At 35.7% G+C, this 57,671-nt stretch carries 29 protein-coding genes (1 of these 29 running past the window's edge); 14 read left to right on the forward strand and 15 right to left on the reverse strand.

Annotation, left to right across the window (positions count from 1 at the left end):
* Window positions 1-238: 238 nt before the first annotated feature.
* Entirely contained in the window at window positions 239-2,077 is a 1,839-nt protein-coding gene (locus IC221_RS20820; RefSeq protein ID WP_188170807.1) for an arylsulfatase, read from the reverse strand.
* Between the two features lie 157 nt (window positions 2,078-2,234).
* Window positions 2,235-5,168, reverse strand: a complete 2,934-nt coding sequence (locus IC221_RS20825) for a T9SS type A sorting domain-containing protein (RefSeq protein ID WP_188170808.1) — start codon at window positions 5,166-5,168, stop codon at window positions 2,235-2,237.
* Between the two features lie 345 nt (window positions 5,169-5,513).
* On the opposite strand from IC221_RS20825, the gene IC221_RS20830 reads away from it, so the two are divergent.
* Window positions 5,514-7,712: a T9SS type A sorting domain-containing protein gene (locus tag IC221_RS20830; RefSeq protein WP_188170809.1), complete on the forward strand. Its 2,199-nt coding sequence runs from the start codon at window positions 5,514-5,516 to the stop codon at window positions 7,710-7,712.
* A gap of 1,089 nt (window positions 7,713-8,801) precedes the next feature.
* Here IC221_RS20830 and IC221_RS20835 read toward each other — a convergent pair.
* The 3 genes from IC221_RS20835 to IC221_RS20845 form a co-directional block, all read right to left on the reverse strand.
* Window positions 8,802-10,211 carry a glycoside hydrolase family 28 protein gene (locus tag IC221_RS20835; RefSeq protein ID WP_188170810.1) on the reverse strand — a complete coding sequence of 470 codons (1,410 nt, stop codon included), beginning with the start codon at window positions 10,209-10,211 and terminating at the stop codon, window positions 8,802-8,804.
* Between the two features lie 238 nt (window positions 10,212-10,449).
* On the reverse strand, window positions 10,450-16,164 hold the full coding sequence (locus IC221_RS20840) for a PKD domain-containing protein (RefSeq protein WP_188170811.1): 5,715 nt from the start codon (window positions 16,162-16,164) through the stop codon (window positions 10,450-10,452).
* 18 nt (window positions 16,165-16,182) lie between these two features.
* Complete coding sequence (locus IC221_RS20845) at window positions 16,183-17,256, reverse strand: type IX secretion system membrane protein PorP/SprF (RefSeq protein ID WP_082026793.1); 1,074 nt, start codon at window positions 17,254-17,256, stop codon at window positions 16,183-16,185.
* A 948-nt stretch (window positions 17,257-18,204) separates the two neighbouring features.
* Between IC221_RS20845 and IC221_RS20850 the strand changes: the two genes are divergently transcribed.
* The 11 genes from IC221_RS20850 to IC221_RS20900 all read left to right on the forward strand — a co-directional run bounded on the left by IC221_RS20850 (window position 18,205) and on the right by IC221_RS20900 (window position 31,712).
* The gene (locus IC221_RS20850) at window positions 18,205-19,851 is read left to right on the forward strand and encodes a sulfatase (protein WP_188170812.1); all 1,647 of its coding nucleotides are present in this window, start codon (window positions 18,205-18,207) and stop codon (window positions 19,849-19,851) included.
* A gap of 522 nt (window positions 19,852-20,373) precedes the next feature.
* Window positions 20,374-22,329, forward strand: coding sequence for an FAD-dependent oxidoreductase (locus tag IC221_RS20855; RefSeq protein WP_188170813.1), 1,956 nt, complete (start codon window positions 20,374-20,376; stop codon window positions 22,327-22,329).
* Window positions 22,330-22,651: 322 nt separating this feature from the next.
* Entirely contained in the window at window positions 22,652-23,032 is a 381-nt protein-coding gene (locus IC221_RS20860; protein WP_188170814.1) for a GxxExxY protein, read from the forward strand.
* Between the two features lie 164 nt (window positions 23,033-23,196).
* Complete coding sequence (locus IC221_RS20865; protein WP_044212385.1) at window positions 23,197-23,691, forward strand: hypothetical protein; 495 nt, start codon at window positions 23,197-23,199, stop codon at window positions 23,689-23,691.
* A 78-nt stretch (window positions 23,692-23,769) separates the two neighbouring features.
* Window positions 23,770-24,312 carry a helix-turn-helix domain-containing protein gene (locus IC221_RS20870; RefSeq protein WP_188170815.1) on the forward strand — a complete coding sequence of 181 codons (543 nt, stop codon included), beginning with the start codon at window positions 23,770-23,772 and terminating at the stop codon, window positions 24,310-24,312.
* Between the two features lie 288 nt (window positions 24,313-24,600).
* Window positions 24,601-26,175, forward strand: coding sequence for a type I restriction-modification system subunit M (locus IC221_RS20875; RefSeq protein WP_188170816.1), 1,575 nt, complete (start codon window positions 24,601-24,603; stop codon window positions 26,173-26,175).
* A 3-nt stretch (window positions 26,176-26,178) separates the two neighbouring features.
* A complete protein-coding gene (locus IC221_RS20880) occupies window positions 26,179-27,408 on the forward strand; it encodes a restriction endonuclease subunit S (protein ID WP_188170817.1) in 1,230 nt (409 codons plus the stop codon).
* A gap of 218 nt (window positions 27,409-27,626) precedes the next feature.
* Window positions 27,627-27,950, forward strand: a complete 324-nt coding sequence (locus IC221_RS20885) for a GxxExxY protein (RefSeq protein ID WP_188170818.1) — start codon at window positions 27,627-27,629, stop codon at window positions 27,948-27,950.
* A 44-nt stretch (window positions 27,951-27,994) separates the two neighbouring features.
* On the forward strand, window positions 27,995-28,294 hold the full coding sequence (locus IC221_RS20890; RefSeq protein ID WP_188170819.1) for a hypothetical protein: 300 nt from the start codon (window positions 27,995-27,997) through the stop codon (window positions 28,292-28,294).
* 12 nt (window positions 28,295-28,306) lie between these two features.
* Window positions 28,307-28,837 (forward strand): DUF6398 domain-containing protein, encoded by a 531-nt coding sequence (locus IC221_RS20895; RefSeq protein WP_188170820.1) that lies wholly within the window; start codon window positions 28,307-28,309, stop codon window positions 28,835-28,837.
* A gap of 19 nt (window positions 28,838-28,856) precedes the next feature.
* Window positions 28,857-31,712 (forward strand): type I restriction endonuclease subunit R, encoded by a 2,856-nt coding sequence (locus IC221_RS20900; RefSeq protein WP_188170821.1) that lies wholly within the window; start codon window positions 28,857-28,859, stop codon window positions 31,710-31,712.
* Window positions 31,713-31,894: 182 nt separating this feature from the next.
* Here IC221_RS20900 and IC221_RS20905 read toward each other — a convergent pair whose 3' ends face one another.
* From IC221_RS20905 to IC221_RS20920, 4 genes are all read right to left on the reverse strand, one after another.
* Entirely contained in the window at window positions 31,895-33,205 is a 1,311-nt protein-coding gene (locus IC221_RS20905; protein WP_188170822.1) for a caspase family protein, read from the reverse strand.
* 326 nt (window positions 33,206-33,531) lie between these two features.
* Complete coding sequence (locus IC221_RS20910; RefSeq protein ID WP_188170823.1) at window positions 33,532-35,610, reverse strand: hypothetical protein; 2,079 nt, start codon at window positions 35,608-35,610, stop codon at window positions 33,532-33,534.
* 13 nt (window positions 35,611-35,623) lie between these two features.
* Window positions 35,624-37,447, reverse strand: a complete 1,824-nt coding sequence (locus IC221_RS20915; RefSeq protein ID WP_188170824.1) for a RagB/SusD family nutrient uptake outer membrane protein — start codon at window positions 37,445-37,447, stop codon at window positions 35,624-35,626.
* Between the two features lie 15 nt (window positions 37,448-37,462).
* Window positions 37,463-40,573, reverse strand: coding sequence for a TonB-dependent receptor (locus IC221_RS20920; RefSeq protein ID WP_188170825.1), 3,111 nt, complete (start codon window positions 40,571-40,573; stop codon window positions 37,463-37,465).
* Between the two features lie 741 nt (window positions 40,574-41,314).
* Here IC221_RS20920 and IC221_RS20925 point away from each other — a divergent pair.
* Window positions 41,315-45,466, forward strand: a complete 4,152-nt coding sequence (locus IC221_RS20925) for a response regulator (RefSeq protein ID WP_188170826.1) — start codon at window positions 41,315-41,317, stop codon at window positions 45,464-45,466.
* A 511-nt stretch (window positions 45,467-45,977) separates the two neighbouring features.
* On the opposite strand, the gene IC221_RS20930 is transcribed toward IC221_RS20925, so the two are convergent.
* Entirely contained in the window at window positions 45,978-47,846 is a 1,869-nt protein-coding gene (locus IC221_RS20930; protein WP_188170827.1) for a sulfatase, read from the reverse strand.
* Window positions 47,847-48,132: 286 nt separating this feature from the next.
* On the opposite strand from IC221_RS20930, the gene ahpC reads away from it, so the two are divergent.
* Window positions 48,133-48,696: an alkyl hydroperoxide reductase subunit C gene (ahpC, locus tag IC221_RS20935; RefSeq protein ID WP_188170828.1), complete on the forward strand. Its 564-nt coding sequence runs from the start codon at window positions 48,133-48,135 to the stop codon at window positions 48,694-48,696.
* A 770-nt stretch (window positions 48,697-49,466) separates the two neighbouring features.
* Here ahpC and IC221_RS20940 read toward each other — a convergent pair.
* The 5 genes from IC221_RS20940 to IC221_RS20960 all read right to left on the reverse strand — a co-directional run.
* The gene (locus tag IC221_RS20940) at window positions 49,467-50,957 is read right to left on the reverse strand and encodes a sulfatase (RefSeq protein ID WP_188170829.1); all 1,491 of its coding nucleotides are present in this window, start codon (window positions 50,955-50,957) and stop codon (window positions 49,467-49,469) included.
* 3 nt (window positions 50,958-50,960) lie between these two features.
* Window positions 50,961-52,970: a sulfatase-like hydrolase/transferase gene (locus tag IC221_RS20945; protein WP_188170830.1), complete on the reverse strand. Its 2,010-nt coding sequence runs from the start codon at window positions 52,968-52,970 to the stop codon at window positions 50,961-50,963.
* Between the two features lie 40 nt (window positions 52,971-53,010).
* On the reverse strand, window positions 53,011-54,921 hold the full coding sequence (locus IC221_RS20950) for a 7TM diverse intracellular signaling domain-containing protein (RefSeq protein WP_188170831.1): 1,911 nt from the start codon (window positions 54,919-54,921) through the stop codon (window positions 53,011-53,013).
* A gap of 153 nt (window positions 54,922-55,074) precedes the next feature.
* On the reverse strand, window positions 55,075-56,475 hold the full coding sequence (locus IC221_RS20955; RefSeq protein WP_188170832.1) for a sulfatase: 1,401 nt from the start codon (window positions 56,473-56,475) through the stop codon (window positions 55,075-55,077).
* Window positions 56,476-56,902: 427 nt separating this feature from the next.
* On the reverse strand, window positions 56,903-57,671 hold the 3' portion of the coding sequence (locus IC221_RS20960; RefSeq protein WP_188170833.1) for a hypothetical protein. 572 nt of this gene lie beyond the right edge of the window; 769 of the gene's 1,341 nt are visible here — the last part of the coding sequence; its start codon lies off the right edge, out of view; its stop codon occupies window positions 56,903-56,905.

A 57,671-nucleotide genomic window follows, 5' to 3' on the forward strand; every position in this document is an offset into this window, starting at 1 on the left:
GCATAGTAAATAATCATTATGTTATAAGTTAAACATAATGATTATTTATTCAAATCTTAGTTTTGCGACAGCCCCTCACGAACCACAAGACATTACCATTTATACTTCTTAATAAGAACTATTTTAATTGACAATAATTTAGTTTATAATATAGTAGTTATGTAATACTTTAAATCAAATCATAAAAAACGCCCACAACCAAAAGCTGTGGGCGTTCCACCATACAATATATAATAAACTATTTCGATTTCAATGTATTTTGATTATCCACATACACGTAATACGCTCCCTTTGGATTGTTGTCAGCAGTAATAAAAGTAGCTTGCATTGTTGTTTCGCCTTTTGGAACTTCCACTTCAAAAACAACACTTTTTGCATTTGGATCTACTGTTTGTTTCCAAATTTTATTACCAATTCTAAGTTTAGCACTGATAAAATCAAAAGTCTTACCTTCAGGTAATATATAATCAGGTGCATCTGAGATAAACTTCGGTGCTGCAGCATTTAACTGTAAGTCGGCCTCTTTTGGCCATCTACTCAATGCTATTTGATATTTACCTGGTTTTGTAAAATCAACTCTCCATTCTCCATCAATACCCACACCTTTACGGATCAACTTCTGATTCCAAGCAATCGGCTGCTTTTCACTAATATGCCAATCGTGTGCTGTCAGCATCGAAAGTGGCTCTTCTTTGGTTCCCAATTTGATATAAGGGAAATTTTTAAAAGTAGGTGAGATCGATGCCCAGTTGGCTTCATATGCTTCACGAAGTGCTTTTACCTTCTCTGGATATTGATTTGCAACATCTTTTAATTGAGACGGATCCTTTGTAAGATCATATAACTCTTTTCCGTTAATCAACCTCCAACGCTCATTCATCACATAAGAATTACGCCATTTTTCGGGGTAAGGAACACGTTGAGAATCTCCAATCAATACTCTTTCTTTCGACTTTTTCTTGGCTTTCTCATCTCCTTTGATGACCTCTGTAATATCCATTCCATCAAACTCAATTTCTTTTGATGATTTTAATTTACAAAGCTTCATCAATGTCGGTAAAACATCAAGGTGTGCAGACAAGAAATCCATATCTTTTCCGACATTCAAACCACCATTTTTCCAATGAATATAAAACGGAACTCTATGTCCACCTTCGTAAGCACTTCCTTTGGTTCCTCTCATGTTTGCATTGTACCCGTTCTTTAACTTTGCTCCTTTGAAAGATGCTCCGTAAGCAGTACCGTTGTCAGACATAAAAATTAAAATGGTATTATCTTCGATTTCCCACTCTTTAAGTTTCGTTCTCAGTTTTCCTAGATTTTCATCGATATTGGTAATCATTCCGTAGAATTTTGATCTACTTTTTGGGATACCTTTATCTATATAGGGTTTAGCATATTCTGCCGGCACATTTAATGGGCCATGAGGAGCATTTGTGGCGATATAACAGAAAAATGGTTTCTTCTTCTCTTTATTTTTTTCAATAAAACTTAGTGCTTCACTGAACCAAACATCTGTACAATAGCCATCCGCTTTTTCCTCCTTACCATTTCTCAAGTAAACATCATCAAAGTAATCATTATTCCAATGATCAGGCGTTTGACCTACACCTCCACCTCCATGGAAAAAGGCTTCTTGGAAACCTCTATAATGGGGAGCAAAAGGAAAGTTGTCTCCTAAGTGCCACTTTCCAAACATGGCAGTAGCATAATTATTTTCTGAAAAAACATCAGCCATTGTCACTTCATCTTCATACAACATTGACCTTCCCATCACTGTATGCCATACACCTACTCTGTTACAATCCCTACCCGTCATCAGTGCGCTTCGGGTTGGAGCACAAGTAGGGCTTACATGAAAATTGGTCAAGCGTAAACTTTCACTGTAAAGTTGATCCATTTCTGGAGTATTTACCTCCTTATTTCCATGTGCTTTAATATCCCCATAACCTTGATCATCGGTCACGATTAAAATCACATTCGGTTGTTTGATTTCATCCTCACATCCTATCAAATACAATAAAGGCAGAAATAAAAGAGTGCCCGAAATCCAATACTTTAGTTTATTCAATCTCATTTCTTATCATTCAAAAAAGTTGTTCTATATCTCTTTACTTACCTAAAATTAGCGTTTCATACCTTAACACTAGGGAATAAAAACCGTATTCATGAGGGTGAAATTCTTCTATTCATTTTTTAATCCTTTTCCATTCCTTCTTTTCTCCTTTTTTCTATCAATCTATAAGAATTCTCTTGATATATTGTTTTCGATCGGCATTGATCCTCAAAACGTATACTCCGCTTTGCAGTGCTTTGGTATCCATTTTTACTACTGAGGAATTTATTTCATGAAGTGACATGACTCTCCTTCCTTCCAAGTCTACTACATCAACATTCAACTCTGAAGGTACTCCAACATTCGTCATATCTATGGTACATTGTGACGCTATTGGGTTAGGAAAAACCTTAATTGTTTCATCTTGATCAAAACGCCCTATACCGGTTGGTACTTCATCGTCCTCATCGTCAGAATTTCCTCCAAGACCAAGATTTACTCTAGTCCCAACTTTAGCCCAACCACTTCCTTTTAATGCACACCAATAGGCTCCTTCCGTATAAGGATCCGGTTTGAAATCAGTAATCACATCAGGCTGACCAAGATTGTTATTTACCTTTATCCAAGTACTCCCTCCATCTTCTGAAAGGTAGGCTCCTGGATTCATGATGGTCGCTCCTTTATTTTCGTGAGGCAAAGCGGCTACTACCGTAATAATTGAAGAATTCAGTGGGGAAACTTCCGTTTGCCAAATATAAGGTAAATCAAAAATTTTACTCCATGACATTCCTTCGTCTTCACTTTTCCAAACACCACCTTCTGTCATTTTTCCGTCTTCAGTACCACATGAAATATACATGGATCGGTTATTTCTATCTATAAAAAAGTTATTGACAGATTGAATTGTTGAAGGGATCGTCATTTCTTGCCACGTTTGACCTTGATCCGTTGTTTTGTAAAGGCCACCTTTCTCTCCACTTCGATTTTGATTAAGTGCCGCATACAAGGTTTTTGAATCATTGGGGTCCATCACGATCCTCCTAACACTTGGTGTTGCGGGCAAACCATTATTCATGATACTCCAAGTTTTGCCCTCATCTGTACTTTTATAGACTCCAAAATCATAAAAATCTTTTGGGATTTTGTTGGCACTTACCTCGGCCACTGCATTTTCAATCACACAAAAGTAAAGGGTTTTGGGATTTTCAGGATCTATTGTCAATGAGTATTGGAAAAGCATATCGCTTGAATCATTCCCTTCATGTTGAATTGCTTTAGCCACATTGGTCCATGTTTTTCCTCCATCTGTTGACTTCCTCAAATACCCTCTATGACTTTGTCTAAACATCAATATATAAATGACATCTGGATTATGGGGATGTACTGCTACAGTCGCAATAGAATGAGCTCCTTTCTTGTGTACTTGTCCTTCTATCTGTTTCACCGCTATAGCCTCTTTGTCCGGATAATTTCCTAAACCAGCAGACTCCCAAAGTCCATGCTCTCCACTGCAGAAAAAATAACGTCCTTCTTTACCTGTTTCTAATAACATAAAACGACCTGGAAGATTACTATCTCCAGTCCCAACCCAATGTCCACTTCCTTCTTCGGTTTCAACATCATCAATCTGCTGCCATGAGACACCTCCATCCACAGTCTTCAATACTTGTTGATCCAAACAGATAAACGCCACCCCCTTCTGATTGATCGCTAAAAAACGATTCCCAAATGTTTCTTCCATATTTTCCATTTGGTATTGAAGATGAGCAAACTTAGTATTCATTCCCTCAGGTTGATTTCGTTTACTCCAATACATTTGATCTTTTTCCTGCAACCAATATGTACCTGTTCGTGCTGTAGCATTCCAAGTGATACCACCATCTGAAGTTTTCCAAACATCCCCAGGGCCAAAACTATAATCATGCTTTACATTATGCCCCAAATAAATCTCGTTTTTATTGAGAGGGTTAACCACTATTCGATTAAATACGGGCAATACTTGTAGAGGGAAAGTTGTATATTTTGCTTTAAAATCATTTTTAGACATTCCGAGCCAATAAGACACTGCTCTCCAGTATTTATCTTTGGAGATATAATTTGTAATTTGAGTCATATCCAACGCTAAATTCCCTGTAATACTTTCCCATGATTCTCCTTGGTCTGTACTCTTGTAAACACCACCTGTTGAAGAAATTGAATGGTTTGCCCCAGAGTGAAAATGAGTCTGTTCCAACACATAAAAAATGAGATCACGAGTTGACTTATCATAATAATAAGTCATATCACGGGGATTATTGTTCGGTAGTCCATCTGCACTAAGATTCCAAGTCTTACCTTGATCTTTACTTTTATATACCCCTGAGTTGGCTACCATCAGTATGATATTATTATTTATCGGGGAAACGATAATTTTACCTACGTCCAAAGTAGAAGGTAAACCTGTCTTTATCTTTTTCCAAGTCTTCCCTTTATCCGTACTTTTCCAAATATGTCCATAAGCAGAATAATTATAAGTATGTCCTAAAGTATTATTTTGATTTCTATGATTTGCTTTAATATTCCAAAAGTCACCTGCTCCTATATACCAATTACTATCATCTGTTGGGTCAACAGTCATTTCTGAATGTCTTCCTCCACCATTAAATGAAGATTGAAATTGCCAAGTACGCCCTTTATCCACTGACTTATATAGGTGCCCCCTCACATCTATCGCAAATCCAAAATCAGCGTCTTGATGGGAAAATACAATCGACTGAATACGTCTCATGTCTTTTCCGCTTCCATCCACATCTTTTATCGTATGCCAAGAATTTCCTCCATCCCAAGAACCGTAACTATTATACATATCTGGAGACATAAAAAGTACATCATCCTCGGTAGGGTGACACCAAAACTCTTCACAATAACCTGACATCCCCGGACCGAATTGAGTCCAAACATACTCGTTATTTGATATTAGTTTAGTTGTTTGAAGTTCCTTAAAAAAAGTAGTGGTAGAAGTTGATTTTGTTTTTTGGGGCAGTGTGTCATTCTCAGACAAAAAAGCCATTGCATTAGTACTACAAAAGCAGTGTATTCCTAACCAAGTTATGCTGTAAAGTAATAGTTTCATGTTCATCATTCCATTTTATTTCATACTATAAAAATACCGAACTATACCTGAAGTCTAAGAAACGAATAAACTGATAATGGGACACTTATCATTATACCGATGTAAAATTAATGCTTTACTCCCCTTTTTAAATCACTAACCACTTGTTTTTATAATGTATAAAAACTTACAAATCCACATTTACAAACTGAGTTTTTTCTGAACAATTTCAGATTCAACCAGATTAATACTGAATAAAATTTCACCCCTACTATTCGTTTACTTTTATCTGATACTAAAGACTTTAAAAACACAATATTGAGGAATAACAGAACAATTTTTAATAAAGTATAACTGATAAATGAGATGAAAAACTTACTTCTATTACTTTTTTTATATTGCCTGACTTTCAGCTATGCAATAAAGGCACAAGACACCCTAGATATCAATCTCAACATGAAGCACATTGTTGGTAATAGTGCTGAATTTGACAGATCTAAATTTATGGTGTATCATGAAAGCATCACAGGAAATGAATGGGACAGTGATCAACAAAGAGCATCTTTTTTAAATGACTATGATGTGTATTTGGGTCGTAACAATGGTTCTATCGTCTGGGAATTCAACCAAGTGAGAGAAGATCCCAATAAAAAAGGATGGCCTGACCCCCAACATATTCAACAAAAAGGAGAAGAAACGAGAAAAAATTACGCAAGAAGAACAGCTGCTCATGAGCTAGAACACCGAATTGTAACAAGTATGGAAGGTGGTCAAATGTCACCAATGTACCCTAATGGACAAAAAACAAAACCAAGTTCTTGCTGTAGCGATGCTTCTCCTTGGGAATATGAAAACTATGATGCAGTCGCAGAATTTTATAGTGGATATCTTACCCATTATTTTGGGGAAGGTGGAACTTCAGGTAAACAAAAACCTTTGATGTTAGAAGTTTTAAATGAACCGTTTGTAAAAGCAAATGATTACAGCACATCAAATATTGAGATTGCCAGAATGCATAATGTGGTGGCTCAACGTGTCAAAAAAGATCACCCTGATGTAATGGTAGGTGGTTATACCGCTGCACATCCTGCCTTTGAAAGTGCTGATTTCAAACATTGGGATAACAATTGGAGAATGTTTATTGATGAAGCAGGTGAAAATATGGATTTCTTTTCTTTCCATTTGTATGACTTTGTAGGGGATAATACAACGATGGTTGAAAAACAAAGAAAGGGAAGTAACATTGAAGCTATTATGGATATGATCAACCATTATAGTGTATTAAAGTTAGGTGAGGTAAAACGATGGTCAATTTCAGAGTATGGGTGGTTTTGCCCGAGTTGTGATGGCCCTTATTATCCTGAACGAGATTGGTACAATGTAAGGTCATTCTCTTCTATGTTACTTCAATTATTAGAGAGACAAGATCAAATTATCAATGCTATTCCATTCTTATTAACCAAAGCAACTTGGGCACATAATAAAGCTGAGGATGAATATAATGCCTATGGTCCAAGATTGATGAGAGAGTTAGGTGAAATGGAAGGCGAAGCACCTCACTCAGGATATGTTTACACTGACCTTATTAAATTTTTTCAACTTTGGGCCAATGTAAAAGGTACTCGTATTGATACCAAACCCAATGATTTTGATTTACTCTCTGATGCTTACGTTGATGGTGAAAAATTATATTTGATTTTAAGTAATTTGAACCCTGAAGAGAAAGAAGTACAGTTGAATATCAGTGAGCTTTCGAACTACCCTGTTGAAAATATCATGGTGAAACACGCGTATGAAATCAATACACTTACACAACTTGATACTATCAACTATACTGAACATCTTGATAAAGTAACGTTAGGGGCGGAAGCGACAATGATTTTGGAATATACATTTGCGAGTGCTTTTGATATCAGCGAAACAAAAACAGAAAATCTATTCTACGCAAGTTCCTACCTACAACCTATTAAGGCTAATCTACCGGTACATTTTTCTATCAATAATGTCACTACAACTGATCATGGAGAAGCTATTCTTCGTATTGGTTTAGGTCGTGATTTAGACAAATCGTTAGATCCAACTTTAACTGTTAATGGAACAAACATACCGTTCCCAAAAAACTGGAAAGGTAATGGGCAAGAAAATAGAGATCGCTTCTTTGGGGTCATTGAGGTACCAATTCCTTATGAACTAATCAAAGAAAATAATGATATTTCAATCAATTTCAGCGATGATGGTGGACATGTCACTACATTGATTTTAAAGACTTATGATCTTTCTGTTCCTGTTAACCGTTCAACTTTTAAGGATGGAAATGTAGATAAACCACTTGGTTTAGGTCAATATAGTGAAGAACTGAAGGTATACCCTGTACCTTCAGACCACTTACTTCACATTGAAGGATTGAGTAATAAAGACAGCTATCAAATCCTCTCTCTTTCGGGAGAGGTACTGATAAGTTCTGACCAACAAACAATTGATATTTCTGGTTTGAACAATGGCATTTATATACTTACTGTAACTACTGAAAACGGTATAAGAAGTAGAAAAATAATAAAACAGTAGTCCTTCATCAACCTTACTTAAAGCAAAATAGTATTACTCCAACCCATCGAACTATTACTTTCTATTATTAGAGTTTTCGATAGCATAAGAATTAGAAATCCTATGATTTCTGAAGATCTTTAAAAACAAATGACACTATCACTCAAGGTATTGCAGTGATAGTGTCATTTATCGTCATCTTTTAATCAACCTTTCTGCAAGCTTTTATATCCTACTTTCAAGCGTTCTTCTTCTTCATTTTTCCATTGATGAAAAACGAAGCAAAAAATCTAGGCTTTGAACGCAAAAGCTAAATTTCATTCCATTCGCCTAAATGATTTTAAACTCGCTAAAGCTCAAACAAGAAAATCATTTTTAACGGCTCATTCCATGAAATTTTTAACGCTTTTCCCTTCAATGCCGGGGTAGGAGTACTACCAAACTAAAATGATAGAAGGCTCACATGCGCGAATGTTAAGTGTAAGTTTCATTCGTGTCATACAGATCATCAGAAATCTCCTGATTTCTAAACACTATGAATAATGAAAACTTAGTTTACAGTGTGTTTATCGTAAACTAAGTTTGCGTTAATTACAATGAATACCTATATGAATAGTGAATAGTTATGTATTATGGTTCGCAATGACGTTGCAATGCCACGACCCTACAGAACTGCATTTTAGAAGATAATTACAAAACCCTTATCTTTTGATCTGTAATCAGGCAATCATTTTGTAGTAAATCTCCCGGCCTTGAAGGGAAAAGCGTGAAGAATTTCATGGAATGAGCCGTTAAAAATGATTTTCTTGTTTGAGCTTTAGCGAGTTTAAAATCATTTAGGCGAGAGAAATGGAATTTAGCTTTTAACTTCAAAGCCTTGACTTTTTTGCTTCGTTTTTGTGTTAAGACAAAAATGAAGAGGAAGGAAGTTTGGAAGTAGACCCTATGAAGTATAGTAGAAATAGGGAATGAAAGATAACGAAAACTTAGTTTATAGTGTATTTGTTAGAAATCTATTATTGTAATGCAAAAAAAGCACAATCTTCTATTGAGGATTAGTGCCTTTTTAATTGTTTGTTGTATATGTTTAGTTGTAAAGCTTTATCTGAATTAATGAGTCAGTGTCATTTCTATTTTATTACCATTTACAAAACAACGGTGTATATCTATATTCTCAACATCATCAAATACAATTGGAGATCTTTTATCATCATTGGTAGTAAAAAGTTTTACACTTTCCATAAACACACCTTCCATATGTCTTAAATAAATTCCTGATGCAGGCAATGTGCCTCCTAATCTTCTAAATTCCGGCCACCACCCTTCCAATACATCTGGAGTTAATTCTTTTACTTCAGCTTTTGACAGGGATTCTGATGCTTCCTCTCCAGCAATATGCATATTGATATTCTTCAAAGTAATATTTTTGATACGACCTTCTGGTAAACCTGTCATTGCAATTACAGCGTTCTTTTCTACCATACGATTATCGATTTGGAAGTTTTCAAAAGTCATGTCTCCCATATAATGCATTGGAGACAACTCTTCTGGTGCATCTACATGAGCTCTTTGCTTACAAAATGTCATAAAGATCGGTCGAGGTACGTTGGTCATTGTCATATTTGAAAAAGTCATGTTTTTCATTGCACCGCCTTCATTCATTTGAATTTTCAAGCCACTATCTTTGATGTTTTTAAAAGTACAGTTGGTTACATTCACCCTTTCAAAATCTCCTCTTGATAACAAACCAATACGTATTCCTGCCCATTTACTTTCAAAAATACAGTTATTAATCACTATGTCAGTACATGATCCATTAGGGTCTGAGGCTTGTAGACAGATCGAATCGTCACTAGTATCAAAAGAACAATTCGATACCATCACATTATTACAGCCATCAAAGTCTAAACCATCTCCGTTGTGATTCACTCGACTTTTAATACGAATACCTTCTACTACTATTTCATTACAATTGATCCAAGCTGAAGTCCAAGCCGCCGGATTGATGAGCTGAATTGACCTCATTTGAATATTAGAACAGTTAAGGAATCGAATCAACATTGGTCTCCCGGTTTTTCGATTAAAAAATTTAGGATGACCATTCCCGTCTATTGTCCCTCTACCTTCAATGCCGAAAAATTTTGCATTTTCAGCATAGATAAGGCAACGGTCCATGTGGGGCTCATTTTTATATCTGTTCTTGTGTGTGTCTTTGGTATAATCATTTATATCTGGGCTTCCCTTCAATGTAGCTCCATTTTCCACAAAAAGTGTGACATAATCTTTGAGATAAATAGTACCTATTAGCACTACTTTTCCTGAAGGAATAATCACTCTACCTCCACCGCTTTCACTACATTTATTGATAGCTGTTTGTACAGCTTTGGTATCATTAGAAGTACCGTCTGCCAAGGCACCATAATCCAAAACTGAATAATCTCGTCCAAAAAGTGGGGAAGTCAAAAAAGTGCCTAATACCATCAGTACAAGCAGGCAATAGGTAGTATTCAAAGATTTCATTAACTAAATCTAATTATGATTTATTTCATTCATTTCATAGAAAATAAATACTCAAGTCGGTCTCACTTCAACAATTATCTTCCATAACAAACATACCGTTTTCATTAATTAACCTTTGAAAAAAAACTACTGATAAAAGGGGAGTTTTTTACTATGATGCTATAATGAAGCGTTTTTTGGGGGTGTAATCACGAAAAAGAATAAAAAAAGAGAGCCACCGCAGTGACTCTCTCTTCAATTATCTAATGACGGTTACATTGGTAACATCTCTATGATGCGTTCCAAAAAACTCACTATCATATTCTATCACTATGGTATAAACAGAACCTGGCACTAGTTTATTTTGATAAGTTCCATCCCAACCTCTACCTTCTTGATTGGCAGCATTTGAGTTTTCATAACTGTCATGGAATATAATTTCACCCCAACTATTATAAACAGTTAGTTTGATATTGACTACATATTTAGACCTTATCAAAAACTCATCGTTTATGCCATCACCATTAGGAGTAAATGCTGTTGGGTTGAAGAAAATAGGAGGACAGCCTCTAGTCACTTTCATTGAAGTTACTGTTTCACAATTGTCTTCAGTGGAAGTATCTATAATCTTCACTGTATATTCTCCCCCATCGTACCTTGTCACTGCAGAGGTCGTTTCTCCTGAATCTTCCCACAAATAAACATAACCTGGCGCTTCTGCTGCTTGAATGACAATTTCACCCAACTCTTCAAAACAAAATAATGTATCCTGTACTGCAAATGCAGGGGGAAGTGGTCGGTGTATAAACTCGTATTCATGTGTAATTAAACATTCAACGCCAGAAATATCATGTGTTACGAGATTGGTCAATGTATAAATACCCGGTTCACTCACGGTCACCTTTGACCCTACTGTACCATTGGACCATTGATACTCACCAAGCGTCCCTTCAAAACCTTCAATAGTTCCATCAATTTCTACGTCATCCCCTTCACAAGCATAGTAAAGTGTTTGAGTAGGCTTCGGTAATTTAATAATGAAAATCTGTACACTTGCTTCCGTAAAGCATCCTGTATCGTTCCAAGCCTTGACCCTATATTCGGTAATATCCTCTGTTGGTGATACTGTGATTTCGGAAGTCGTTTCCCCTGTACTCCATTCAAATACGGTTCCGCCTTCTACTGAAAGTGTGGTCGAAGAACCTTCACATACATAGAAATCTTCTTTTTGGACCAAATAGGGATAATCACTAACATAGACTTCTTGTATTATTTCTTTAGTACAGCCTTTCAGCGATTCGATAATTAGTTTTACTTTATAAGTACCTGGTGCAGCATAAGTAAATGTTGGTGAAACCGCGGTAGAACTTACTGTTGTCGAATCATTTTCCCAATCAAAATACCACACAAAACCTTTTACTAAATTGGGGTTATCACTTATTCTGACACCTTCATAAGTGGACGTGTTATTGTAAAGTGTAGGTTCCCCTACACACACATCTTCAGCCTCAAAACTCACATCGGGCAATGCATAAATCAAAATAGAAGAAGACGTGGTGACAGGTGTACAAGTATTGTCTGAAGAAACTGTTAAGTTAACAGTATAAGTACCCGGTGCTGCAAATTTATAATGTGATATTGGATCAGTGGTTGTATAACTGTCCACAACACTTCCATCCAATAAGAACTCCCAAGTATAATCTACAATTTCTCCTGTAGTATAGGGTGTAAAATTCGACTGACTACCATCAAAAGTAGCTGAATCAAGCATACAAACCGGTACGAGATCACCAATTACAGGCACAGGAGATGGCGTAAACTTCACGTTAAACGTTCTTGTTGAATAACCTACACCTGTATCTGTATGATTATTTTTACTGTCGATAAAATCGATGTATTCGGCATCTACCCAAATTTCGAGGGTGTAGTCCCTGCCTTCTTCATCATTCGGATTCACTTCAAAATAACCTCCTGAAGATCCATAAGTAAATGAAGCCAATGCGTCTGTTCCTCCACTAGAGGCTGGAATATTTTCTCCATCCACACTCCACTGGTATTTAGTAACGCCTTTATAACTGAATTTGTCAGGCACAACAAGATTCGCTACTTCAAAATCCTTATCGTAACCTTCTACTGTATAAGGAGATTCGGTTATACATACCACAACATCTTCTATTTCTAGCTCAGGTTTCTTGAAAATGGTGATAGATTCATCCGTGATGGCATCATAATTACAAGAAGCATTACCTTGATCTCCTAAGTCTAGCGTTGATTCAAAGACTAGTTTGGGAGTATAAATAATATTAGAATCAAGTTCATAAGTAAAAGTCTGTAAAGAGTCCACCCCATTATAGCCGTCTCCTGAAGCCCAGTTATAAGCGATATCAATTACCTCACTTGATACATAAGCAGGAAGAGCCACCATATCAGTAGTTAGAGGTGCATATCCCGCTTTCTTATTAATATAAAATGAGCCTGTCACTCCTTTTACATTGATGGCTATTGGTGCTGCCGTAGCTGTACAATATTGTACATCAGTGGTCTCCAAGTAGACTTCATAATCCCCTGAAATAAAATAATATTCCAGTTCACCTGTACTACTTTCAATGGTATTGATTAGTAGATCTTCTTGCATTATAGTCCACTTCCAACTGTAAATCGGAACATCAGAACCATCAGCATATTTTCTTGGAATTGAATTCCCTTCTGTTCCATCGGCTTTATCCGTAAACGTTATGGCACCCGGACAATTTAAAACTGAATCCGTAGCCGTAAATCCAGCAACAGCTTTTGGTAATTCAGGCACTTCAAAATAGATAGTATCTTTCTCAGAATATCCATTTCGGTCTTTAATTGTTAATTCCAAAGTGTACGTCCCTTCCGTAAAGGAATTAAATTGGAAGATATAGTTGTCTCGATTATAACTTGTGATGGATGACCATTGTTGTTCTGGTTCCTTTTTTATTCTCCACCTATACTCTGCGTAATAAGGTGAATAGACAGTAGTATCAGAAACTTTTGGGTCAATATAAGTTTCTAAATAATCACACTGAAAATTAAAACTTATGTGTCGAGCTATTCCAGTGTCATCACCTGCCTCAGGAAAATCAAGAATAGGTTTTGTAACCAAAGTATAAGTGTAATTGGAGTAAACCTCACAACTAGTAAGATCAGCAGTCACTTTTAAGTAAACATAATTGCTGATATACTGAGGTTTATTTAACTCATCATACGTTATTACAAAATCCTCAACGACAGTGCCCGTACCACTTTTTACCATTTCATCATTATGATACCACTCCCATTTTGGGTTAGGAGCCTCAATCTTGTATCCTGGCCTTACAGAATAAGTAACTTCATCTCCTAATGTGGCCACTGATACGTTTGAGGTGACATCAAATTCCATGGCACGAACCGTTATCTCACCTTGTTCCACTACTTCAGAACACCCATTATAATATTGAGCGTTTAACTCTGCAACCCAAACACCGGATTGACTGAATGTCATTTCGGTGGTTCTTGAACTGTAAGAGGGATAAATTCTCTTGTTTGTTCCTTTCTTTTTAAATGACCAACTATAATATCCTCCGTCAGTTACTTTGGGATCAAAATATAAAGTAGTTCCTTGGCAGATTTCAGATGGCTGAGTATAACTCTCAATATTTTCATGATACGTAAAGTCCCAATGAATTTCGATTGGTTCAGGTTTTTGAGCAATATAAATGGAGGAAGTTACACTATGCACACAATAAACTGGTGGTTCTTCGGGTGTTTTTGAAGGTAAAGCACTCGAATTTTCTACCGTCAATGTCACACTCACTTCGTCACCATAATCAATGGCTAAGGCCTGAAAATCGGGATGGTTGACAATGTCTTCATTAATATCCTTGGTAATAATTTGAGCGGTCCTAAATCCTACTTCAATATCCCATATATAATCACTTCCTTCACCTGCTCCAATTGACTCATTCTCAATGTAAATTTTATCAGGATCACACAGTTCAGTTACACCTAATTCAAATTTAGCGAGCGGCTCTAAAATCGTGATTTTTTTATAAACAGGCTGCCCTTCACAACCATCTTGTACCGCTTTCAAACCTACTGAATACTCTCCTGGCTCAAGGTGATCATACGTTTGTATACCATTGCGTCCAAATGAAGAAGTCCAAACATCAGTACCAAAATAATCCCATAAAAAAGTTACATCGCCCTCACTTCCTGTACCTAAATCGGTGGTATTATTAAACTCAATAAGTGAACCATTACAATAATCAGGTCCATCAAGTACCTCGAAATCTACTTTTACCGCTTCTCCCACTTTCAACTCATCTGATGCTGTTACTGTACATCCAGCTGCAAAGTCAATCTGAACTATAATATCATAAACTCCAGCTTCCAAGGATTTCAATTCAAAGTTTTTGCTCGTACTTGTATATACTTTACCTGTTGACCTTTCTTCTGCTTCCCACCTTCTACTTGTTGAATTGTCTTTGATTAATGCGTCATCTTGAATCAATTCATAACCTATCGTCAATGTGTGGGGTGCACAAGAACTATACAAACCCATAATTTCTGCTTCAATGGGATATGACGAAATTTCGATTTCATTAATGACACATTCACCTGCATCATTCGCCACCAATTCAATGATATGCTCTCCGTACCCTGTTAACGGAATGGTGGGATTATCTTCATTCTCAAATAACCTCTCATCGACTCCTTTTCGCCTCCAGAAAAAATTGGTAATTCTTCCATTCAAATTTTGGATGGATAACACCACATTAAAATTATTTGTACAAAAAGTAGAACGATTGGCTTTAATACTAATGTCTGAGAGTTCCATCGGTGGAACATCTACGTATAATGTATAACTACAACTACCCACCTTGGCTGTTACGGTTTTTGTTACCGTATAACTTCGGGTATTTGTAAAATTATGACGCATTTTTTCTGGATAAACAGAAGTATACTTCACACCATCTCCAAAATCCCAAGTGATCGTTTGACCATCGAGGTTATCGGGTAATGAGGGCGTAAATGTTACAGGGTAAATGGCACAATATGTATCCGGTAATTCGTAGGTAAACATATCAGCATCTACGCCTAATGCCACTGGAATCGATGCCGTTTGAGAACATCCTCCATAAGTTGCCGTGACCGTTAAAGTGTAATGATCTCCTTTTGCAATATCATAGTTGTTACTTACTCTGCTGCCTTGAGCCGTATTACCATCACCAAAATCCCACTCATAAGTTACACCTGAAGACACCTTCGCTCCAGTTTCTTCAAATATTGTTGAAGCATTGAAGGTTTGAGTAACCTGAGTAGCACAGGTAATCAAAGATGAAGGAGAAATACTCGGAACAATCAACTCTGAAATTGTAATGTATTCATTTGTCGTTTTAATAGCACAATCGTTATCTGTTGTTCCGTAAATAGTTGCTGTATAAGGTTGTTCTCTTGCTGGCAAAGGATTTGACAATTCATTTTCGGCTAACACTTGACCATTAACGGTAAACTTTACATCCTTTAGTCTAATGGACGATTCTATTGTAAAAAATACTTGAGTACCGTCACAACCTTCAGTGGTACTTACAGAAAAATCAACTTCTGGAGCTGTAGAAATTTTAATGACCGTTTCTAAAGTTTTAGATTGCCCACCTTGAGTGAAAGTCACTTTTAGATTGAATGATTTATCTTCATCCGTCTGGAAAATATGATACGGGTTGTTCTCTACTGAAGTGTTCCCATCGCCAAAATCCCAAGAAAGATTAGAAACACTTCCCTTTCCATCTTCATCAATATAAAAATAAGAACTGTAGGTCAAGCAACGTTCTACTGGAGTAGCAATAATATCTTCCCCTCCTGATAAACCCTGACTTGCGTTAGCCATTATCTTCTGAGCAAATGATACAGAAGGTAAACAGAAAAAGGCAAGTAGCAGTACTACTAAATATAAAAGTTTGTTTTTCATTGTGTTAGTTTGCTTTATTTAAATGGATGGAACTGGACAGTTGGCATGACTTGGAATTTCTTTTTTCAAGTTCCTCTTTTTATAATAATTAGGATAGAAATTCAAATCGTATCGTATGGATATTTCATGAGAATTTCCTTCGCCTAAAGTGAGTCCACCAATCGGAAAATCAAAACTATATCCGATCACAAATCGGTTGAATTTAACACCCGACATCACAACCACCGCATCATGATTGAGCTGTGTTGGGTGATCATTTGCTTTAATCGGCAACCCTCTGTACCAAACACCAAAAATGATGGGGTTGTAATTAACACTTGCCCCTAAACTCAATTGATCTCCAGTTCCTTGAGATTGATAATGCATCATCAGGCTAATCGTTTTATCATCGTAGTCTGCAATCGCTCCTTTCCATTTATAAGTCAATGGAATTCTATAGCCCATATTTACACTAAATCTCAATGGTAAAATATCTACACTATTGACCAGCCTTGAAATGTTGGGTTGATTGATATGGTAAACCGAGGCTCCTACCCAAAGTTGCTTTGAATAAAACATCAAACCCGATGAAATGTCGGGGTAGATTTTATTTTGATCTGTCAATTGATCTGCTGTTGAACCACTTATATTTCCATCATTATCTATCTGATCGTTAAAAGTGAAGCTATTAAAGCCTAAAGACGATTGCTCAAAACCACCCTGTATACCAAAACTTAGGTTATATTTTTTATTGATTTTTAAATGATAAGCCCCCGTCATATTAATCGACAACCGAGTCATAGATGTACCCGATGACACAGCCAAAATATCTTGATGTGCTAAAAAGCCAACACCAAAATTCTTTTTCGGAATCGGCGTATCAAATGAGGCCATAAATGTATTGTAATTCAATGGAATTCCTACCCATTGGTTACGGTAATTAATAGTTGCTCTTCCATCCCCACTTGTTCCAGCTAATGAAGGATTCAGATACAAAGGCGAAGCGTAATATTGTGATAATTGAGCGTCTTGAGCCTGTATTTTAGTAACTGTTGAAAAAAATAAGAGCACAAAACAGATGTACACATTCACGCTGAATAGTTTAACACACATAGTTTTGCTTAAGTACTTAATAATAGTCGTTGTTTACTCAAATCTAATTATTAATTTTCATATTCTACCCAAGAATTGTAATTTTTATGTTTTTGTCACCGTTCGCCCCCTTTTTTATACATCATTTAGGTAAGTACACTGTAAACTAAATTATCATCAACTTTCAATCAACCTTTCTGCAAGCATTTATAGGATCAACTTTCAAGCTTCCTTCTTCTTCATTTTTCCATTGATGAAAAACGAAGCAAAAAATCTAGGCTTAGAAGTCAAAAGCTAAATTTCATTCCTCTCGCCTAAATGATTTTAAACTCGCTAAAGCTCAAACAACAAAATCATTTTTAACGGCTCAATTCATGAAATTCTTAACGCTTTTCCCTTCAAGGCCGAGGAAGATACTACTCAATGATGGTCTGATTACATGTCAAAAGACAAAGGTTTTATCATAATCTTCTAAAATGCAGTGCTGTAGGGACGTTGCATTGCAACGTCCTCGCGAACCACAATACACTACCATTTATCCATCATAAAAGTAATCATATTAATTAACGAAAATATAGTTTACAGAGTAGTAAATACTTGGATAGAAAAAATGGATCACGTTGTAGCCTGAAAAGTGATTTTTACAGAGGTTCAGTGGATGCTGTAATAAAATACTCCTACAGTCTACTTTCAATTTTTGATAGATTTTTTTATAATCGATAACGTTGTAGGGACGTTTCAGTAATACGTCCTCACGAACCACATCAAGAACCATTTTCTTCATTAAAAAACATCCACCTCTAATAAAGACAAATAGTTAAAAAATTGCCTAAAAAAACGTATTATGTGAGTGTAAGTCCAAATTTGACGCAGAGCAACATCTCATTGAGTTAGAAAAAAATAGTTTACCTGCATTGATTCTACTTTTGAATATCAAATGAAATGAAACGGTTATCACATTTATTTATTATGAATAGATTATTTCAACTTCTGTGTTTTTTAATGATTTGTGCTTCATGTACTTCTATCAACAACAAACAAAAAACAAAAAAGAAACCTAACATACTTTTTATTGCGATTGATGATTTAAGACCTGAATTGGGCAGTTATGATAATAGTATAGCGGTTACCCCCCATTTAGATCAACTTTCAGCTCAAGGTATGCAATTTAACAGAGCGTATTGTCAACAAGCAATTTGTAGTCCTTCCAGAGCTAGTGCTATGACAGGAGCACGACCGGAAACGATCAATGTGATTGAAAACTACACGTATTTTAGAGATGAAAACCCTGATATTATTACGCTTCCGCAGCATTTTAAAGAGAACGGTTATGAAACCATGAACTGCGGTAAAGTATATCATGCAAAATATAACGATCCTGAGAAATCTTGGTCCAAAAAACCAGATAAAAAGCTATTAGGGTATAAGTTTAAAGGTTTAGTAGGTGGTTATGCTTTAAAAGAAAATCAAGAAATCTTTAAGAAAAATAAAGCTGAAATGATTGCCAAATACGGTAAGGAAGCCAAGTACGGTCTAGGCATGGGACCAGCATTTGAATGTGTGGACGTTCCTGATAATACATACATTGATGGTATGAATGCTGACCTTGCAATCGCCAATATCAAACAAATGATTACTGAGCAGCCAGACAAACCTTTCTTTATGGGATTAGGGTTTATTTCTCCTCACTTAAACTTTGTTGCTCCTAAGAAATACTGGGATTTATACGATAGAGATCAAATCAAAATAAGTACTCAGACGGAAGCACCTGAAAATGGGGCTGCAATGGGACTTCATGCTTCTTTTGAGTTAAGAACTAGAGCCAATATCCCAAATAAAGGAAAAATTGGAGATGATTTAGCGACGGACTTAATTCATTCTTACTTAGCCACTTCTAGTTATGTAGATGCTCAGATTGGCAAGGTGATTCAAGCATTAAAGAAAGAAGGTATTTTGGATAATACTATCATTATGGTGTGGTCTGACCATGGTTATCACTTAGGTGAAATGGGAATATGGGGAAAGGCTACCAATTATGAAATTGCAACTAGAGTTCCATTAATAGTATGGACACCAGACCAAAAAAGTAGAGGTGTTGCTTCTGATGCATTAGTAGAATTAGTAGACATGTACCCTACACTTTGTGATTTAGCCGGGCTTGATTTACCAAAACATTTAGAAGGGCAATCCTTTGCTCCATTATTGGATCAACCTCAACTCCCTTGGAAAAAAGCAGCGTTTAGCCAATACCCAACTCCTGCCTTAAGAGAGTGGGCTGCGAATCCATTATCAAAAGGGATGAGAGAAACTTATTTCGGACCTTTGATTGAAGAAGTGGAGCAGAAAATCAAAGATCAGATGAAAGAGGACTGGGATAGAGCATTATTCGAAAACGATATTATGGGCTATGCAATGCGTAATAAGGATTACCGTTTGGTGGTTTGGAAAAACCGTAAGCAACCCAATGAAGCACCTCTCTATGTGGAACTTTATGATCACAAAAATGATCCAACAGAAACAAAAAATATCGCCGATTCTTCTCCTGAAATTGTAGCCCAATTAATGGCTCAAATGGACAAAGGATGGAAAGGCAATAAGGCTGGAAAAGAAATATAGGAAGATAATTCTACTTAGGGATTGTCGCAAAACTTATTCTTATATCGCAAGTACATTGTAAACTAAATTTTCATCAATGAATGCAGTTACTTTTATGAAGGTAAATGGTAGTGTATTGTGGTTCGCGAGGACGTTGCAATGCAACGTCCCTACAGAACTGCTTTTTAAAAGATTATTATAAAACCTTTTGTCTTTTAACATATAATCAGACCATCATTGAGTAGTATCTCCCTCGGCCTTGAAGTGAAGTACTATCAAACTGAAATGGTAGAAAGCTCAATGGCGCGAATGTTAAGCGTTGGCGTCATTCGTGTCCTTCAGATCATCAGAAATCTCCTGATTTCTAAACATTATAAATAACGTAAACTTAGTTTACAGCGTGGTAAGTATTAAGTTGATATATTCTTCCAACCTTAAAGACAGTAAACAAATTTCCAAGTAGTTATAAATAGTAAATTCTAAATCACAGTTGTTTTTCATCTGTGATTTTTTGTAACACATCTTAATCTACAAATCACAATTATGAAAAGAAGAGATTTTTTAAAATCTGGAGCAAAAGGATCCCTAGCTTCTGGATTATTACTTACAGGAACTAACCTCAATGCAAAAGATAAAGATACCAATGGCAGTTGGGTAAGTGACCGTAGTAAAGACAATTGGCAACAACTTAGTAATGGGGAAAAAGGAACTCCAGAACGTTTTAAGCATGAAAACTATCAGGTTGTTGTTGTAGGCGGTGGACTAGCCGGTATTTGTGCAGCAGTGGCAGCCGCAAGAGAAGGTGCCCAAACATTGCTAGTACAAGACCGTTCTGTATTAGGCGGAAATGCATCAAGCGAAATCAGAGTACTCGTAAATGGGGTAAATCACCTTCAGCCCGATTGGATTCCTGAAAGGGAAACAGGCATCATTGAAGAAATTTTACTTCATAATCGTTTTCTAAATCCTCAAGAATCGTTTTCAGTATGGGATCATGTTCTTTATGATTTCGTGATACGAGAACCACATCTTGATCTTCTACTCAACACTCAAGCGGTCAATGTAGAAATGAAAGGAAACCGTATCAAAAAAGCAGTATGTTGGCAGACGAGTACGGAAACAGAATACCATATCAATGCTGAACAATTTATTGATTGTTCCGGTGATGGTTTATTGGCGGCTACTGCAGGGGCTGAATACAGAACAGGTAGAGAAGCGAAAGCTGAATTCAACGAAAAATATGCTCCCGAAAAAGCCGATGGTTGGCAGATGGGAGCTAGTTTATTAATTGCGGGTAAAGATATGGGAAAACCTACCCCTTACACGCCTCCATCATTTATGATTCCTTTTGATCTTAAAAAATCACACCCCAAAAGAAAAATACGTTCTTTTAATGAAGGGTATTGGTGGGTAGAAGTGGGCTCACAAAACGACATCATTGCAGATCAAAACGAAATTCAGGAAAAGCTGATGGGACATGTGCATGGTGTTTGGGATTATATTAAAAACTCTGGCGAGATAGAAGGAGCCGAAAACTATGCCCTAGAGTGGATTGGTTCGGTACCCGGTCGTAGGGAATCAAGACGTTTTATGGGAGATCATATTTTAAATGAAAGAGATTTAGTAGATCATCATCATTTCGAAGATGCTGTAGCCTATGGAGGTTGGTCATTGGATGAGCATAATCCAGGAGGCATTGAGAATTTGGGTGAACCTCCAAGTTATTTTCATTATCACTTCAAAAAAATCTATCAAATTCCATTCAGAAGTCTTTATTCTAAAAACATAGAAAACCTGATGTTTAGTGGTAGAAATATCAGTCAAACCCATATTGCCTTATCTTCTACAAGGGTCATGGCTACTTGCGCATTAATGGGACAAGCAACAGGTACCGCCGCAGGCATGTGTGTACAGCACAATACTAACCCAAGAGGTATTTACAAAAAGCACCTTAAAGACCTCCAAGAGAAGCTCTCTATTAATGATGCTTTTATCCCCGATCACCCTTTCACAAACAAGAATGATAAAGTGAAAGACGCAACGCAAATCACGGCTTCAAGTACAAAATCAGGTGATGCAGCACTCTTAAACGATGGTTGGTCTAGAGATTTCCAAGGCAAAACACATCATTGGGCCTCTTCTACCCTCCCTGCCACAGTAAACGTTGAATGGGAAAATCCTGTTGAACTTTCTTCTGTAATTATTAAATGTGATACGAATGTAAAAATGAATATCATGATGAGAAATAATTATAACAATCGAAAAATATTTACAGATAAGGTTCCTCCAGAACTTCTTAAATCACTCTCCCTTCAAGCTAAAAGTAAAGGGAAGTGGATCGACCTCGGCACTTTGGACCAAAATCAAACTAGACGTATTAAGTTTAACTTTGAAAAGGTCAAAACTACTTCCATCCGAATAGTTATGCATGAGACTTACGGAAAAGAATACGCTAAATTATTTGAGATAATGGCTTTTGAGGAAGAGGTTTTGAGCTAAGGTTCTAAAATGGCAACTGTCAGTACCGGAATTTTTAGGATTAAAGGATGAACAGGATTTTGGATTGTTGTCTTTTCTTAACTAATCTTTAATTCTAAAATATCTACACTAAGATTAAGCAAGATTTAAGATTATCAGAGAGATACTACTCTATATTTATATTCTATAGTAATTGATTCAAAAATGATGAAATTGAACATTATAACTGATCATAAACTTAATTGAAAAAAAACAGAAAATCTTGACAATCCCCTAATCCTAAAAATCTTGGTACAGACATTGAGCTATAACCACCATATCAAAAATTAACGATTCATCTATTATGAACTACAGCAACAACGATTTAACAGGAAGAATAATAGGATGTGCAATGAAAGTACACCGCACCTTAGGAAATGGATTTCGGGAAGTAATCTATCAGCGGGCTTTAGCTTTGGAATTTAAAAATCAAGGAATCTCCTATCAGAGGGAAATGGAAATGAGTATTTACTATGAAGGTGTACATATCGGAACAAGAAGAGTAGACTTTTATGTAGAAGGAATAATGGTAGAGCTCAAAGCCGTAATACGATTGGAGGATGTTCATCTGGCTCAAGCAAAAAACTATTGTGAAGCGTATAATGTACCTACTGGCTTGTTAATTAACTTTGGATCGAAGAGTTTAGAATTTAAAAGAGTATTTAATGCTATAAAAAATCAGTAATGCATTGGCATTGGTCCAAGAGGAGTCAAAATATATATTTGCATTACTCATTTAAATACATTAACATTACAACAACAAACTATTCTCATTCGTGAAACATAAAGATAAGCTGACTATTTATGCAATGCACTGAGAACGATTTATAACATTAATTTTTTATTATCATGTTAAACACCAAAGACAAAAACGACCTTTTTGCACGTGTCGTTTCATTATCATGCACATCCCAAGAAGATACGCAGACTACTTATGATGCTATTCATCAGGAATACAAGTATCAAAACTCTTCTAATGTACTGAAAGATATTTCTACGGAGAGAAAAAAGAACCGTTTTGAAAGTAGAACAACGGAACTCAATGAAAAGAAAAATCAATTGGACTATGTTGAAACAGAAATTGCCAATATGCAAACCACACACTCAAAGTATAAGGTAAAAGTGGTGGAGAAAAATAAATTGGTAGCCGACATTAGTGATCTAGAATTAAAGCTAGAACAAAACGATGGATTAGAAGTCTATTTTAATCAATTGGATAATATTATGCAGGAAGCAGAGGCTTATGTCTTGCTTGAACTTCTACATCATATCAAAGACCATGCTGCCACAAGTGGCTGGGCATTGGATGACTATGCGATCAAGGATCTAGAAGTTATTGCTTAAATACATAAAAGGTCGGTGAGTCAGCCACTGACCTTTTTATCTTTATTTACTTCATCCTTCTTCCCTAAAATTTAATGTATGAATCTTACCAAAGCACAAAGAATTGAATTACAATTACTACTAGAAGCCAAAGTAAAGAAAACAAAAATTGCAGAGGCTTTAGGTGTACATCTGTCAAGTATTTATAGAGAGTTAAAACGCAACAGCTTTCATGGTAAATACGATGCTATAAAAGCGGATCAACTTGCGAAAGCGAGAAAAAAAGTGGCGGGTGGAATGTCGAAAGTCAAAAGAAAAACAATTAATCGAAGAAAAAATAAATATGAGCTGTTTGATGACCGACGCTTTATCTATTGGAAGTCAGATACGCCCCGTGCTAGAAGACGCTATTTCTTTTTAAAGGAAAAGTGGCCATGGAAAACCAAACGCTATAAAATTCGACTGGGATGGGAAAAAACACATCATTATCGCAATGACATCCCCTTATTTGAGTTGTTGATTGCCCACCTAAAGGAGAATCATTTAACTACTACAAAAACAAATCAACCTTCTTCTTTTAAACAACTTCACTATTCTACTAATTCTACTTTACATCAATACCCTAAATGTAAAGTGGCTTGACCCCTATTGTCTTTTTATACTTCACCCTCTAAAAACACCTCTCCAAAACCTAAAATTATAGACAAAACGTCATTCATTATCAAAACAAAGTGCTTCAGGTCGTCAAAACTTGAAGCACTTTTTATTTTCAGTCTATTTGAATTTATTTTCGCATTTGCTCACGAATTCATTTTTTTGAAGGGAACGCAAATATTTGATTTTATTTACAACATTGTGTAAAATACAATTCTGTATTACTAACATTATTTTATTATCTTGGAAATCTTAAAATGAATTCTATTCTTTATCATGTCAGAAATAGCTAACAACGTAGACCACAAAGGTCAATTAGAGCGACAGTTATGGAACATCGCCAATGAGTTAAGAGGAAATATGGGAGCCGATGAGTTCCGTGATTATATATTGGGTTTTATCTTCTACAAATATCTTTCGGAACGCATGGAGCTTTTCGGGAATGAGTTATTGGAAGAGGATGGAATGAAGTTCTCGGAGATTAAAGAAGCAACTGAGGAAGGAAAGGAATATCTGGAAGCCATTAGAGAGGAAGCCTTAGAATCGTTGGGGTATTTTTTATTGCCTAGCGAATTGTTTAGGGTACTTTCGGAGGAAGGGCAGGAACAGGATGCCTTTATCTTGGAGAAGTTGCGCGATGTGTTGAACCACATTGAGCAAAGTACAATGGGTACGGACAGTGAAGAGGAGTTCAGCGGATTGTTTGAGGAGTTGGATTTGACTTCTTCTAAACTGGGAAAAACGGAGAAAGCTAAAAATGAGTTGATCTCTAAAGTGCTTTTCCATTTGAATCAGATTGACTTCCAATTGGGAAATACAGAAATAGATGTATTGGGTGATGCTTATGAATACCTGATCGGTCAGTTTGCTTCGGGAGCAGGAAAAAAAGCAGGGGAATTTTATACGCCTCAATCTGTTTCTCAAATCTTAGCGCAGTTGGTGACGGTGGGGAAAGACAAGTTGCAGTCGGTATATGACCCTACTTGTGGTTCTGGTTCATTGTTGCTTCGCGTAGCAAAGCAGGTGGATGAAGTGGCACATTTCTATGGTCAGGAGTTGAACAGAACGACGTACAACTTGGCACGTATGAACATGATTTTGCATGGGGTACGTTACAATGAATTTGACATTCAGCAAGAAGATACTTTAGAGAACCCTCAACATAAAGAAAAGCAGTTTGAAGCCATCGTAGCCAATCCTCCTTTCTCGGCAAAATGGTCTGCCAATCCCATTCATTTATCTGATGATCGTTTTAGTGAGTATGGAAAGTTAGCGCCTAGTTCTAAAGCGGACTTTGCTTTTGTACAGCACATGATTCATCATTTAGGTGAAAACGGCACAATGGCGGTGGTACTTCCTCATGGTGTATTGTTTAGAGGTGCAGCTGAAGGACATATCCGTAAACACCTGATTGAAGAGAACAATTATCTAGATGCCGTTATTGGTCTTCCTGCTAATATTTTCTACGGTACGAGTATTCCAACTTGTATTTTGGTCTTCAAAAAATGCCGTCAAAAAGATGATGATATTCTATTTGTAGATGCTTCACAACATTTCGAGAAAGCCAAGAACCAAAACTACTTGCGTAAAGAAGATGTGGCAAAGATTATCTCTACGTATGCTGAAAGAAAGGAAGAAGAGAAATACGCTCATGTGGCTTCTTTAGCCGAAGTGAAAGAAAACGATTACAACCTCAATATCCCTCGTTATGTAGATACTTTTGAAGAGGAAGCTCCTGTAGATTTGGATGCGGTTTCTGATCGTTTGGTACAGTTGTCTGAAGAAATGAAAGATACGGATACGACTATCCAAGATTTCTGTGATCAGTTGAACATTAAAACACCTTTCTAAGCCATGAGTGAAGTAAAAAAGAATATTCCTGCTTTGAGGTTTCCTGAGTTTAGTTCAGATGATTATAAAGTTCACTCCTTCCAAGATATTTTTTGTTTCAAAACGGGTAAAAATATTAAACAAAGTGAAGCATCTCCTGAATTTGAAATTCCTTGTGTTCGTTATGGTGAATTATACTATATGTATAAGGAAGTTATTACAAAAATTGTAAACAAGACGAGTCTTGATAAATCTGAATTACTATTTAGTGATGGTGATGAAATTTTATTACCATCAGCAGGTGAGGACCCATTAGATATTGGTTCTGCATCAGCATTAATAATGAAAAATGTAGCAATAGGTAGAACAATAAATATTTTAAAACCATTAAAAAAAGGAATCTACTCGCAGATTTATGCTTCTTTTTATATCAATCATAGATTAAGAAGGAAGATTTCAACGCTAGCAAAAGGTTCAAGTATTAGCAATGTATATAATTCAGATTTAAAGAAATTAAAGATTGTTCTCCCTACCCTCCCTGAACAACAAAAAATCGCCACCTTCTTATCCTCCGTAGATAAAAAGATCGGACAATTAACCGAGAAGAAGGAGCTATTAGAGGAGTACAAGAAAGGGGTGATGCAAAAGGTCTTCTCTAGGGAGATTAGGTTTAAAGAGGAAGGTGGAAGTGCTTTTGAGGAGTGGGAAGAGAGGAAGTTGGGGGAGTTTATGTCAATTCCTAACAAAGAAAAAGCTGATAATATTGATAAGGATAAACTATTAACGGTTAAGTTACACCAAAAAGGTCTTTTAAAGAATAAAAATACTGACTCTTTAAATTTAGGTTCAACAATTTATTATAAGAGAAATAAAGGAGATTTTATTTATGGTAAACAAAACCTTTTTAATGGTGCTTTTGGAATAATACCTCCTGAATTTGATGGATTTTATACTTCAGGCGATATTCCGACATTATCATTAAATAAAAATAAAATAGTAAGTACCTTTTTAATTGCTTTTTTAGGTAGGCCATCGTTTTATTCAAGATTAGAAAATATTGCATCTGGCACTGGTAGTAAGCGTATACATGAAAATACTTTACTAAATATTAAAATAGCATATCCATCTCTCCCCGAACAACAAAAAATCGCCAATTTCTTAACTTCTTTAGATCGTAAGATAGAGGCAGTTGGTAAGGAGTTGGAAGGTGTTAAGGAGTGGAAGAAAGGGTTGTTGCAGGGGATGTTTGTGTAGATGTCTGTACCAGGATGAAGTAGGATTATAGGATTAGCAGGATTTTGGACCATGATTTTTCAGGGTTATAGGATTAGCAATATTTTGAATATATTCTTTCAATTATAGATGAAATTGATTGAAAAGAAGCAATAAATCCTGCCAATCCCCTAATCCAGTTAAATATTAGTACAGACATTGAGGAATTAGGAGTGATCAAAAATTAACAATTCACTCTTATGAACTATAGCAACAATGACTTAACAGGAAGAATAATAGGATGTGCCATGAAAGTACATCGAACATTGGGTAATGGCTTTCAAGAAGTGATCTACCAACGCGCTTTAGCTGTAGAATTTAAGAAACAGGGTATTCCTTATCAAAGAGAAATGGAGATGAGCATTTTTTATGAAGGAATACAAATTGGGTCAAGAAGGGTTGACTTTTATGTAGATGGTGTGATGGTAGAATTGAAAGCATTGATTCGGCTAGAAGATACCCATTTAGCACAAGCTAAAAATTACTGTGAAGCTTATAATGTACCAACGGGGTTATTTAATTAATTTCGGTGGGAAGAGTTTAAGAGAATATTTAATACCATAAAAAAATGGAAGACGAAGTATTAATCAGACCGGGAAAAGGTATTTTAAAACATTATACCACCAAAAAGATCAAAGGCTCTAAGAAAGTTGCTTTGGAAATGACAATTGGTGAAGAAAAACTGTATGCGGTAAAAGAAAGAAATTTCATAAAGGTTTTGAAATCCATCCATTCCTTTGGCAATGTTGTCGCTTATATAGCAGAAAAGAAACCTTCAGGGAAAGAATATATTTTAGATATGATTGGTTACCCTGATAGAGATGCAACTAGTGAGGATGAAATGCAATTATTAAATAGTATACTCTAATAATTTAAACCAATGGATAAAGTAAAAATTAAAGAAAGAGAGGCTGAATTAGAAAGTATGATATCAGCCTTTTGCACCGAACATTTGAATGAAGAGTATAAAACGCTGTGTGTAAAACTGCTTCAAAAGCTAGGGCGGAAACGAGATGTACCTTTTGCTAGAGGAAAATTAGACATTTGGGCGGCATCTATTATTCATACCATTGGCACTGTCAATTTCCTTTCAGACTCTTCCTTCGAGCCGTATATGTCGTTGAATGATATGTGTGATAAGATGGGTGTGAAATCGAGTACAGTAGGGAATAAAGCAGGAGCAATACGTAAACTATTAAAATTGCAACGATTTGACAAAGAGTTTAGTACTCAAAGAATGGTAGAGGAGAACCCGTTTCGAAAAATAGAAGAACTATATGCGTTATACTCACCCGTCGAAGTTGATGGTGAATACGTTGATTTTAGAAGTCTTCCTCAAGAAGTACAGCAAGAAGTAATAGAAGCAAGAAAGAACGGGTATGATATGGAATATACCACGTACAAGAAATAAATACTAACATCGAAGTATAATGACAACCCAACCAGAACAAATCCTAGAAGACAACCTAGTCAAACAACTTCAACAACTAGGCCACCATCAGGTACAACTACCCGATGAAAATGCCTTACTGTCAAATCTTAAAAGCCAACTAGCAAAGCATAACAACACTGAGTTCTCTGATGCCGAGTTTAAGCAGGTTTTGAACCATTTAAACAAAGGTTCTGTATTCGATAAGGCGAAGATCTTACGCGATAAAATGCAGATCAATAAAGACGATGGAAGCAGTGAATATATAGCCTTTATTAATCAGAAGCAGTGGTGTAAAAACGAATTCCAGGTGGCACAACAGATCACGATGGAAGGGGAGTATAAAAACCGATATGATGTCACTCTACTGATCAATGGTTTACCATTGGTACAAGTAGAGTTGAAACGTAGAGGATTGGAACTGAAAGAAGCCTTTAACCAAACCAACCGTTACCAACGTCATTCTTATGGTGCAGGTCAAGCACTGTTCAATTATATCCAATTGTTTGTGATTTCTAACGGAGTGAATACAAAGTATTACGCCAATAACCGTAAGCAATCTTTTAAGCAAACGTTCTTCTGGGCGGATAAGGAAAATAGAAATATCACTAACCTGACTAAGTTTGCGGATGCTTTTTTAGAGCCTTGTCACCTCTCCAAGATGATTACCAAATACATTGTCTTGCATGAGTCAGACAAGATATTGATGGTGCTTCGCCCCTATCAGTATTACGCTACGGAAGCGATTGCGGATAGAGTAAAAAAGGGAGTGAAGAACGGTTATATATGGCATACTACTGGTTCGGGAAAGACGCTGACTTCTTTCAAGGCTTCTCAGATCATGATGGAGCTACCCGAAGTCCATAAAGTAGTATTTGTGGTAGACAGAAGGGATTTAGATTATCAAACCACCAAAGAGTTCAATCACTTCTCTGAGGGGAGTGTAGACGGTACAGACAATACCAATAATTTGGTAAAACAGTTTACTGATGATACAAAGCTGATTGTAACGACTATCCAGAAGCTAAATACAGCCATTAATGGTTCTCGGTATCAATCAAGAATGGAAAATTTAGTGGATAAACGTATAATTTTCATCTTTGATGAGTGCCACCGTTCTCAGTTTGGTGATACACATAAAGCCATCACAAATTTCTTCCAAAACAAACAAATGTTTGGTTTTACGGGTACACCTATTTTTGCCGATAATGCTTCTAAAAATGATTTAGGGAAGCGAACTACCAAAGATTTATTTGACGACTGTCTGCATAAATATGTCATTACAGATGCGATTAAAGATCAGAATGTATTACGCTTTGCAATAGAATATGTAGGCCGTTATAAGCAAAAAAATTCCAACAATGAATTGGATATCGATACGGATCATTTAGTAGAAGATATTGATACCAAAGAGCTGTTAGAATCTGAAAAACGCCTGACAAAAATAGCGGATTATATCATTAATAATCACGATCGGAAAACACACGGTAAGACCTTCACTGGTATGATGTGTGTGAGTAGTGTAGAGACATTAATCAAGTATTACGATATTCTCCAAAAGAAAAAAGAAGCCGGTGAGCATAACCTCAAAGTAGCCACTATATTTAGTTATACCGCCAATGAAGAGGATAAAGATGCCAACGGTGCTTATGGGGAGTTTGAAGGTGCAATGGTAGTAGAACCTGTAGCTACTTACGGAAATATCCATACAAGAGAAGTTCTTGACCACTACATTGGTGACTACAATAAAATGTTTGGGACCAGCTACTCTACCAAAGATTCGAAGTCGTTTTACAACTACTATAACGATATTTCCAAGAAGGTAAAAAGTAAAGAAATTGACATCCTTCTAGTCGTCAATATGTTTTTAACCGGTTTTGATAGTAAAACATTAAATACACTGTATGTTGACAAAAACCTTCAATACCATGGTTTGATTCAAGCATTTTCACGTACCAATAGAATCTTGGACGAGAAAAAATCGCATGGAAATATTGTTTGTTTTAGAAACCTCAAAAAGAATACAGACGATGCCATTCTTCTCTTTTCTAATAAAGAAGCCAAAGAAGTCATTCTTGTTGAGCCTTATGAACAACATTTAGACAAATTTCATGAAGCATTAGAGAAACTATTGTACTTAGCGCCAACAGTAGAAAGTGTCGATAATATAATAAGAGAAGATGAGCAACTGGCCTTTGTAAAAGCATTTAGAAATCTAATGCGTATCAAACATATTCTTCATGGTTTTGCAGATTATAAGGAGGAAGATCTAGACCTTACTGCACAAACTTTTGAAGATTATAAGAGTAAGTACTTAGACATCAATGATAAGGTCAAAAACGATAGAGGAAAAGATAAAACGTCCATCTTGGATGATGTAGATTTTGAATTGGAGTTAATACATAGAGATGAGGTGAATGTCGCTTATATTTTGACACTCTTAGCTCAAATTTGCGAAACTCCAGACGAAGAGAAAAAAATGGCTCAAAAGAAATCTATTATTGATACATTATCAGGCGAAGTACAATTAAGAAGCAAGAAAGAGTTGATCGAAAAGTTTATTGATCAAAATCTACCACACATCAAAGATAGTGATCAGGTAACAGATGAATTTGATAAATTTATTGAGGTAGAAAAGCAAAATGCCTTTACTAAATTGGTAGAAGAAGAAAAACTTAAAGCCGATATCACAGAAAAAGTCATCAGTGATTACCTTTTTACCAATAGAACACCTATTCAATCTGATGTAGTAGAAACGTTTGAGACAAAGCCTAAACTGTTGCAACGCAAGAAACTTGCACAGAGAGTGACGGATAAGATGATGGGTTTTGTGGAGACGTTTATCAGCGGGATGTAACCACCTCATCAACAGCCCATGAATTCATTCATGGGTTGCTAATAATAGCGAGCTCGATGTAATAGTACATACTCTCTATCTCTCAAATGCTAAAAGTCTACAGACTTTTTATAACTATAGGTCCAAGTCACGCTTGCAGCTTAAGACTTGAACCAGTTGATAGATATTCATTTAAGGTCTAATCATTGTTCATTCTCATGTAAATATGATTTAGCAATATATCCATGATGACCATCCACACATACCTTACTGTAAATTTCACCTCTATCATAAGTCTTTCCCTGATCATCAATTACATAAACCTTAGCATTTTTTGAACAAATATGTAATATTGAAGAACTAACAGATGGTGATGTATAAAGAGGTGGATTACTATTAATATTCTTAAACGTAGTCACATATAAATAACTATTTGGTGGTTTTACTTTTTCAGATTTGTTATTTTCTAAAAAGACATTTTTCTTCTCTTGAATACTATTTTTAACTTTTAGAAAGCTATCATAAATTTCATTATCAACTTTTCCTATTAATTTGTTTTTATTTTGATTTATAAGTTGGTTAATGTCACTATTTATCCTATCAAGTTTTTCTTCTATTATTATGATATCATCTTTACTATTTATCCTAATTATCTCAAGTTTATCAAGTTCATTTCTGATTTGAGATAATTTAAAAGATAATTCTTCATTTAGTTTTGTATTTAAATCACCTTCATAAAAGAAAAAATCATTCATTAGTTTATTCCAATCTTCAGGTATTTGATTCCCATTAGTCATTTGACTTACTCTTCTTCTAGTGTTCATAAAAACGTGAAGAATAGATTGTTTTTTTTTCATCTCATCAACCAACACTGAAGTATATAATCCATTTTTTTCATTACCTCCATCTGATGCTGTTGAATTTGCAGAAGTAGCATATGCTATAATTGATCCTCCAGGTTGATTTTCAACTCTATTAAATCCCCTTTCAATACCTCTACTAAAACTATTGAAAGGATTGTTTCTACATGCATCTAAAATCATTATTTTCGTAGAAAACTTATTTTTGGCAAAAGATCTATTTATATTTTGAATATTAAAACCTTCATATTTAATCATATTTTTGTTTTCAAGTTTCACATCAATTGGTAGTAAATAATTAACCCCATCAAGCTGAACTCCATGACCAGCAAAGTAAAACAATGAAACACTATAAGCATCTATTTTGCTCGCAAATTCAGCTTCTAATTTTTGTAATTCATTCAAAGTAACATTTGTATTATAGATCACTTCAAAACCTAAATCAGTCAATGTTTTAGCCATCAATCTTGCATCATTTACAGGATTTTTTAACCTTCCACCGTTTACATAATCAGAATTACCAATAACAAGTGCTATTTTCTTATCAGTTGGTAAGTTTGTATTTGATACTCTTTTTAAGTTTCTAGTTGATTGAGGAAAAACAACTGTAGTTGTGAAAAAAATTAATACAAATAAAAAAAATGGTTTTAACATAACTCACAATTAATATATAAATAATATACAGTAAAATAACAAAGACTTTCATACTTTAAAAATTGCAACCAACATACTATAGTGAAATTGAAAATCTTCAAAAAAAAAGCCACCCCTTTGCTCCAAGAAGCAAGGGGTGGCTTTTACATTATTACTACTTTTATACTTAAGTACTAAGTCAAAAATAAATGATAACTAATTCTTATTTATTTTTTGTGAGTACAACGCTAAAAAACGTATGAATAGTGGTTCTATTGAAAGTTTTTTGAAGGAAGTAATCGCAAAACAATAAATAGAATTAGTGGTATATAATTTTGTCTTAGTACTTAAGGTCTCGCTTCAATGGCGATACACGTGAAGTTATCCAAATAGAACTCCAAGGCTCCTGTTGCAGGTACTGGGTTGACAACTTTTAGTACCAACTGTCTTCGTGAAGCTTGTAAGTCGAAGCTTACGATTTGTTTGACAGTTACCCATTTTCCTTTTTCAACATTCGAAAGGTCTGGAGTGTATTCACTCTTATCATTCCCTGGAAGTGAAGTATCTTGGAATCCAGTGATCAAACCACTTGTGAAATCAACACCTTCTGGGATAAAGATATCAAAGGATAGTAAGTAATCGCCTGGGGCATTTTTCATACCGTTGGCCCATGTTTTGCCGGCGTGAATGTTGTGGATGGAGAATAACGTTGATGTCTCAATCGTACGGTCATCACTGATAAATGACATACTTGCATCACCATGAGAGGCATAGGCTGTAGATCTTAACCATTTCTTTTTCTCAGTGGCAGCACCGCCATCTTGGTACCATCCTTCTGCATTGGCATTACCCAATGATGTAGTTGGTACTTCAACACTGATAAGATCCGGATCTTCAAACTCTGTTTCTGATAAGTTATACATCACAACGCTTTCTTCTGCAAATGCTTCCAATTGGTTGCCTGTTGCAGATGAAATACCTCCATTGCCATCGTAGGCAATCGTAATATCGTCTGAATTATAAGTCGTTTCTCCAACAGTTAAGAAAATTCTTTGGCTGTTATTCGGATCAATTGCTACTGTTGAGATAGATGATGGACTATCATAACCATTAGGGTTCGTAATATGTGCCGTAAAGTGACTTGCTGCATCTGCTCCAATGGTAGCTACAGGAATTGATGTTTCAAAAGAAATGACCTTTGTAGACTCTTCCGTTAAGGCTGATGTTTTCAATAACGCTTCATCAACAGCAATCAATAATGGTATTTTAAGCTCTACCTCTGTATCTGGCATTCCTGCTACACCTTGACGGCTTACTTTAAAAGTACCCGCTTCGAAAGCCATTGAAATAGTTGGGTATTGTGCTACTGCATTTTCATCCGTATAAATTTCGTCTGTTGTATTATTCAAGGTCCACACTCTTCCGTTTGTTAAACCTCTTTGTGTATTGTCTACATAGGTTAGTGATTCATTCACTTTGATTGAAATCGATGTCCAATCTGCTGGATCAGAAGGAATTTCATCTCCATCATTGTAAGCGAATAATAGTGTTTCTCCTTTGTAAACTTCAAACTGAGGTCTTACTTCTGGTGCCTTGATGTTCAATTTCAACGGAATAGTCTTTTGAACAGTTTGTGACAATGCCTGAGATGATCCTTGACGGATTGACTTCATTGCTCCTGCTCTACCTTGTCCTGTTTTCATAGGAACCACTTCAAACACTCTGTTTTTACTTGTTTCTTCCAAGTAGCTTAGTGTCCATTCTGTATCTGTTGGTTTACCGACCGTTGTTGTATCTACAAAAGTCAATACATCTTCGCTTGCAATAAGGTCTATTGTTGGCCAATCAGAGTCATCAGCACCATCCACTTCTTGCGCTGCAGAAACAAATAAAACTGTGTCTGTATGGTTTTTAAGAACATAGAATGAAGGCTTTACGTTGTCATAAACTTCCACATTAAAAGTAGTATCAATCACCCAAATACCCGGTTGATCTGTCATTTCTACTGCTTCTAATTGACGACCTGCGCCATTATGCGTTACCTTTTGATCGTAAGTGTTGTACAATCTTACCTTTTGAATACCGGCTGTTGGGAAATAAACATGCACCGTAGCATCTTCAGATTTCACTCCTCCTAAAGAATCAATAAAGGGTGTAAAGTCCTCTTCTGTCTTTGAGAATTCTCCTTTCAGATAATTTGACTCCTCACCGATCGTCCACTCATGGAATAAAACACCCTGAGAAACATCCATAAAGGAAATATAATCGTCAATTGAGATCTCCAATGTGTCTTTGTGCTCTTCACTGATCGCCCAAGAGACTGCTCTTACTTTTTTATCGTCTGCAATTTCATCTTCTTTTTGGCATGATGTAAAACCAAGAATGCCAATTAAAAAGAGTGCAACTAATTTATATATATCTTTCATGATTATCTTCAGTTTAGCCTTTAACACCTGGATTCGTTGATAACTCCGCTGTAGGAATCGGATAGAAATCATGCAATGAAGGAATGTAATTCATCAAAGCTGCCTCTCCATCTACAATCTTATAGTTTGGTCTTGCTGTAAATTCCTTATCCGGGAACGGGTGAGTGTCACCACCAGGAATAATACTACTGTTCCAAAGCGTTTTCTTAGAGTATGTTCTTGCGTCTTTGAAGTGAATTACCCAGTAGTTTTGACTTGAAATACGTTGGAAATTCTCTTTAATAATGTTCCATCTTCTTAAGTCAATCCATCTTGTCATGTGACCTTCTACAGACAACTCCAATGGTTTTTCAACATACATCAAATGATCCATTAGTGAAGATGCAGTGTAAGTGACACCATCATAAGTTTTAGAACCGTCTACTTGCGTACCGATTAGTTCTAGTCCCCAACGACCTCTTACTTCATTGATCAACATGATGGCCTCAGTGATTTGACCCATTTTAATCTTACACTCTGCTAAGTTCAAGTAAGCTTCTGATAATCTATTGATCACAACATTTTTAGCAGATCTTTGGTTACCCAATGGTAAGCTTCTTTCTGTATCAAGAATGTCATAATTACTGAATTGCTTGTAGTAACCAAACTCAGGCGAACGTGCTCCACCAGCTCTAAACGGATCTGCTTCTGATACAGAACCAATTTGATAGTACGATGTTAAATCATCCTCTGCCAAAGCCATCATTGCTGATGCTCTCATCGAAATATTTCTAGTATAAGAAGCACCGTCTAATTCTACTGTGTTTCTGCTATCTTGAGGGTCCATTTTCTCCATTTTGTAAGCATAAGCCACCCAACCTACAGGAATAGATTGTCTGTTGCCGCCATACGTTTGAGGAGAAAAAACGGCTGCCCATCTGTTTTGTCCATTGATCTCATCCCAGTTTCCTAAGTCTGATCTTACTTCATTTGAATACGCTACTTCCAAGATTGATTCTTGATTGAAAGCACCTTCACTTGTAAAGATCTTACTCATGTCTGTTTCTAAACCATAGCCGTACTCGCTATTGTAAATTACATCATTGTAATAGTAAGCCGCAGAATCATAGTTTGAACCTTCAACGAAATCAAACAAGAAAGAATTTCCTAAGATCATTGCTGCTGCACCTTTTGTTACTCTAGCTGCACCACTCAAATCAGAAGATACATTGGCATGTTTTGCTGGAAGGTTAGCGTATGCAAAATGTAAGTCTTCTCTTACAAAACTCAATACTGAATCAGCAGAAGATACTTTTTTGTACATATCATTTGCATCCACCCAAGTATCTCTAATAATCACCTCACCGTTGTTGTAAGCTTGGTGAGCATAGAAATGTAATAATCCTCTGAAAAATCTTGCCTCAGCCATTTGAAGTGTCCAAAGTGGATCATTTCTAAATTCAGCCATTGACTCAAATTGAAGACCATGGATGACTTGATTGGCTTTGAAAATACCATTATACAATGCCGCCCATTTCTTATTGATCTCGTCACTTGTTTCAGTGTAAGTGTGCTGATAATAAGTCAGAAGCTTACTTGTAGGAGTTGGTCGGTCCATACCAGGGTACCCTAAATCTGATCGACACGCTTCTTCCCCAAAATTCCAAATATAATGATTCATCATCGATGCATAAACAGCCGTTAAACCTGCTTCTGAATCATCTAAACTTGTGTAGAAATCTTTAATGGTTGTTTCATTCGGGTTGATCTCAGTCAAGTAATTGTTACATGCTGTTACACCAAAGAAACTCACTAATAATAGAATATATCTATAAATATTTTTTGATAAGTAATTCATGGTTGTCAGTGTTGTTTAGAAGTTTAATCGGAAACCTGTTGAGTACAATGCAGCAATTGGATAATTACCTTTATCTAAACCTCTTGAAGACACGCCATTGCCTCCCACTTCAGGATCGTAACCAGTATATTTTGTAAATGTTAAAGCGTTTTGTGCTCTTACAAAAATTCTAAACTGATCAACTTTCACTCTTTTCAACATACTTTTTGGAAGACTATAACCTAAGGTAATGTTCTTCAATCTCAAATAAGAACCATCTTCTAACCAAAGGTCTGTATCCCCTCTAAAATTGGTTGTACCTTGTTTCAAGTCACCTCTATACGCTGGAATATCTGACGTTGGGTTATCTGGTGACCAAGTATGGATTTGATCCACATGTCTACCCTCAGAATAAGCCATTAGCTTACTACCATTCATGATTTCATGGCCTACTGCTGCATACCAGTTCATCATAAAGTCCCAGTTTTTCCAACGTAAGTTGATAATCAAACCTGTTTCAAAATTAGGTAAACCACTACCTGCGTACACCTTGTCAGCTTCAGTGATTTGACCGTCACCGTTGGTATCTTTGATGATCAAGTCACCCATTTTTGCTGCAGGGTTGACCTTATTGTATTCAGCAAGTTGCTCATCTGTTTTGATGATTCCGTCCGTTCTGTAAAGGAAGAAAGCACCTGCTTCATAACCTTTCGCAAATACCGTAGCTCTTGATTGGTTTACAGCACCCCAAATCAAACCTTGATCTGCTGTATAAACGAAATCTTCTGTATTCATATTCGTGATTTCGTTTTGATTACTTGAGAATGTACCCGTAATCGTCCAATTCAATTTTTTCGATCTACCTTTATAACTTAAAGCCAATTCATAACCTTTATTGACCATGTTACCCACGTTAAGCGTCACTAATTTATCATTGTTTCCTCCTGATGCAGTACCTGCTGATGATGGCACTTCAATTGGGAATAACATGTCTTCTTTTGTTGTATGGTAAACGTCAGCGTTGAATGTTAAACGGTTACCCCAGAATGCCATATCTACACCAATGTTGTTTTGGATTGAAGTCTCCCACTGTACATTAGGGTTTGCAAAAGCAGCTTGTGCAGCACCTGAATAAATCTTACCATTGAAATCATAATCATAACCTCTTCTGATCGTTGGAAGATCTGAGTAAGGTCTGAAAGATTGACCACCTACGTTACCATGTGATGCTCTAATCTTGAAAATGTTCATTGTTTCCTTAGCACCTTCGAAGAATGGCTCTTCTGCTACGTTCCATGCTACTGAAGCCGATGGGAAGAATTTGAATTTATTGTTTTCAGCAAATTTTGAGTTACCGTTATAGTTACCACTTAATGACAATAAGTATCTTCCTTTGTAATCATATTGTAAACGACCGATTGTACCGATCAATTTGTAGACATAATTGAAACCTGGAGTTACAGCCGTCTCTAAAGTGGCAGAACCAAAACCTGGCTTAGAATTATCTACAATACCTCTTCTTGAAACAGTATGACTTTGTCCGCCATATTCTTCAATTGATCCGCCTAGCAATGCTGAAAAATTGTGATCTCCCCATTTTTTATGGAAATAGAATCTACCATCCCAGCTAAAACTTGTACTACGTTCTGTTTGCTCAGAGTAATAAGAGTTATTGATATCTGAAAATTCTTTCCCCGTATTCTCATTCACAATTTTGAAATAAGGATTGAAACGTGAACGGTTTCTGTTCAATACGCTACCACCACCGTTTGTTGTGAAAGATAACCAATCAGTAAAGTCATATTTGATACTAACGTTTCCTGAGAAACGATCTCTATCTTCAAGGTCTTGGAAATACAATGATTGGTATAAGAAGTTGGCTTGAACAGCCTCTTGATCCGATGCACCTGCGTACACATCTTTGCTAGGATCTACAGGAGCCATGTAAGGCTTATAACGAATTGTCTGCGTCAATAAGTTACCTGAAGGTCTTTGTCTCTCTTCCGTTGAAATGGCAATAGATGAAGTGATTGTCCATTTTTTAGACTTATAACTTGAACCACCACGTAAGTTGAAACGATCAAACGAAGAGTTGATCACGTTACCTTCTTGATTAAAATAACCACCAGTTAAGTTGTAAGTAAATCCTGAACTTGAACCACCCGTAATGTTTAAGTTGTACTGTTGCGTAGGCGCATAATCTACAAATACCAATTCATCAAGATTATTATCATTTAAGAAGTTGTTCTTGTTTCTTTGGATAAACATGTTGATTTCATCATCTGAAATACCTGGGTTCAATGCTCTTTGCTCCAAGATATCAAAATAAGCTTGCTGTGATGAATTCATCACTGGTGTGTTGGAAGTAATCTGTCTTACACCATAGTTACCATCAATTGATACTTTCAAGTTTCCTTGATTACCAGTCTTTGTTGTGATTAAGATTACACCGTTAGCACCTCTTGTTCCGTAGACCGCACATGAAGCTAAATCTTTAAGGATATCAATAGACGCAATCTCGTTAGGTGCTAATCGAGGATCTTCATTTTGAGGAATTCCGTCAACAACATATAACGGTTGGTTAGCACCCTCTACGTTAGATACTGTACTTACCCCTCTAATTTGAATCACTGATCCTTCACCTGGAGAACCTGAAGCTGATGTGACACTCACACCCGCTACTTGACCTTGTAGTGCATCACCAATATCTGAAGTGACAAAGTTGTCTAATGTTTCAGATTTGACGTGTGCTACAGCACCTGAAATTTCTTTTTTCTTTTGCTCACCATAACCAATCTTCACTACCTCGTCAAGCATTTCAACATCACTTTCTAGCATGATGGTTATGTTCGATTCTGCATTTACATTAAATGTTGTTGGTTTCATACCAATAAAAGTGAAAACCAAAACATCACCTTCACCCACCAGAATGGAGAATTTACCATCAAAATCAGATACAGTACCCTGTTTGGTTCCCTGTACCATAATGTTTACACCTGGTAGCGGTAAATTGTCATCTGCACCTAGTACTTTACCGTTCAGTACTCTGTCTTGTGCCAATGTATCATTCGTAAACATTAGTGTTGACAGCAGTGCAAGTAATAGTATACTCCTATAAGAGAATAAGTTAGACAAGTAAGTATTCATGTTACATTTCATTAATAAATTACTTTAAGTACCCGAACGAAGTTCTTGTTCTTGTACCATAATTGTAAGTTCTGCGATAAACCTTCAATTATATGTTACCATTCATTTCACCTTCGATTAGAATCATTTCAATAGAGTATTCTTCTTTAAACTAGTTCTTCTAAAAAATTTTGAGTTGGCCACATCAATTAGAATAACTCAATAGTATTGTTTTTCTAATCTGTTATCAGACAAGTAGTGTTTGAAGTAAAAAACGTTTCACTAAAAGCTCCGTGCTTGTGTTAAATAACAATATAAAGGTAGAGAGAGATCAAAATTTGAAGGTGACTATAAATCAATAAAATGTTTTTTGAAGTAAAACACCAACATAACTAACTGAATATAGGGTATTTAATAAGTATCTATTTTTCATATAATTAAAGTGATTAAGTCAAGAAATTAAAGTTTAAAAAGTAAGACACCACTAAAAGCGATGTCAATATGTAAATCAAATTTAAGAAAACAGAACAAATATTTACATTAATTAAGATTTATGTTAACCGGGTAAATATTGTATTTATCTTATACAAATCAAATTTTATTTAAATGTTGTCAACGGATAAAAAATAATAGCTTAAAAGCTTTGGTAAAAATAATGTATTTTTTACATTTATGACAGAGTATTTTTTAAACTGTTCTAATTATTTTTATTGAGTTGGGTATCATATTTTTAATAGATTTTGTCCCAATAAGACCGTACGCATGAGAAGAATTTACTTTATTCAACTGTTTTTACTACTATTATTTTCACATATAAATATAAGTGCCCAAAAAACGAATACTACTAATAATGGATTAGTGAATTATAGTATCAACGATGGTGTTTCGCACTATGGGGTTACTGCTTTATTGAAAGATCATAAAGGATTGATATGGCTTGGTACTTATAATGGACTGGATCGGTTTAATGGGTATGAATTCCAAAATCATAGAAATTCAGATTATAAAAAGATCTTAAGTGATAATAAGATTAGATCACTGTATCAAGATCAGAAAAACAATATATGGATTGGTACAGAAGATGGTTTGAATATCTATTACTATGATCAACAGCGTTTTGAAACCATTCCTACAGATAACATTTCAAATTCTTCCGATCGACCTTGTGTCATTGCGAAGATTGTTCCTCTCAAAAATCACATTGTTTGTATTACTGAATATGATGGTTTGTTGTTCTTCAACCGTGAGAACTATCAATTAGAAAGGGTACATCACATTGAGGTCAAAGATAAATCCTTCCGATATGTTTTTGATGCTATGCCACTCGGCGAAGATGTGATCTTAATCTCAACGGCAAAAGGGTTAATCTCTTATGACTCCAATAAGGATGAACACGACTATATATTAAAAGATCACATATCTTCATGCAAGGGTATTACCTTAGACGATGATAACAATATTTTTCTTGCTGAATATAACGGTATTAGTCTAATCAAAACCAACTTGATCAATGGGCAATACCAATTCCATTACATTAAGAAGTTTTTTCAGAATGCCCGTTTTCTCCATTTAGATATGGATGACAATAACAATCTTTGGTGTGGTATGCTATCAAAAGGTTGTGCATTAATAAAGAATCCAAAAAGACTAAAAGAAAAAACTCGATTCAGAAGAAAGAAAGCAATCCGCTATTTTGATATTGGAAGGGTAAGCGATATCTTCTCTACCAAAGAAGATAATGAAATATGGATCAGCTCATTGAGCAATGGTCTTTTTGCTTTTGATAAGGTGGCTTCTCCTTTTAAATATGCAGATTTAAATACAGCTGAATTAAGAGGTCGAAATTTCAATAATAAAATCTTAGAAGGGTGTGTTTGGGATGAAGAACACATCTTGTTGAGTTCTTACCTCAGAGGATTGATCTATTTTAATACTAAAACAGGAAGACTTGAACCTCTGCCTCAAGAGTTTGATCAAATGCCAATTCCACAAGCATGGTCTTCTGTTGTGAAAGATAACCTTGGGGGGAAATGGTTGAGATTTACCAAAGAAAGAGGTAGTTGGTTTTATCAAGCTCCTGATGAACACCAAAAATGGATAAGAGTCAAATCTGAAGACATCCCTAAACTTACTTTTTCAAAATTAATACAAGTACAAGTGGATCAACACGGCTTGTATTGGATGGCAACAAACAATGGCCTTTTCCGCTTTAAAATGCAAAATCCTGGACAACTGATCTCAGGCGATGCATTAAAAGGCAATCCAAGAATTCAGCTTACTGAAGCCAATCAGTTCAAAACACTGATGATGGATTCATTGAACCATACTGTTTGGGTAGGTACTACATTAAATGGACTTTTACGCATTGATAATCAAGCTGACCAAAAGTTAGACGAAATGAGTATCAGTCAATACAAGTACGACCCGAAAGCCAAGAAATCATTGCCTTCCAATCACGTGTCTAATATCATTCTTCTACCCAATGGTTCTATCTGTTTGGGGTTAGAAGGCAAAGGAATCTGTATTATTAATGATGTTTATAAGGATAATTTGAAATATGATTGTTATTCAGAAAAAGATGGTTTGGATAACAATATCGTCAAAAAAATCATCTATGATACGGATGATAAATTATGGATCACAACAGATAAAGGGTTAAACCTTTTTGACCTGAATACTAAAGTGTTTAAACAGTTTACGGTGGAAGATGGTGTACGTGCCTATGCTTTTGAAAATGTCGGTTTCTTACAAAATGAGAATACCATAATTTTTGCGGCCGGTAATGGAATATGCTACTTTGACCCGTCTAAAACTGAAATTAAAAAGCCTATTCCTCCTTTTAATTTTGGTGATTTAGTATTGCTCAACACCACCGTTCATGTCAATGATACCATCGACAATCGTGTCATTTTGGATAAGCCTTTAGATCAAAAAGAGAAAATAGTATTGCAGTATGACGAGAATAATTTCTCTATTGAATTATTACTACTGCATTATTCCAACTACCCATCAAGTTACAAATTAAAGTACCGTTTGCTTCCTCAGGATGAAGAGTGGATAGAAACAACATCTGCTTTTAAAAACGTTTCTTTTAATGGATTAGCTCCAGGAAAATATACTTTGGAAGCGATGGCTTCAAATTCCAAAAACCGTTGGACAGCTCCGTTAAAACTAAAGATTGAGGTAAAACCTCCATTATGGAAAACTTCATTTGCCTACTTCTGTTATTTCGTCACGCTTTGTATTATAGTGTACATTGTGATACGCTTTATGCTAAATCATACACACTTAAAGCACGAATTAGAATTAGAGCATATTGAGCGTTTACGTGTGGATGAACTCAATAAAACGAAGGAACGAATCTTCATGAATATTTCTCATGAATTTAGAACGCCAATTACGTTGATTACGGGGCCTATTCAAATGCTCCTTAAAATGTTTGCCTCTAATAAAGATGCCTTCGTTCATCTTGATCTTATCAACAGACAATCCAATAAGATGTTACAGTTGGTGAATCAAGTGCAAGACTTCCATAAAGCCGAGCAGTCTATTTTGAAGTTAAAATCGAAAAACTTTGATTTTACTTCTCTTATTATGGACATCAAAAAGGATTTTGAATCACTTGCTGAAAAACAAGAAAAGCATTTAGAAATTGAAGGAGACGCCAACCAATTATTTATTACGGCAGATCGTTATAAAATTGAAATTGTATTGAACAACTTGCTCAATAATGCTTTTAAATTCACAAAGAAAGGTGATACCATCAAAATTAAGTACGGTTATGATGAGAATGCATTATTCTTCCAAGTGATTGATACTGGTATTGGTATTGAAAAAGCTCAAATTCCTTTTGTTTTTGATCGCTATTATCAATCAGAAAATTCTAACACCTACTCTATTGGTTCGGGTATTGGCTTGGCATTCTCTAAACGTTTGGTTGAAATGCACTTTGGTAAAATCAGTATCGAGAGTGAACTGAATGTGGGAACTACCTTCTCTGTTTCACTTCCTGTTGAGGTCAATGCCAAAGATGCATTGAACGAAAACAGAATTCAGGATATACTGAAAAACGAAACTGATGAAGAAAAGCAAAAGATACTGCCTACCACTTTGGAACTTCCAAGTTATCTGATGGATGAAAGTTTGAAAGAACTCAATGTATTTTATGTAGAGGATAACGAGGAACTTAGAACGTTTGTCAGTGATGTTTTATCTGAGTATTTCAATGTCACTTGCTTTGTAAATGGTAAAGAATGTTTGGAGAAGCTTGAAAACGAATGGCCGGACCTTATCATCAGTGATATTCTTATGCCTGAGTTAAATGGTTTGGAACTTTGTATGAAGCTGAAAACAGATATCAGAACGAGTCATATTCCAATTATTCTTCTTACTTCAAGATCCTCTATTGACGATCAGGTCAAAGGCCTTGAAGTGGGTGCCGATTTCTATATCTCAAAACCTTTCGATATGAAGCATTTAATTGCTTCTAGTCAAATGTTATTGAAAAACAGAAAGCAATTAAGGGAGCGTTTCCAAATTGATTTTCCTGTTGAAGTTGAGAAGAAAAACACCAATAAAGATGACGCCATTTTTATTGAGAAATTCTATGAACTGATCGAAGAAAACCTTGAAAATGAAGACATTGACATGAATGTATTCGCTAAGGGCCTCTATCTTAACCGTACCACTTTCTTCCAAAAGGTAAAAGCAATTACGAACTACACACCATATGAATTATTGAAGGTATATCGTTTAAAAAAGGCTGCTGAATTTTTGGTGCAGGAAAATCTCCCTGTAGCAGAAGTATGTGTCAGAACCGGCTTTAAAAACCGCACACACTTCAGTAGAATGTTTAAAGAATACTATGGTGTTTCACCGAGTAAATATGGGAAAAGTTTAGAAGAGAAAGAATAGTCCAAACACCATGTTGTAAATAAAAAAAGCTGTATCAAAATACGATACAGCTTTTCACTTATTAACCTTATTATATTCTATTTACCAAGTTAAATATAGATTTTACTCTGTGTAATTGTTCGTCTATGTTATAGATTTTATAGGTAGTTATTAATTATTTTGAATAAACTATATTTATAAGTAATCACGACATCATATAGATTGTTATATCAACAATTATTTATGAATGAATAGATAAATTAAATAATTTGTTTGTCTAGTTTAGTTAAGAAGTCTTATTATGATTAATTATCTATACCAAATGTAGGTTTATATGCTTAACAAAAACCTTAATTTTAATTAATTGAAAATATAAAATACTGATTACCTTCACCTTACTACACAAAAATTAAAACACCTTTTAATCAAAATATTATCATTATACAAAAATCTCCTCTTTTCATACTTTGAAAGGAGGAGATTTTTTATCAAGTAACACCTTAATTAATAGGGGTAAATATATTGTAAACTACTAAATATCCTTTTGAGCCAATTCCGTTAGGTATTCAATACGACGAGGTACTAAACCTTCGAACTTCGACCAGTGTGCCTTTTCGATTGTTTCTAGGTCAATCTTCATTCCCTTAGCATCCATCAATAAGACCACTGTATTTAATATAAAATTGGTTTCGATGGGATCTTTACATTGATCTAAAATATCAAGTATTAAAGGTTTTGGGTCGATTGTTTCGGTAAGCCCTAAAAATTCTGTTGCACGTGTTCGTACCAAAAGGTCGGGATCAGAAGCTGCCAATTGTTTTGCGGTTGCATAAAAAGGGGATGCTTCTTTTCCGTATGCACTGCAATTGATTAAGGCCCAATAACGCTCCATGGCATCATCAGAATGTAATGCTTTCTCTATTCCTTTTTTGGCTTTTTTGAAAGGTAAAAGTTGTAAGTCCGCAAGGTTGATTAATTTATTGATTTGGCTTTTATTTTCTTTGCCAAAAGCGACTCCATCTCCTTTACTGAGTTTTAAAAAAGTAGGTTCTGGATAAAATGATAAATCAGGCATTCCTTTAACACGGTCATGCATTATTTTTCGCATTTCTAATAACACCTTCTTGTAAGCTGGGTCATTGGCCAGGTTATTGATTTCATGAGGGTCATTTTCTAAATCATACAATTGCTCAGGCAAACGTGATCGATAAAAAGCCTCCTGTACTTCTTCCAACTCTCCTTTTCTCGCTAAATCTCTCCACTCTCTGAAAGCCGGTTGTTTGTAACGGTAGAAATTATGTAAACCATCAAAATTAAACGGCTGATAGCTTCTCCAATAACTGTATTTCCCTTTTCGGAGGAAACGTACCAAATCATATTTTTCATCAAAACGATCCGCATAACCAAATGCCTCATCTCTCTTATCCAATTCTTTTAAAGTCACACCCTCACCTAAAAACGGCTTTCCATCTATTTGCTCTGGTACTGGAATTCCTGCAAGGTGCAATACGGTGGCAGACAAATCAATAAACTCTACAAAGCCATCCACTCTAGAGCCTTTAGGAGCGGGTGCCAGGTGTTTCCAATTTTCTGGAACATAAACCACCATAGCCACTTGCAAGCCATCATTGTGAGCATAACCTTTTCCTCCCGGAAGCACTCCACCATGATCTCCATAATGGAAAATGAAAGTATCATCCAACAACCCATCTTCTTCCAATTGTTTTACAATCTTACCAATTCTCTTATCGACATGGTGATTCAATGAAATATACTGTGCATACTTCTGTCTAAAAATTGGTGTATCAGGATGGTAAGGAAATAAATCAACATTATCAGGTTCTCCTATATCTTCAACATGCGATTTAAGAGGTCCAAACATTTGGCTTTCATGTGTGTCTGCAAAATTTTGAACATGAAAGAACGGTTGATTGGGTTTTCTATTTCTAAAAGTTGCTTTCTTAGAGCTTTCATCCCAAACGCCCTCAACTTCCTCTTTTGTAAAGTTATAATCCTGCTTACTGTTATTGGTTGTATAATATCCAGCCTCTCTAAGGTATTTTGGGAACATTTTTAACCCTTGAGGCATATGAACTTTCTCCTGCGGACGGTGAAAATGCACACCTGTTTTTGGAGCATAAACACCTGAAATAATTGTACTTCTTGCCGTTGAACAAACTGGAGCATTTGAGTAGGCATGATTAAAAACCAACCCACCTTCTGCCAATTTTTCAATATTCGGCATTGGTGCTCCATGTTCTGGATTGTACAGCCTGTACCAATTGGCTGAATTATCCTCAGAAGTGAGCCAAACGATATTCGGTCGCTTTTGTTGAGCAAATAATGTAGTTTGCCAACAGATGGCTAAAATTAAAAAAAGACCTTTGTAATGATATTTCATTTCATTTTGAAGTTTAGTAGTCAATTTGATCAATAAAAATAACAAACACGTAGAAATGAATGGGTAAATTTTCGGTAAAAGAAAGGTGACAAAATTACTCCTCCTTTTATTTCTCTATCATTAAAAGTGAAAGCCCCCTTCATTACCATATCACATAAGAGAAATCTATATCAATATAAAAACAATCAATTTTACAAATACCCAATCCCGCCGTATGTTTGTATCGTAATCAATCGGAAAGCGGTTGAAAAAACTGAAACAAACATCAATCAAAAAATATAAAACTATGTCACAAATCGGAAAACAAGTAGTAGATTTTAAAGTAGAAGCCTTCGAAAACAACGACTTCAAAACAGTCACTAAAGAAGATATTTTAGGCAAATGGTCTATCTTCTTCTTCTACCCTGCCGACTTCACTTTTGTGTGTCCAACAGAACTAGAAGACCTTGCTAACCTTTATGAAGATTTCAAGGCGACTGGTACTGAAATTTACTCTGTTTCTACAGATACTCACTTCGTACACAAAGCATGGCATGACACTTCTGAAACAATCAAAAAAATCAATTACCCAATGCTTGCTGATCCAACAGGAGTGCTTTCAAGAGGTTTTGAGGTAATGATTGAGGAAGACGGAATGGCAGAAAGAGGAACTTTCATCGTGAATCCTGAAGGTGAAATCGTTTCTTATGAAGTAGTAGCAGGTAACGTAGGTAGAAATGCAGAGGAGTTATTGAGAAAATTGAAAGCGTTACAATTTGTGGCAGAGAACCCTTCTGAAGTATGTCCAGCAAAATGGAAAGAAGGTAATGATACATTAAAACCAAGCATCGATCTTGTAGGATTGATCTAAGGTATAAATTTACACCCCAGTATTAGACATAAGTAATAGTTAATTATACAATAGTTTGCTTTTTAATTAGCCTAAAATCCTATCTCATTGAGGTAGGATTTTTTGTGTTTTTATCATCCACATACATTATCTGTACGACGAAATAATGAGCCATTTTACACTGTTATTCCTTCCAATACTGTTTAAAATTGAAATTCAAAAAATGATTTTTAATAATGTTATAAGATTAACTTATAGCGGCATAGGAATAATCGATTTTACAAATATTAAAAGTCAACGTATGTTTGTAATGTAATCAATCGGAAACAATTGATAGAAAGAAATTTGATTTAAAATATCAATCTTAATGGGTTGATTAAAAATATACACACTCCCAAGTTTTAGACATTATTATATATACAATAGTTTGCTTTAATTTAACTTAAAATCCCACCTTACTAAGGTGGGATTTTGTGTATATAAGAACTAAGAGAACATTATCATTAACTTTCAATCAACCCTTCTACAAACTTTAATAGGATCTACTTTCAAGCCTCCTTCTTCTTCATTTTTTCTATTGCTGAAAAAACGAAGCAAAAAGAGTAGCAACTCCACTGGCGCATATGTTAAGCGATAGCGTCATTTGTGTCCTAAACATCAATAGAAATCTCCTGATTTCTAAATATTCGAAACTTAGTTTACTATCTTCTTAAAAGGCAAAAAAAATCCTACTCCAGGGAAGCAGGATTTTACTCATTTTAAAATGTCTATTCACTTAATGCTATGAAATACTAGTGCTTATTATTTTTCAAAGCTCTTCTCTCTTTCTTTTTGATATTGGCTTCTCTTTGGATCTTTTGAGTAGCCTTAATCAAGAATTCTTCATCATCCTTTTGCTTGTAAAGTTCCAGCATCGGATCTTTAGTAGCCTGCATACTTCTAACCATTTCTTCCTCCATTTCCTTTTGCTGTTTAGCATATTCAGGATTTCCAGCTAGGTTATTTAGTGCATGAGGATCTTCGCTAAGATCATAGAATTCTGAAACCGTTCTAAAAAGGCAGAAGTTGACTCTATCTTCACGGTCTTTATCACCTTCAGCGGCTGCTTGCATTGCTTTAAAAGAAGTACCGTTAATAGATGATGTCTTATACTGTCTTCCACCGACAGCCCAAGGGTTGAAAATATAAAGGTAGTCTTTTGATTGAACCGCTCTCATAGTGTAAGCTCTGCTACCAATATTTTCATTGTAATGCGTATAAACATAATTTCTATCTGTCTGTTTTTTCCCTTTTAATAATGGGAAGAAACTCCTACCGTCTAATTTCTTAGGTGCATCAATTTTTACCGCCTCCAATAATGTAGGCATCAAATCTACCATTGAAATAAGGTGCGTCTCATCTACTTTTCCTCCTTTAATGCCTTTTGGCCATTTTACAATAAATGGAGTTCTTGTTGATTGAACGTAAACATTGGATTTAGCAAAAGGGAAAGCCATTCCATTATCAGAAAGGAAAACAATAATCGTATTATCAGCAACGCCTTCTTCTTCCAAGACTTCCATAAATGCACCTACAACATCATCACATCTTCTTACTGACGAATAGTAAGCCGCCAATTCTTTTCTTACTTCAGGAAGATCTTCTAAGAAACCTGGTACTTCAATTTCTTCTGTAGTATAAATTCTTGAGGGACGTTTCTTTCCACCTCTTTCATAATTGGGAGCATCCTCAAAAAATGGTCTGTGGGGGTCATGTGAGTTGGCCATCATAAAGAAAGGGGCATCACCTGCTTTTGCTTGCTGTACAAACTTCTGGAAATGGTCTCTATACAACTGTGTACCACGTCCACTGCCAAGGTCTTTCGCATCTTGTTCGTAATCCCAAATGTACTTGTCTTTTGGAGTAGAGTGGCTTACTTTTCCTAAAATACCCACTTCATATCCTTTTGCATTTTTCAGTTCTTCCGCTAAAGTTGGAACAGAGGCTTTTGTATTGTAAAAACCTAAAATACCACTATTGTTAGGGTATCTTCCTGTACCGATTACACCTCTTGAAGGCTGACAAACCGCTACCGTTACGTGGGCATTGGTAAAACGAACACCTTCATCAGCTAGTTTATCCAAATTAGGTGTAATGTCTTCCACGTTACTGCCGTTTACTCCCAACGAATAATAATCCATATCATCCGCTGTGATTAATAAGATATTCGGCGTTTGTCCTTGAGCTACTCTAGCGCCGATGCAAATTGCTATCGCTATCGCAATTTTGTAAATATTTTTCATGGTTTAGTTTATTTTTGATGGTTTTACTTTGATATCTTTTAATTGATAATCCACTGGCAATAGGTGGAAATGCTGATCTGCAGTACCAATCACCTCTTCATTATGGTAAATCGTGTAGGCGTTTACATTAGGAATTGGTTTCCAAACCAGTACTTGCTTGCCTTTTTGGAAAATACTTTTGTAAACCTGAATATTCTCCACTCTTACCGTTTCGTTATTTTTGATTTCCTTCTTCTGAACATTCCACCAAATATCATCCAAATAGATATCTTCATTGTTCACCAATCCTTCAAATGAAAGTTCGATACCTTTCGACTTCATTCCTTTCCAATCGGTGAAATCAAAAACTAAATCTTGCCATTCATCATTACCATTGTATTCTTTATGGGCGTAGGCAGAAACATTGCCTTTTTTGTCATCGATCATGGTCAAGTTCAAACTGAATTTTTGCTTGCTCTTCACTTTAATATGTGCCACCTTATTTCCTCTTTTCATCATAGGAGAATGGCGGGCACTTAAGAAATATTTCTCATGATGCTGGTCTACTTCTAAATGTAAAACCTTATTGGACGTATTGATTCCCTCTTTTGCAGGATTTTCAACCACCATTACATCTGCGAATTCTTCACTTGCTAGTTTTTCAGAAATCAATTCTTCAAAAGTAAATTGATTCTCCGTTTTATATTTTCCGATAGCCGCAGGATTCCAACCCCATGAATAAGGTGCATTTTGATAATCCCATTCTTGATACACTTTCAACAGACGCTCTACTTGCTCAGGGTATTGATCGTATACATCTTCTTTTTCATAAGCATCTTCAGTTAAATGAAATAACCTTACTTTATCACTGTCTTGGTCATAAAATAATTTCCAATCCTGATCACGTACCCCCCATTTATTGGCATTTTTCCAATACAATTTATCATGTGGTTTTTCAGTAATTTCATTAGAGATGTAAGGCAATAAATTAACACCTGATAATTCTTGTGTTGACTTCGCATTGGCCAATGATAAGAAGGTCGGCATAATGTCAAGGCTACTCACCATCTCATCGTATTTTTGTCCCTCTTTGATCATTTTCGGGTAATACATGAAATAAGGCACCCTGATTCCTCCATCAAAAAGAGATCCCTTTGCTCCGTTCAATGGCAAGTTGTAGGATGCATTTTCGTGTGGTTTTCCACCGTTGTCACTGATGAAAACAATCATTGTATTGTCCATCAAACCTTTTGTTTCCAAAGCATCTACAATTCTACCTATATTCTGATCCATCACATATTGCATGGCTACCAACTTTTGTCGCTTAGGATCTTTGATATGTTTGAATTTTTCTAAAACCTCTTCAGGTGCTTGTAATGGAGAGTGAACGGCATTTGGTGCCCAATACATAAAGAAAGGTTTTGCCTTGTCCTGCTGTAAAATATATTCTACGGCTTTGTCGCCAAACAATGATGTCAAATAGCGATTGGGAGTTTGGATGGGCTGATCATTTTCTAAGAAAAATTGTGTCGCATGATCTTCAAAATAATAAGAAGATGCACCTCCAAGGAAGCCATAATAGTAGTCAAAACCTTTACCTGTAGGAATGAATGAGTTGTCTTCTTGTCCTCCTAAATGCCATTTTCCAATCGCCGCTGTATTGTAACCTACTTTCTTTAATTCCTGAGCAATAGTAGGGTAATCGTGACTAATTCCCGGCACAATCTCTGGAGAAGGACGGAAAGGACCTGGATTATCTTTAAACCCAAAACGTTGTTGGTATACACCTGTCAACAACCCTGCTCTTGATGGAGCACAAACTGGAGCTGTAACATATCCTTCAGAAAACTGTACTCCTTTGTTGGCTAAAGCATCAATATTGGGAGTAGGGATATCCGTACGCAGACCATGATAACCAACGTCAGAATAACCTAAATCATCGGCTATGATGACAATAAAATTGGGTGTTTGTGCCCAAAGGTAACCGCTTCCTAAAAGCAGTACCATTGTACTTAGTAGTCTTGTAATTTTCATATCATTCAATTGGTTTTTAAGAGTATGTTTGAAACATCCTCTAAGCCATTTCAAACAACTCAAAAGTTGGTAGTAGTAATTTATTTTCGTTGGCAGACTTTACTTTAGTCTTGAATTTCGCAATCGTATTTCTTGACATATCAAGCTGAATTCCTAGCTCAATATTGGTAAATTCATTTTCGTGATAACGGAAGATATACGACAGGTAAAAGGCCTTGGTCAAATCAAACTTCACATGATGGAAGACCGTGTTGCTAGTCACTGATTCTACATAACCACACTTTGAACAACGTCTTGAAAACTGTGTACTTCCCGAAGTGTTATCGTCATTACATTGCTTATGATTTTGGCACTGCTTACAAGTAAAACCTTTTTCCCATTTTTGTTTGTCCAAATACCTTTTGCATGACACCTGATCTGGAAACAATTCCATAAACTCTTCCAGGCTGATGATTTTATGAACAAATCGCTTTTCCCTTTCCTTCTTGATTCCTTCTTTCAGCTTACTATTATTGACATCGAGCGTTCGGTTGATCATATTTAATCGCTCCGATTTTTCTTCCAGTTTACGGTAGGCCTCCTTGAGTTTTTCTTCACTTTGCATTAAAGAAATCGTTCTTTCCCTTACTTTTTCTTCTAGTTCTTCGTTGACTTTGTTTTTCAGAGAAACCGTTTTTTCTTGTTCTTCAATGACCTTCAATTGCATCGCTTCTGTCTTTTTCTGATGCTCAATCACCTCATCTTTAGATCGTTGTTGTTGTTCTTTTATAAGACGAAGTGTGTCATAAAGTGCATACGAAAAAAGTAGCATTTCTAAGAAAATGGAAAAACGCAATATATACTGTGTAACTGGGGTTAAAGGAATAATTCCAAAGATCTTTAACACCTGAAAAATAGTTCCAATTAAAATGGCCGCCAATCCATAAATATAGAAAGGGGAAACCTTCTTATTCTCAAACCTTAGTTTCGCAACAATAATCGTCAGCCCAACAATGGTGACAATCAACATGGTATCGCTTAACTGAGAATTGAAATGAAATAAATCCAAGATCAAAATAAAAGTCACAATGCCCACCAAGTAATTCATATAATGAAAATACTTTACGGTTTTCGCCTCCTGTTTCATCATTTCTTTAATGAAAAAGATCAGCGAAAGTGCCGCTGCATAACTTAATAGTGTAATGACATAATTATTGATGCTGGGGTTATTACTCCATATAAATTGGAAGCCCGTTCCATCTGTTGAAGCATTAAAAACACCTACAGTGAGAATATGTAAAATGTAAACTAAATACTTGGATTCTTTAATACTCAACCAAAGCATAAAGTTGTAGAAAGACATAATAAGAATGGCTCCATAATAGATACCAAACCAAAGATACTCTAGTGTAGCATGCTTAATCAAACGTTCTGTACTACGGATATTGACATGCAGATCCACTTTATGATTGGATTTGACATTGATATAGATTGGTTTTGTGTAGTCTATATCGTTATTTAATGGAATGATAAAGTTTTTATGGAAGTAAATTCTCTGATCAAAAAGATAACTATCCCCCATAAACTCCTTTCTGATTTCACCATTTTTCTGCGGTAAAAAGAATACAATTTCATCAATAGATTGATCATACAATTCAAGTGTCCATGACTTGCTGTTATGCTCTTCTATATCGATATATAATTTTAACCAATAGGCAGAATTAACATTGTAAGATTCTTTAGAGTATCTCCCAATGGTATTAAAACCCGGTGCCTTCAGTATCATTTCTTCGTACGTTATCAACCTTGATGAATCTTCCCAATACGGAATCTTCTCCAAGTTTAATATTTGTTCATCCAATGAATCATCCAATTGTACAGTAAGTTTGGTCTCATTTTCAGAAGCGTTGGTAGTTAGAAATGATAATGCACAAAGCAATGTAAAAATGTGCCTTTTTATCGTGAATCTCATGAAAGTAGTTTCAGTTCTTAGCACATGTTGGGGGCTTCATTTTCATGAAAACCCAAACATGTTCTTATAGTATAAAAATAGATATTTTCTATCAAATTTAGGTGAATCATTAGGAAGTGTTAAGCTGATAAGTGAGACTTAAAACATACACTTTTATCTCCCTAATTCTTCCAAATATTTTTTGACTTTTTCTCTGTATTTTGGAGTTAAACCACTATGGTTGGTGACTTTTGTATTCTTTTGATCCCACTCTTGAAAAAGGTGCAATAACTGCTTCACTTTTTCTGGGTTGCTAGATGCAATATCCTTCCATTCGCCGGGATCATTATTCAAATCATACAACTCTACATCTCCACTTCCTTGTTTATTATTGATGGATAATTTCCAGTCTTGATATCGTACCGCAATGTCTCCATCTCTTGCCCAAAATAATGGTCTTTCTTCTTCCCCATCAATTAATTCTAAAAGGTCTTTCCCTTCTAATGCATCACTTCCCAAACCTTTACCAATCTGATTTAAGATAGTGGGCAAAACATCCAAAGAAATTACTGGGACTTCAGAATGTTTATTTTCAGGAAAATGTTTTGGATAATGGGCGATAAAAGGAATTCGGATTCCTCCTTCATAAGTAGATCCTTTAAAACCATTGAAAGGTCCTGGTGAAGACATGGTTGTTTCTCCTCTTTTCTTACGTCTCGGTTCTTTAAAACCTTGACCTGCGGGAGTGCCATTATCACTGATAAAAAATATGATGGTATTATCATCGATCCCATTTTCTTTCAGTGCTTCTCTTATTTGACCAATCCCCACATCCAAAGCATAGACCATTCCCGCAAAATGTTTTCTTTCCTCTCCTACTTCAAGATGATCCAAAGCATCTACGTATTTTTGAGGCACTTGCCAAGGGTGATGCACCGCATTGTAAGCTAAATAAAGGCAGAAAGGATTTTCTTTATTTTTATCAATAAAAGAAATGGCTTTTTCTGTAAATAAGTCGGTCAAATACCCATTATCATTTTGAATAGGAGGTTGTATTTCTCCGTTTTCATAGATGGGTTTCAACAAACTTCTTTTTACATTTTCATCTTTCCCCGATTTTGTATAATCATGTGATCCTCCTAAAAAACCATAGAAGTAATCTACTCCACGTTCGTTAGGCATTAATCTTCCTTCTCCTTCTCCAAGGTGCCACTTCCCAATGGAAGCGGTTTGATAACCTTGTTCTTTTAAATAATGGAAAAGTAGTTTTTCTTCATTTGGAATACCGTGCTTACTATTACCAAAACATCCAAAACGCTGTTGGTATTTTCCAGTGATCAACCCTGCTCTTGAAGGTCCACAAATTGAGGCTGTAACATAACCTTGCGAGAAGTATACTCCTTCGTTTGCCAGCTGATCAATTTGAGGAGTATGGATTGTATTTACTCCGTGATACCCCACATCTCCCCAACCCATATCATCTACAAAAATCAAGACAATATTAGGGGGTGTTTTAGCTTCTGCAAATTGTAATAGGCTCAGTACTATAAAACTTAGTAAAATCGACTTTTTCATAATTATTGTATCTATTTTGAGAGTGAAGAGGTGGTTTTTATTGTGCAAAATTTCAAAGTTCTACTTCCAAACTTCCTTCTTCTTCATTTTTTCCATTGATGAAAAAACGAAGCAAAAAAATCTAGGCTTAGAAGTCAAAAGCTAAATTCCATTCCTTTCGCCTAAATGATTTTAAACTCGCTTTGCTCAAACAAGAAAATCATTTTTAACGGCTCATTCCATGAAATTCTTAACGCTTTTCCCTTCAAGGCCGGGAAGTACTACCTAACGAAAATGGTAGTCAGCCCAATGGCGCGAATGTTTAGCGATAGCGTCATTCGTGTCCTATAGATCATCAGAAATCTCCTGATTTCTAATCACCATAAAAACCCTGAAGTTGTAAAAACAGGCCCCTATTTCATTTAGGGACCTGAATAAATAAACTACACTAATCGATTTCTAAAAATCTTCCTTTGATCTCTAATTCATCAATACCCATATAACCTCTGTTGACAGCTGAAGTCAATCCATGAACTAGCACTACGACTACTCTAAGATCTTCTCCTTCGAAAAGGTTACCATGTTCTGAAGAGTTATGGATAAATAATTTACTTTCTCCTGCTTGATGGTCTGCTGAGTTAAATGCCAATGTCCAGTTTTCGTAGACGTTGTTGATATTGCCTGAAGTTAAAGCTTCTTGGTAAGCACTTTCGCTTACTACTCTTGCTTCAATTCTTTGCTCACCACCAACACCAGTGATATTATTAAACATCGCTCCGATGTCAACCGTCATTACTTCCATACCTTCTGTTGGTAATGAAGGCGATACAATGATATGTTTTGCTGTAGAAACTCCGTCGTAATTTCTAGCATAGTTTCTTGTAATGAAGTTTTCTTTACGGTCTGCATCAGGGTGGTTGTTTCTATCAATCGCAATGTTCCACCATGTTTGACCGCTTGGTAATTCAGGTCCTTCAATCTTTATGAAATCCATGCCAACAAAAGTGAATTCATCTTGATTATCTGGTTTTAAACCTTCTTCAATATTCATTACAAACATATCACGCTCTACAATTTTCAGCGTTTTTGTATAAAGTATGAATGAAGGGTTATTTTCAGATTGACCATACTCATTTTCAGCACTGATTGTGATTTCATAATCTACCTCTTCCAGGTTTCCTCTAATATTGAATCGACCATTTGCATCAATCGTGATT

Origin of the sequence: Flammeovirga sp. EKP202, from assembly GCF_014534745.1 — a bacterium.
GTDB lineage: Bacteria > Bacteroidota > Bacteroidia > Cytophagales > Flammeovirgaceae > Flammeovirga.

Bases quoted from the DNA above. Each gene is read 5' to 3' on its own strand.
- IC221_RS20820 (WP_188170807.1), bottom strand. From the start codon at position 2,077: ATGAGATTGAATAAACTAAAGTATTGGATTTCGGGCACTCTTTTATTT.
- IC221_RS20825 (WP_188170808.1), bottom strand. From the start codon at position 5,168: ATGAAACTATTACTTTACAGCATAACTTGGTTAGGAATACACTGCTTT.
- IC221_RS20830 (WP_188170809.1), top strand. From the start codon at position 5,514: ATGAAAAACTTACTTCTATTACTTTTTTTATATTGCCTGACTTTCAGC.
- IC221_RS20835 (WP_188170810.1), bottom strand. From the start codon at position 10,211: ATGAAATCTTTGAATACTACCTATTGCCTGCTTGTACTGATGGTATTA.
- IC221_RS20840 (WP_188170811.1), bottom strand. From the start codon at position 16,164: ATGAAAAACAAACTTTTATATTTAGTAGTACTGCTACTTGCCTTTTTC.
- IC221_RS20845 (WP_082026793.1), bottom strand. From the start codon at position 17,256: ATGTGTGTTAAACTATTCAGCGTGAATGTGTACATCTGTTTTGTGCTC.
- IC221_RS20850 (WP_188170812.1), top strand. From the start codon at position 18,205: ATGAATAGATTATTTCAACTTCTGTGTTTTTTAATGATTTGTGCTTCA.
- IC221_RS20855 (WP_188170813.1), top strand. From the start codon at position 20,374: ATGAAAAGAAGAGATTTTTTAAAATCTGGAGCAAAAGGATCCCTAGCT.
- IC221_RS20860 (WP_188170814.1), top strand. From the start codon at position 22,652: ATGAACTACAGCAACAACGATTTAACAGGAAGAATAATAGGATGTGCA.
- IC221_RS20865 (WP_044212385.1), top strand. From the start codon at position 23,197: ATGTTAAACACCAAAGACAAAAACGACCTTTTTGCACGTGTCGTTTCA.
- IC221_RS20870 (WP_188170815.1), top strand. From the start codon at position 23,770: ATGAATCTTACCAAAGCACAAAGAATTGAATTACAATTACTACTAGAA.
- IC221_RS20875 (WP_188170816.1), top strand. From the start codon at position 24,601: ATGTCAGAAATAGCTAACAACGTAGACCACAAAGGTCAATTAGAGCGA.
- IC221_RS20880 (WP_188170817.1), top strand. From the start codon at position 26,179: ATGAGTGAAGTAAAAAAGAATATTCCTGCTTTGAGGTTTCCTGAGTTT.
- IC221_RS20885 (WP_188170818.1), top strand. From the start codon at position 27,627: ATGAACTATAGCAACAATGACTTAACAGGAAGAATAATAGGATGTGCC.
- IC221_RS20890 (WP_188170819.1), top strand. From the start codon at position 27,995: ATGGAAGACGAAGTATTAATCAGACCGGGAAAAGGTATTTTAAAACAT.
- IC221_RS20895 (WP_188170820.1), top strand. From the start codon at position 28,307: ATGGATAAAGTAAAAATTAAAGAAAGAGAGGCTGAATTAGAAAGTATG.
- IC221_RS20900 (WP_188170821.1), top strand. From the start codon at position 28,857: ATGACAACCCAACCAGAACAAATCCTAGAAGACAACCTAGTCAAACAA.
- IC221_RS20905 (WP_188170822.1), bottom strand. From the start codon at position 33,205: ATGTTAAAACCATTTTTTTTATTTGTATTAATTTTTTTCACAACTACA.
- IC221_RS20910 (WP_188170823.1), bottom strand. From the start codon at position 35,610: ATGAAAGATATATATAAATTAGTTGCACTCTTTTTAATTGGCATTCTT.
- IC221_RS20915 (WP_188170824.1), bottom strand. From the start codon at position 37,447: ATGAATTACTTATCAAAAAATATTTATAGATATATTCTATTATTAGTG.
- IC221_RS20920 (WP_188170825.1), bottom strand. From the start codon at position 40,573: ATGAATACTTACTTGTCTAACTTATTCTCTTATAGGAGTATACTATTA.
- IC221_RS20925 (WP_188170826.1), top strand. From the start codon at position 41,315: ATGAGAAGAATTTACTTTATTCAACTGTTTTTACTACTATTATTTTCA.
- IC221_RS20930 (WP_188170827.1), bottom strand. From the start codon at position 47,846: ATGAAATATCATTACAAAGGTCTTTTTTTAATTTTAGCCATCTGTTGG.
- ahpC (WP_188170828.1), top strand. From the start codon at position 48,133: ATGTCACAAATCGGAAAACAAGTAGTAGATTTTAAAGTAGAAGCCTTC.
- IC221_RS20940 (WP_188170829.1), bottom strand. From the start codon at position 50,957: ATGAAAAATATTTACAAAATTGCGATAGCGATAGCAATTTGCATCGGC.
- IC221_RS20945 (WP_188170830.1), bottom strand. From the start codon at position 52,970: ATGAAAATTACAAGACTACTAAGTACAATGGTACTGCTTTTAGGAAGC.
- IC221_RS20950 (WP_188170831.1), bottom strand. From the start codon at position 54,921: ATGAGATTCACGATAAAAAGGCACATTTTTACATTGCTTTGTGCATTA.
- IC221_RS20955 (WP_188170832.1), bottom strand. From the start codon at position 56,475: ATGAAAAAGTCGATTTTACTAAGTTTTATAGTACTGAGCCTATTACAA.